Here is a 55,713-nt window from a genome sequence, read left to right as displayed (position 1 = left end):
GCTCGACGAGGAACTGGCCTCGGTCCGTGCCGACCTCGGCGATGGCAACCGGCTGGCCGACGCTCGGGAGATCTTCGTCGAGACGGCGCTCGGCGAGAAGCTGCCCAGCTTCCTCACCACGGGTGCCTACGCGCGCTATCTGACCGGCACGGGTTGGTAGCGGGGCGGAAACAGGGCGCCGCCGGCTGTGCCCGCACGCACCCGGCGGCGCCCTTTCACGCGTGCGCGAGCAGGGTCGCGGCGGCCGCGCGGGCCGTGTGCGCCGCGCCGGGATCGCCCGACATCGCCGCGATCACCGTCGCGCCCTCCACGAGGGTGAACAGCTGCCCGGTCAGTGCGTCCGGATCCGCGACGTCCAGTGCAGTGACCAGGTCGCGCAGGTAGGCGCGCAGCTGCTCCTTGTGCGCGCGGGCCACGGCGGCCACGCCCGGCGACGTGCTGCCCAGCTCGCCGAAGGAGTTGATGAACGCACAGCCGCGAAAGCCCGGCTCGGCGAACCACTCCGCCAGCCAGTCGAACACGGCGAGCGGGGCGTCGGCGGGGGTGGTGGCGTGCGTGCGGACGTGGTCGGCCAGCGAGCGCAGCCACCGTTCGTCCCGGCGCAGCAGGTAGGCCTCGACCAGCTGCTCCTTGGCGGGAAAGCACTGGTAGAGGCGCTTGAGTGAGACACCGGAGCGCGCGCGGATGGCGTCCATGCCCACCGCCTGGATGCCGCGCTCGTAGAACTCCGCCTCGGCGGCGTCCAGCAGCCGCGTCGTCGCCTCTGCCTTGTCCACGGTCACGTCACCCCTAGCGTCGAGAACGATCGTTCTCTATCATAGCGCACGGGAGAACGCTCGTTCTCCGCTGGTTTCCGGTTCGAGAGGAGCGCTCATGGCGCCGCGACCCCCGTTTCCCCCGTTCGACGAGACCACGGCCGCGCAGAAGGTCCAGGCGGCCGAGGACGCCTGGAACACGCGCGATCCGGAACGGGTGGCGCTCGCCTACACCGAGGACTCGGTGTGGCGTAACCGCGACCGCCACGTCGTTGGGCGCGAGCAGATCGTGGAGTTCCTGCGCCAGAAGTGGGAGCGCGAGCTGGACTACGCGCTGCGCAAGGAGCTGTGGGGGTTCCGGGGCAACCGCATCGCCGTGCGCTTCCAGTACGAATGCCACGACAGCAGCGGCCAGTGGTGGCGCAGCTACGGCAACGAGCTGTGGGAGTTCAGCGACGACGGCCTCATGCGCCGCCGCGAGGCGAGCATCAATGACGTGCCGATCACCGAGGCCGACCGCCGGATCTTCGGCCCCCGCCCGGAAGCCGAACGAGGAACCCTTCTCCCGATCTTTTAGCCGTGCCGCCGACACAAAGCTCCCCAATGCGGCATTCGCTCCACTGGATGGAGCGAATGCCGCATTGGCTCCACTGGATGGAACAAATGTGGCATTGGGGAGCTTGCGGCGAGGGTTACGGTTCGAAGGCGTTGCCCGTGGCGATCTTGGGGCGGCCGAGGGTCTGCGGCTCCCCGATGCGGGTGCGGCGGTACACGGCGGCCGTGGCGGCGGCGATGCGGGCCCAGTCGAAGTCGGCGGCCAGCCGCGACTGGGCGGCCAATGCGCGCTCGCCCGCCGCGTCGGCGTCGGCGAGCACGGTGTCCACGGCGTCCGCGATGGCGGTGACGTCGCCCGGCGTGAACGCCAGCCCGGTCTCGCCGTCCACGACGACCTCGCCGAGCCCACCCGCCGTCGAGGCCACCAGCGGCCTGCGGGCCGCCGCCGCCTCCAGCGCCACGATCCCGAACGGCTCGTAGCGGCTGGGCAGCACCACGGCGTCGGCCGCGGCCAGCACGGCGCGCAGTTCCCGGTCGGTGAGGTGGCCGACGAAGTCGACCGCCTGCGTCACCTCCAGCCGGTGCGCCTGCTCGACCAGCTCGTCCAGGTGCCTGCCCTTGCCCGCCACGACGAGCCGCGTGCCCGGGTGCCTGGTGCGGATCGCGGGCAGTGCGTCCAGCAGGTCCTGCACCCCCTTCTCCCACTCCAGCCTGCCGAAGTACAGCAGCAGCGGGGCGTCGGCCGGGCTGTGCGTGCGCCGGGCGCGGGCGATCTCCTCGGCCGGGACCCGCCAGGTGCGTTCCTCGATGCCGTTGTGGATCACCGTGATGCCCTCGGCGGGCACCTCGAACAGGTGCGCCACCTCCCGGCGCATGGCCTGCGAGCAGGTGATGAGCGCGTCGGCGCGGTTGGCAAGCCACCACTCCACCGAGTGGACCTGCTGGTTGAGCGGATGGGACAGCCAGCCGGAATGCCTGCCGGCCTCCGTGGCGTGGATGGTGCCCACCAGCGGTACCCGCGCCGCGTCGGCGAGCGCGATCGCCGGGTGCGTCACCAGCCAGTCGTGCGCGTGCACCACCTCGGGCCGCCACGTGCGCAGCAGTTCCGTTCCCGCCCTGACCATGGCGTGGCCCATCGCGAGCGTCCACGCCACCAGGTCCCGCTCGAACGTGACGTGCATCGGGTCCTCGGCGACGCGGATGATCCGCACCCCCTCGACCAGGCGATCCGTGGTCGGGTGAGTCTCGGCGTCGGTGCCGGCGGCGTGCCTGCACAGCACCACCACCTCGTGGCCGTCCTTGACCAGGTGCCGGGCCAGCGCGTGGACGTGCCGGGCGAGGCCCCCGACGACCACCGGCGGGTACTCCCACGACAGCATCAGCACGCGCATGACTGGAGGTTACTCACCAGTCGCCTCGTTCGCCGCGACGCATCCGGTGTTCGTCTGCCAACATCGATGCCGATGCCGACACAACTATCGCTGTCCACGCCCTGGACGTCGCAGGTCAGCCCGGACAGCCCCCTGCCGGAACACCCCCGCCCCCAGCTCGTGCGCCCCCGCTGGCGCAGCCTCAACGGGCTCTGGGAGTTCACCAGCGGTCTCCCGGGCGAGCCCGAGCGTCGCGGCGAGCGGATCCTCGTGCCCTACCCACCGGAGTCGCTGCTGTCCGGCATCGGCCGCCGCGCCGAGCGCCTGTGGTACCGGCGCACGTTCGACGTGCCCGCCGACTGGCTCACCGGGCGGGTGCTGCTGCACTTCGGCGCCGTCGACCAGCAGGCCGCGGTGTGGGTCAACCACCAGCTCGTGGCCGAGCACGAGGGCGGCTACACGGCCTTCAGCGCCGACATCACCGCCGCGCTGCGCCCCGAGGGCGAGCAGGAGATCGTGGTGCGGGCCGTCGACACCGGCAACAGCGGCACCTTCCCCGTCGGCAAGCAGGCCAACCGGCCCGAGGGCATCCTCTACACCGGCGCGTCGGGCATCTGGCAGACCGTGTGGCTGGAGGCGGTGCCCGACGTGCACGTCACCTCGCTGGAGATCGGCTCCGACACGGCGGGTCTCGACATCACGGTCCGGGCCACTGGCGGCGAGCGGGTCGAGGTGGTCGCCTCCGAACGGGACGGTGCCGAGGTCGCCAAAGTCACCGGCGCACCGGGGGAGCGGGTGCGGCTGGACATCCCGCGCCCGCGGCTGTGGAGCCCGGACGACCCGTACCTCTACGACCTCACGGTGCGCGTCCTCGACGGCGAGGGCCGCGTCCTCGACGAGGCCGCCTCCTACGCGGGCCTGCGCTCGATCGGGCTGGTCGCCGACGCGCAGGGCAGGCCGCGCATCGCCCTCAACGGGCGGGTGACCTTCCTGCACGGCCCGCTCGACCAGGGCTACTGGCCCGACGGGATCTACACCGCGCCCACCGACGAGGCGCTGCGCTCCGACCTGGAGGTGACCAGAAAGCTCGGCTTCAACACCGTGCGCAAGCACGCCAAGATCGAGCCGGCCCGCTGGTACTACTGGGCCGACCGGCTCGGCCTGCTGGTGTGGCAGGACATGCCGTCGCTGCCGGTGGTGCTCGACAACCCGCCCGGCCCGCAGGCGCCGCCCGTCACGCGGGCGCGGGAGCGGTTCGAGGCCGAGCTGTGGGAGATGCTCGCCCAGCTGCGCAGCTGCACGGCCATCGTGGTGTGGGTGCCGTTCAACGAGGGCTGGGGCGAATACGACACGGCCCGGCTCGCCAAGGAGGTGAAGGCGGCCGACCCGGCCCGGCTCGTCGTCGCCGACAGCGGCGTCAACTGCTGCCATTCGCATCCCGACTCCGGCGCGGGCGACATCTACGACGACCACACCTACGTCGGGCCGGGCCGGCCGCTGGTGCGGGACGGCCGGGCGACGGTCGACGGCGAGTACGGCGGGCTGGGTCTGGTACTCGACGGACACGTCTGGCCCGGCGACCCGCTGGCCTACGAGATGACCGGCAGCCGGGAGGAGCTCACCCGCCGCTACACGGAGGTGAGCGCAGAGCTGGAGGAGGTCGTGCGGGCGCTCGGCCTTTCCGGGGCCATCTACACCCAGACGACGGACGTGGAGAACGAGGTCAACGGCCTGCTCACCTACGACCGCAGGGTGGTGAAGCTGGACCCGGAGGCGGCGGCCGAGCGCAACCGCGCGGTGATCGCCGCGGGCGGCGATCAGACCACCACGAGCCCGAACACTCCCGAGTAGGCCGAGGCGTAGAGGTGCGTCTCCGGGTGGTAGACGCGCAACGACAGCGAGGCCGACAGGCTGAAGCTCAGGCTGAGCGAGAAGCCGCCGTTGGGCCTGCACCAGCCCGTGCTGACGTCCACCCACACGCCCGCCTGCAGCTTCTGCACGATCACCGGCTCCAGGCCGCCGGAGTCGGAGCGGGCGCCGGGCACGACGTCGAGCTTGCCCTTGATCTTGACCTTCTCACCCGCCTTGACGACGTCCTTTTCGGCCTTGGCGTGCACCTTGACCTGCCCCTTGGGGCCGGCCTCCGTGGCGCTCGCCGCCGTCGTCGGCACGAGGACGACCAGGCAGGCGAGCAGCGCGGCGACGAGACGGAAGCGGCGGGATACGGCTGAAGCTTCCATAGTGGAAGTGGAGCACGCATGTCCCGGGCACGAGACCGTGAATACCGCTAATGGTCACGCGCTCCACCTGCGTGGGTGACGCGGCTCGCGCTCGCTCAGGCCAGTCCCCGCGCGTCGAGCCTGCCGAAGGGGTGGGCCAGCGCCCGCAGCTGCGCGGCCCGCACGCCCGCCGCCGGGTCCCCCGCCCGCACCAGCGTCGCCAGCTCGTCGAAGCGCTCGGTGTGCTCGCGGGCGCGCCTGCGCGCGTAGTCGGCGGCGGAGTCCTTGGTGACCATGAACGCCCAGTCGCTGGACAGTGCGAGCAGGGCCTCGGTGACCACCTGGTCCAGCACCGGGCTGCGGACGTCGCGGGGGATCGGCAGGGCGAGCAGCCGCCGCTGGAGCGCGGCGTTGTCCCGGACCATGTCCCCGACCTGCTCGCCGTCCCACACGCGCCAGTCCTTGCCGGAGCCCCACGACGAGGCGGGCAGCTCCACCGGCCCCGCCACGTGCCCGGCCTCGGCGGCGCCGCGCAGCGTCGTCACCCGGACTCCGGCCTCGGGCAGCGCCCGCAGGATGCCCTCCAGCCACGCGGGCCCCTCGTGCCACCAGTGCCCGAACAGCTCGGTGTCGTAGGCGGCCACCACCAGTGACTCGCGGCCGTGCCGGGCCCGCAGCTCCCGGAGCCGGGACACCACGGTGTCCACGAAGTCCTTGACGTGCAGGCGCACCGTGTCGGCGGCGAGCGCCGGGTCGTAGGGCGCCTTGTCCTCCGGTGCGATGTGCTTGCCGGTGACCCGCGACGGCTTGAGGCCCACCTCGTGCGCCCAGGTGTGGAAGTCGCGGTAGGCGCCGTTGCCGGGGTAGCCCGCCTTCGGCGACCAGACGCGGTAGGTCACCTCCAGGTCGCGGCCGAAGCACACCACGTCGGACGCGCCGACCGTGCGGGCCGCCGAGGTGTCGCCACGCAGCGAGGGGCCGTCGACGAGGAACCGGCGCACTCCCGCAGCGGCGTAGCCGGCCTCCATGCCCGGCGCGTAGCCGCATTCCGGTGCCCAGATGCCCTCGGGGCGGTGGCCGGTCCGCAGGGCCGTGTCGGCGAGCCCGGCGCGCAGCGCGAAGTCGCGCACCCGCTCGTCGAGCAGCGGCTGGAACGGATGCGTCAGCGGCCCGCCGAGCAGCTCGACGATGCCGGAGTCCACAAGCGACCGCAGGATGGGGGAGAACCCGTGCCGCCACCGGGTTTCGAAGTCCTCGAGCGAGCGTGAGGCCGTGCGGTGCTCGGCGGCGGCGAGGTCGGCCAGCAGCTCCCGGCCGCGCCACAGCGTCGCCGCGTGCTCCGCGCGCAGCTGCCAGTCGCCGAGCCAGTCGTGGAAGGCGCGCAGGCTGTAGGGGTCGTCGAGCTGGGCGGCGAGCACCGGGGTGACGCCGAGCGTGAGGACGTCACGCCTGCCCTCGTCGGCGAAGCGGCGCAGCAGGTCGGCCACCGGCAGGTAGGAATGCGCCCACGCCTGGTACAGCCACTCCTCGCCCACCGGCCAGCTGCCGTGGTGTGCCAGCCACGGCAGGTGGCTGTGCAGGACGAGGCAGAAGGTGCCCTCGGGATCGGTCACGGCCGCACCGCCACGGCGACGAGGTCGAGGCTGGCGTCGAGATCGGCGCCGTGGACGGTGAAGTCCGCCGCCGTGATCGAGGCGATGTCGGTCAGCAGCGGCTCCGGCCACACGGCCTGCCCCGGCAGCTGCCCCATGACGACGGCCAGCTGGGCGTCGATGATCGAGCCGCCGTAGCGCTCGTCGAGTGCCCGCACGGCGGGGCCGTGGTGCAGGCCGTGCAGCCGCTCGACGGCGAATCCCGCCTCGCGCAGCAGCTCGTCCAGTTCGGACGGTGCGAGTTCCCTGGTGTGGTAGGGATTGAGCGGCGTGTCCGAGCCGGGCGTGAAGGTGAGCCGGTTCGGGGTGGTGACGAGCAGCCTCCCGCCGGGACGCAGCACGCGGCGGCACTCGGCCAGGAAGCCGAGCTGGTCCCACAGGTGCTCGATCACCTGGAAGTTGGCGACGACGTCGATCGTGGCGTCACCGACCGGGAGAAACACCAGGTTCGCCCGCACCGGATCGGTTCGCGGATAGCGGCGCCCGACGTGGGCCGTGGCCTGCTCGTCGTAGTCCACCGCGAGCACGCGCGCGGCCTTCCCGGCGATGAGCGCGGCGCCGTAGCCCTCGCCGCAGCCCGCCTCCAGCACGGTCGCCCCGGCGCAGTAGGGCAGCAGCACGTGGTAGGCCGCCTCATGGCGGCGGAACCAGTAGTTTTCCTCCGGTACGCCCGGCACTGTCCGCTCGCCGGTGAGGTGCAGGGCCTGCGCCCGATCGGTGGTCACTGCCGGAGGGTAACGGCCCCGCTCACCGGGCCGGGGGCGGTGGTGTGCCCTTTCCCTTGCCGCGGAGCTTGGCGATGGTGTCCTTGGCCTGCTGGCGGGTGCGTGGGTCGTTGGCCATGCGCTTTGCCTGCGAGATCATCCGCTTGCCCTGCGGCGACTTGGCGAACCGGGCCACCTTGCTGAACAGCGATGCCATCGTGGTCCTTTCGGCGGGGACGATGCGTCCAGTGCGTCGTCCGTCCAACGTACCTGGCCGGGCGTGGGTTCGGTGTTCACGCCAGCGGCGCCACCGTGACGCCCAGCGCGCCCGGCCCGACGTGGGCGGCGATGACGGTGCTCGCGGGTACCAGCAGGATGTCGTTGATGCCGGGGATGCGTGACCGCAACTGCTGCACCATCGACATCTCCCGGTCCGACGGCGTCGCACACGCCACGGCGACGTCCACCTTCGCCTCACCCGCCCGCTGAACGGCCAGGTCGGCGATCCTCGCCAGCGCCCGCCTGCTGCCCGGCACCCTGGCCAGTGGTGCCACCTGGCCGCCGCTGACGGTGAGCAGCGGTTTGATCGACAGCGCCGTGCCGAGCAGGGCCGACGCGGCGCCGATCCGGCCGCCCCTGCGCAGGTACTCCAGCGTGTCGACGTAGATCAGCTCGCTGCTGGCCTGGCACCGGCGCTGCGCGGCGTCCAGCACCCGCTGCACCTGGCCCCCGGCCGCGGCCGTGCGGGCCGCGGTGAGCGCGGTGAAGCCGAGGCTCATGCTCGTGGTGCCGGTGTCGATCACGTACACCGGCACGCGCACCTGCTGTGCGGCCTCCCGCGCGGCGTCGACGGTGGCGGAGAGCTTGCCGGAGATGTGCAGGCTGACGATGGCGTCGGCGCCCGCGCTGACGGCGTCCTGGTAGGCCCAGAAGAAGGCGCCCGGGTCGGGTGGTCTGGTGCTGACGGGCCGGCCGGCGCGGAGGAGTTCGATCAGCTCGGTGCGGTCGAACCGGGACTCGTCGTCGAGGCGGCCGTCGACCTCGATCTGTACCTGGACCAGCGCGATGCCCCACTGTGCCGCCAGCTGGTCCGGGATGCAGGCGGTCGAATCGGTGATCACTGCTACGGGCACGACGGCAGGTTAGCCCCTGTAACCACCCATTAGAAGTAGCGCGTTGCGACTTTCGGACCTCGGACGCACACCTGGGGTAGATCATCGGTGGCCGGAAGGCGACGACCTGGCGATGCCGCGGATCTATTGGGACAATAGTCCCAGTAGATCGCCATTCCAGGTGAAGGCGGTCACCTCGGCGCGCCAAGCGCCGCGAATGGCAATACGCTACCGCCCAGTAACGACCTGCGTGCGCCGAAGGAGATCCATGACCAACATCGTTGTCCTGGTCAAGCAGGTGCCGGACACCTACTCGGAACGCAAGCTCTCCGAGAGCGACCACACTCTGGACCGGGAGTCCGCCGACGCGGTGATCGACGAGATCAACGAGCGCTCCGTCGAGGAGGCGCTCAAGATCAAGGAGGCCGGCGAGGGTGAGGTGACCGTCCTCTGCGTCGGCCCCGACCGCGCCACCGACGCGATCCGCAAGGCCCTGTCCATGGGCGCCGACAAGGCGATCCACGTCTCCGACGAGTCGCTGCACGGTTCCGACATGCTGGCCACCGCGAAGGTCCTCGCCGCCGCCATCGGCAAGGTCGAGGGCGTCGACCTCGTCATCGCCGGTAACGAGGCCTCGGACGGCCGCGGCGGTGCGGTGCCCGCGATGCTCGCCGAGCTGCTCGGCCTGCCGCAGCTGACCCACGTGCGGCAGCTGACCGTCGAGGGCGGCTCGGTGAAGGCCGACCGCGAGACCGAGGAGGGCATCACCCACCTCGAGGCGAACCTGCCCGCGATCGTCAGCGTCACCGAGAAGATCAACGAGCCGCGGTACCCGTCGTTCAAGGGCATCATGGCCGCCAAGAAGAAGCCCGTGGAGACCCTCACGGTCGCCGACCTCGGGGTCGACTCCGGCGAGGTCGGGCTCGGCAATGCGTGGTCGACCGTGCTGGAGGCTTCGCCGAAGCCGCCGCGCACGGCGGGTGAGCGTGTCGAGGACGACGGCGACGGTGGCACGAAGGTCGCCGAGTACCTCGTGGCCCAGAAGCTCATCTGAGACAAGGAGACGAACTCATGGCTGAAGTACTGGTGCTCGTCGACCACGTCGACGGTGAGGTCAAGAAGGTCACCTACGAGCTGCTGACCGCCGCCCGCACGCTGGGTGAGCCCTCCGCGGTGGTCGTCGGTGCTCCCGGTACCGCGGGCAAGGTCAAGGAGTCGCTGGCCTCCTACGGCGCGGCGAAGGTCTACGTCGCCGAGTCCGACGACGCCGCGGGCTACCTGGTGACGCCGAAGGTCGACGCCCTGTCCACGGTCGCCGAGCAGGCCTCACCCGCCGCCGTGCTCGTGGCCGCCACCTCGGAGGGCAAGGAGATCGCGGGCAGGCTCGCGGTGCGGCTGGGTTCCGGCCTGCTCGTCGACGCCGTGGGCGTCAACGGCGACGGGTCGGTGGACCAGTCCATCTTCGGTGGCGCGTTCTCGGTGAAGTCCAAGGCCGCCAAGGGCATCCCGGTGATCTCGGTGCGCCCCGGCGGCGTCGAGGCCGAGGCCGCCGACGGCGCGGCCGAGGAGGTCTCCGTCTCGCTGCCCGCGGTGGACCCCGCCAAGTCGGCCAGGATCACCGGCGTCGAGCCGGTGGTCGGCGGCGACCGGCCGGAGCTCACCGAGGCCACGATCGTCGTCTCCGGCGGCCGTGGTGTCGGCTCGGCGGAGAAGTTCGAGGTGGTCGAGAAGCTGGCCGACGCGCTCGGCGCCGCGGTCGGCGCCTCCCGTGCGGCCGTCGACTCGGGCTACTACCCGGCCCAGTTCCAGGTCGGGCAGACCGGCAAGACCGTCTCGCCGCAGCTGTACGTGGCGCTCGGCATCTCCGGCGCCATCCAGCACCGCGCCGGCATGCAGACGTCGAAGACGATCGTGGCGGTGAACAAGGACGCCGAGGCGCCGATCTTCGAGATCGCCGACTTCGGCGTGGTGGGCGACCTGTTCAACGTCGCCCCGCAGCTGACCGAAGAGGTCGCCAAGCGCAAGGGCTGAGCGCGGCCCCACGCGACGCCTGAGCCGAGGCCACCGGGTCCGTCCCGGTGGCCTCGGCCGCGTCCGGGGTTCGCGGGCGCGCCCGCTCAGTCCGTCCTCGGGTAGACGAGCAAGTCGTCGCCGCCGTCCTCGGAGAAGACGCCCACGCCCGCGCCGATCAGGCTCGGGACCACGGTCTTCTCGCCGAGTGGCCTCGCCTCGGCGGTGGTCAGCGAGACGGCGACGGGGGTGTCGCCGGTGTCGCCGAAGGCGGTGCCGTCGTCGGCCACCGAGGTCAGCTGGATCTCGCGGCGCGTGTCGGTTTCCCCGAAGCAGCGGCCTTCCCCTGTCTCGAGGTCGAATCCGACGAGGTCGAAGATCAGGTAGCGCCCGTTGTCCGAGAGGGCCGGGCGCACGTCGACGGGGTTGCCGTAGCCGTCGCCGCGCTGCTCGCAGGTGACGGACGCGACGACCTCACCGGTGCGCCCGTCGTGCACGGCCCACACCCGCTGGGTGCCGGAGATTCCCTCCCGCACGGGCCACGCCGCCACCACGGACTCGCCGTCCGGGCTGCCTGCCACCTCGACCGTGGCCGAGCCCTCCCGGGGGCTCGCGCCGGGCGGGACGACGTCGTCGCTGAACCAGCCGCCCGGCACCCAGAACGCCTCGGTGCCCTGGACGAGCGGGCCGTTCACCGTCACCCCGACGACGTGCGCGCGGTCGTTGCACGAGCCGATGAGCTGACCGCATTCCCGCGGTGCCTGGATCCGCTCGTCGCCGTCGTAGGGCGTCGTCTCGCCGGTGCCCACGTTCACCACGGTCGCGCCGTTCCGGTATCGGACGAGGAACGTGCCGTCGCTGCCCAACTCGTAGCCGCTCGCCGTGTGGGGGACCGTGATCTCGTGCCGGGCGGCGACGTCGTCGCCCGACGAGTCCGCGTCGTATACGTGGAGGCGCGTGACGTCGGAGGCCTTGTCGAGGCCGTTGTCCCCGCCCTCGGTCCCGCTCGTGGCGAGCACGACGTACTCGTCGTCACCGTCGTTGACGACGAACGGCAACGCGTCCACCTTGCCCTCGGGACGCGGCACGGGCCCGCCGGTCCAGCGCACCGTTCCGGTTTCGGCGTCGTGCGCCGCGACGTGCGAGGTGCGGCCGTCGTGCGTCGTGCCCCGCACCACGACCAGCCCCGCGCGTGGCGCCATGACAGGCCTGGCGAACCGCGTCCCGTCGGCTCCTTCCCGGATCGCCCAGCCGCGCGTGTTGTCGAAGCCCTCGGGCACGCTCACCTGGGGAACCGGCGCCGAGCCGGACACCGGGGCCGGGCGCCCGGCCCCGGTGCCCTCCGCAGAGCTGCCGCAGGCGGCGACCGCCAGGACCAGCACGGAGGTGGTCAAAGCAATGGCACTGCGTTTCCCCAGCACGACGCCTCCAGCAAGATCAGGATGGACGGTGTCTCTGGGACGCGGCCCGGCATCGTGGGGTTCCGCCGGCAGGCTGCTCGTAATTCACGCACTGTCCACGCATCGGTCACGGCCGCAGTCCCGCCCGGTTTCCCTCCGGCCGCGACGATCGTGTCCATGACACGGTCGCAGCTACTTGTCAGCACTGACCGGACGGGCGAGGACGCGGCGGGGTACTCGCTGCTCGTCGCCAACGACAACGACGAGGTGCTCGCCGCCCAGCGACTGCGCTACCGCGTGTTCGCCGAGGAGATGGGCGCCGCCCTCGAATCCCGGGTGCCCGGCGTGGACGTCGACTACTACGACGCCTTCTGCGACCACCTGGTGGTGCGCCACGACGCCACGGGCGAGATCGTCGGCACCTACCGGATGCTGCCGCCGGAGCGGGCCGCGCGTGCCGGGCAGCTCTACGCCGACACCGAGTTCGACCTCACCGCGCTCGCCGGGCTGCGCGGCTCGCTGGTGGAGACCGGGCGCTCGTGCGTCGACGCCGCCCACCGCACCGGTGCCGTCGTGAGCCTGGTGTGGGCGGGCATCGCCCGGTACATGCTGCTGTCGGGGCACCGCTACCTGGCCGGCTGCGCGTCGGTGCCGCTCGCCGACGGCGGCCGGCTCGCCGCCGGGGTGTGGGACCTGGTGCGCGCCAAGCACTACGCGCCCGCCTCCCAGCGGGTGGCGCCGCTTCACCCATGGCGCGCCGACGACGTGCCCAGGCCCGTGCGGCCCACCCTGCCGCCGCTGCTGCGCGGGTACGTGCGTCTCGGCGCGCGGGTCTGCGGGCCGCCCGCGCACGATGCGGACTTCGGCGTTGCCGACTTCTTCGTGCTGCTGGACCTGCAGCAGGTCGACGCCCGCTACCTCAAGTTCTTCCTCGGGGCCGACCTGTGAGTCACGCCTGGATGCCCGCCTCGCCGTGCGGCGACGGTTGCCTGACCTCCGGCGACCCAGAGGTGGGTCCCGCGCGCCGCGCCGCGCGGCTGGCCGCCGCGGCCGGGGTGGTCCCGCTCGCGCTGCTGGTGGCGCCTGCGCTTGTCGCCCTGCGCAGGCCTGCCAGGGAACGCCTCGTGCGGCTGGTTTTCCGGGGCGTGCTCGTGGCGTTCGGAGTGCGGCTCGTCGTGCACGGCAGCCTCGACGGCGCCGGCCGCGGGGCACTCGTGGTGAACAACCACATCTCGTGGCTCGACATCATCGGCATCAACGCCGTGCGCCCGATGCGGGCGCTGGCCAAGAAGGAGATCGCGGGCTGGCCGGTGCTCGGCGGGCTCGTCTCCCGCTCCGGCGCCCTCTACCTCGACCGGGAACGGCTCTCCACCCTGCCCGCGACGGTGCGCGAGCTGGCCGAGGCGCTGCGCGGCGGTTCGCTGGTCAACGTGACGCCCGAGGGCACCACCTGGTGCGGGCGCGCGTCCGGCCGGTTCCGGCCGGCCGCGTTCCAGGCGGCCATCGACGGCGGCGTGCCGGTGCGGCCGGTGGCGTTGCGCTACCGGCTCGCCGACGGCCGCGAGACGACCCGGGCCGCGTTCATCGGCCCCGAGTCGCTCATCGCGTCCTTGCGCAGGGTGTCCCGGCTGCGGGGACTGGTGCTGGAGCTGTTCGTGTGCCCGGAGCTGGCGCCCGGCCGCGCGCGCGACCGCGCCGAACTGGCCGCGCTGGCCGAGGCGGCCGTGCACGCCGCGCTCGGCACCGACGCCGTGCTCCTGCCCCGGACGGCCGGCACGGCGACACCGACGGCCACCACGGCGACGCCGACAGCGGACACGCGACGCTGACGTCACGGGGCCGTGGCGGTCAGCCGTGCCGCCCGGCCCGCTCGGCGAGGGCGTGAGCCAGCGCCCGCACGCGCGGGGTCAGGCCGGTCCAGTCGTCGCGAGCGGCGCCGAGATAGCCCGCACTGGCACGCTTCAGCAGCTCGCGGTCGGTGCCGGTGAGCGTGAGCGCCACCGCCTCGGCCGCGGCGTCCTTCGATACGATCCTGCCGGTCTCCAGCGTGACGAGGATCCGGGCGAGAGTCAGCAGCACGTTCCGTTCGTCGCCGTCGATGTCCTCCAGCAGGTCCGGGACGACGGCCAGCACCGCACGGTGCAGCAGGGCGCGATCGACGGGTCCGGCCACGTCGCCGAGCACGGGCCCGCGCAGCACCCGGTGCGCCGTGTGGGCGGCGGCGAGCAGCACCACGACGTCGGGGTCGTGCGCCGGCCGCGGCAGGTGACCGTGCACCAGGTCCGCGCGGAGCCACTCGCCGTACTGGAAGTCGCGGCGGGGCCACGCGCTCAGCCGCCGCGCGTCGTCGGCGACGATGCCGGTCAGCTCGATCGGACGGCGTCCGGCGGCATCGGGGAAGCGGCCCGCGTGTCCCCGCCACCCGGACACCTCCAGCAGCAGCGACACCAGCGCGGCGCGCTCGGCCGTGGTGAGCGACCGGCGGGTGAGCAGGAGCAGGTCGACGTCGCTGTCCGGCCGCAGGCCCGAGGTGGCGGCGGAACCGCAGAGGTAGACCCCGGCGACCTCACCGGGGTCCTGCCGGTCCAGCTGATCGAGCACCGGCGCGATGGTGTCCTCCATGGCGGGACACGCTAACGGCCCGCGCCGGCGACCCGGCGCTAAGCTCGCGGGCATGGCCGGTGACGAGCAGCACGCCTCGCTGACGTACACGTCCTACCTGGCGCTCGACGAGGTGCTGCGTGCGCAGCGCCCGCGGTCGGCGGAACACGACGAGCTGCTGTTCATCGTCATCCACCAGGTCTACGAGCTGTGGTTCAAGCAGCTGCTGCACGAGCTGGCGTACCTGCAGCGCAGGCTGGAGGACGGCGACACCCCGCACGCCGTGCGCACCCTGCGCCGCGTCCTGACCATCCTCAAGGTCGTGGTCGCCCAGATCGACGTGCTGGAGACGATGACACCCAGCCAGTTCACCACGTTCCGCGCGCGGCTGGACGCGGCGAGCGGCTTCCAGTCCGGTCAGTTCCGCGAGCTGGAGGCCGTGCTCGGCAGGCGCGAGCGCGCCGTGTTCGAGCACTATCCCGAGGGCAGCCAGGCGCGGGAGCGCATCGCCGCCGCGATGGCGCGGCCGTCGCTGTTCGACTCGTTCCTGACCTACCTGCGCGCCCACGGCTACGACACCCCCGCCCGGCCCGACGTCACGCAGCCCGCGGGACCCTCCGACGCGGTGCAGCGGGAGTTGCTGCGGGTCTACCGCGACGACGCCGGGCCCGCCTCGGTCTGCGAGCACCTTGTGGATCTCGACGAGGGCGTGCAGGAGTGGCGCTACCGGCACGTGAAGATGGTCGAGCGCACCATCGGCGACAAGCCCGGCACGGGAGGCTCCTCCGGCGCGGCCTACCTGCGCACCACCCTGTCCTCGCCGGTGTTTCCCGACCTCTGGGCGGTGCGCGCCGAGCTGTGACTCAGCAGGCCGCGGCGAGCCGGTCGAGCAGCGGCCACAGGGCCGCGGGGTCCTCCACGTGCGCGTTGTGCCCGAGCCCCGGCAGCACCACCGGGTCGGGCCGCAGGTCGCGCAGGTGCTCGGCCGGGCACATCGGGTCATGCTCCCCGGCGGCGAGCACCACCTCGGCCCGGCACGCGGCGAGCAGCCCCGTCATGTCCGGCGCGCCGACGCCGAACGCGCGGTGATCGACGGTCAGCGACCAGCCCTCGCCGTCACGCCGGACGCCCGCGTCCACGGCCGCATCCTCGTCGGAGCGCTCGGCGAGAAGCCCGGTGAGCCCGGCGCCCCGCAGCCAGCGCTGCGCCGCCTCCTGCCTGCTGCCGAACACCCGCGCCGGCCTCGTCGCGACCGCGGCGGCCCTGGCCAGCTCTTCGGACGACCAGCGCACCTTGATGCCCAGCCCGCACACCGCCGCGACCGGCACCCCGAACCAGCCGGTCGCCAGCGTCAGCGCGAGCACCCCGCCCAGCGAGTGGCCCAGTGCCACCACCCGCCTGCCACCGGCGGCGGGGACGACGGCGTCGGCCACCGCCGCGGCCATCCCGCCGAACGAGTAGCAGGCCAGGCCGGCGGCCTCGCCGTGTCCCGGCAGATCGGGGGCGAGCCAGTCGCCGGGCCAGCGGGCAGAGAGCTGTCGTTCCAGGCCGCGCCAGACGTGGCGGTTGGCGCCGAGGCCGTGCAGCAGGAGCAGCAGAGGTCGCTCATCGGTCACGAACACAGATGGTGCCCGATGCCGGTGGCAAATCCGGCCACCGCGCCCTAAGTTGAGCTGCACGTGGTTGATCAGCCGGAGACAACCTCCCCGGCGCCGGCCGCGCACAACCGACAAAGGCCCCGCGCCGCGACCACAAGCCGCGCCGCGGACGACAAAGGAGTCACGACCGTGACCGACGGTGTATTCGGCCGCGAGAGCGGCCATGAGCAGGTTGTCTTCTGCCAGGACCCGCACAGCGGTCTCAAGGCGATCATCGCGGTGTACTCGACCGCACTGGGGCCCGCCCTCGGTGGCACCCGCTTCTACCCCTACGCCTCCGAACACGAGGCGCTCGACGACGTGCTGGCGCTGTCCAAGGGCATGGCCTACAAGAACGCGCTGGCCGGGCTCGACCTCGGCGGCGGGAAGGCCGTCATCATCGGTGATCCCGTGACCGGGAAGAGCGAGGCGCTGCTGCGCGCCTACGGCCGGTTCGTGCAGTCACTCGGCGGCCGCTACATCACCGCGTGCGACGTCGGCACCTACGTCGCCGACATGGACGTCGTCGCCCGCGAGAGCCGGTTCGTCACGGGCCGCTCGCGCGACCTCGGCGGCGCGGGCGACTCGTCGGTGCTCACCGCGTTCGGTGTCTTCCAGGGCATGCTCGCCAGCGCCGAGCACGTCTGGGGCACCACGGACCTGCGCGGCAGGCGGGTCGGCGTCTCCGGTGTCGGCAAGGTCGGGCACATCCTCACCGGGCACCTCGTCGAAGCCGGTGCCGAGGTGGTCGTCGCCGACGTCTCCGAGCGGGCGGTCGAGCGCACCGTCGCCGCCTGTCCCGGCGTGCAGGTCGTCGCCGACGAGGCCGCGCTCGTGCGCTCCGACGTGGACATCTTCGCGCCGTGCGCGCTGGGCGGCGTGCTGGACGACGACACGGTCGCCGCGCTGCGCGCCAGGGTCGTGTGCGGGGCCGCGAACAACCAGCTCGCGCACCCCGGCGTCGAGAAGCTGCTCGACGAGCGCGGCATCCTGTTCGCGCCCGACTACCTGGTCAACTCCGGCGGTGTCATCCAGGTCAGTGACGAGCTGCACGGCTTCGACTTCGAGCGCGCCAAGCGCCGCGTCACCTCGCTGTTCGACACCACCAAGCGCGTGTTCGCGCTGGCCGAGTCCGAGGGCGTGCCGCCGGTGACCGCGGCCGACCGGCTCGCCGAGCGCCGCATGGCCGAGGTGCCGAGGTTGCGGTCCATCCTGACCACGTGACGATTCCGGACCTGTTCGACGCGGCGGGCGTGCACGGCTGGGTGCACGCCCGCTGCCTCGGCACAGGAGCGGAGACCGGCTTCGGTGCCGACGAGCCGGTGGTGCTCGCCTCGGTGATCAAGGTGCCGCTCGTGCTGGAGTTCGCCCGCCAGGTCGCCGAGGGCCAGCTCGAACCCACCGACCGGGTGCGGGTCCGCGAGGTCGATCGGCTCGGCGGCACCGGCACGGCCGGCTGCGCCGACGACGTGGAGCTGAGCCTGCGCGACGTCGCGCGGTTCGCGCTGACGGTCAGCGACAACACCGCGGCCGACCTGCTGTTCGACCGTGTCGGCGTGGACAACGTGCGCTCGCTGCTCGCCGAGCTGGGACTGCGCGCCACCACCGTCGCCGGTCCGCCGCGCGACATCGTGCGCGCCATGGCCTCCGACGTGGGCGCCGCCGATCTCGCGGAGTTCGCCCGGCGCTTTCCGACACTGACCGACGAGCAACTGCTCGCCACGCGGGCACTCGACCCGATTCGGACCACGGCGAGCACGCCGATGGAGATGACCCGGCTGCTCGCGCTGATCTGGTCCGGCGAGGCGGCGCCCCCGCAGGCGTGCCGGCAGGTGCGCGCGCTGATGGCACAGCAGGTGTCCTGGGCAAGGCTCGGCGCGGCGTTCGCCCCGGACGCCACGGTGGCGGGCAAGACCGGCACGCTGCCCTGCGTGCGCAACGAGATCGGGGTGGTCGACTACCCCGACGGGGGCCGGTACGCGGTCGCGGTGTTCACCCGGGGCGGCGGCACCCGGCCACGCCCGGACATCGAGCGGGCCATCGGGGCGGCAGCCCGCCACGCCGTCGAGGAGCTGCGGCGGGCGCGCGGGCCAGGGACCGTTCACCCGCCGCCGGTCTCCGGCGACACGCCGTAGACGACATCCCACGGCCGCAGCTGCCGCCCGGCCGGCGTGGTGACGGTCGAGATCCCGTCCCCGGCCAGTACCTGGCCCGCGACCTCCGCCAGCCGCCGCGCCTGCGGGTGCGGGCTGCTTACCGGCCACGCGAACGACATCCGCCAGCTCAGTCCCGGCTCCGCCAGCGGCCGCCACACCACACGCGGCTCCTTGCGAGCCACCATTCCCGGTTCGAACGCCACGCCGTGCCCGGCGAGCACCATGCCGAGCACGAACTCCGGGTTGCGCGCGTGGTGCACGGCCGCGGGACGGAACCCCTGCTCCCAGCACGTGCGCAGCAGCGCGTCGTAGAGCCCCGGCGCGGCCGCCCTCGGAAACAGCACCAGGCCGTGCCCGGCGAGGTCGGCCAGTGCCAGCTCGGCCCTGGCGGCCAGCGCCGAGTCGCGGGGCAGCACCACGCCCAGCGGCGTCTCCACCACAGGGCCCAGCTCGAAGCCGAGCACGTCCACCGGATGCTGCAGCAGCGCGACGTCGAGCTCCCGGTCGGCCAGCAGCCGCACCTGCTCGGTCGTGGTCAGCTCGTGCAGGTCGAGCCGCACCCCCGGGCATTCGGCCGCGAACGCCGTGAGCAGCGACGCGAGCACCCGGCCGGGCAGCTCGGGCGGCACCCCCGCCCGCAGCGCGTCCATCTCGCCGCGGTGGGCCTTGCCCACGAGGCTGGTCAGCCGGTCCCAGCGGGCCAGCAGGTCGCGCGCCTCGGCGAGCAGCACCTGCCCCGCCTCGGTCAGCTCGACGCGCCGCCCGCGGTCGAACAGCTCCGCGCCGAGGTCGCGCTCCAGCCTGCGGATCCGCTGGCTCAGCGGCGGCTGGGCGATGCCGAGGCGTTCCGCGGCCCGCCCGAAGTGACGTTCCTCGGCCACGGCGACGAAGTACCGCAGCGCACGCAAGGGGTCCACGCTGCGACGATATCGGTTGGCATATCGAACATCGGCACTGTCGGTCTTGGACAGTGCGGCCACGGCCGTGATCAGGTGTCGGACATGGACGACAACAGAATGACCAGAAGGGGCCTGTTCGGCGTCTCCGCGGGAGCGGCCGCGGCGCTGGCCGGGGCCGCGACGCCGGCGGCGGCGAGCGCGGCCGCCCCGGCGCGCCCGGCGCGTACCGGGCTGTGGCTGCGCTGGTGGGGCAACAACAGCTGGGAGATCCGCGTGCCGCGCGGCGAGGGCACCGCGACCGTGCTGATCGACCCATGGCTGACCCGCTTCCACACCGGCACCTACAGCGACGAGGGTGCCGACCCGCGTACCCCGATCCGCGTCGACACCGACCTCATCGATCGCCATGTCGACAGCGGTGAGCTGCGCGCCGACCACATCCTCGTCACCCACGGGCACTACGACCACATCACCGACGTGCCCTACCTGGCGCGCAGGACGGGGGCGACGGTCATCGGCACCGAGACCCACCTGAACCTGATGCTGGCCCTCGGTGCGCCCGAGGATCAGCTCGCCGTGGCGACGGGCGGCGAGTACCTGCGTTTCGACGGCTACACCATCCGCGTGCTGCGGTCACTGCACTCGGCCACCGGCCCGCGCGCGAGGGTGGCGTTCGCGGGCACCCGGCCCGGCAGGCCGCCGCGCAGGCCCCGGACGATCGAGGATCTCGTGGAGGGCGGCACGCTCGCCTACGAGGTGGCCTCGACGGCGACCGGTGCGAGCGTGGTCGACTTCGGCGGCTCCAACTACGTCGAGTCGGAGGTGGCCCGGCTGCGCCCGGACGTCGTGCTGCTGCCACCCGGCGGGGACTCGGTGCACGACTACGTGCCGCGGCTGCTCGCGGCGGCCGGACACCCCCCGCACGTGCTGCCGACCCACTGGGACGACATCGACCGCCCGCTGACCGAACCCGCCCACGACTGGGGCGGGCTGGCCGCGCTGCGAGCCGCCGTGGCGCAGGCGAGCCCTGCCAGCCGGTTCACGGTCGTGGACCACCTGGAGACGTTCGTGCTGTAGGCGGGACCTCGGACGGGCGCGCGCTCAGCCGCTCTTGCGGCGGAAGTTGCGCTTCTGCGCGGCCGGGCCGTGTGCGTGGGCGTTGGCCGGGCCCGCGTCCTGGTGCGCCGCCCCGGCCTTGGCCTTCGCCTGCTTGCGCTCGAGAGCCTCGCGGAACTTGCGCTTGGTCTCGTCCTCGGGTGTGGCGCCGTTGCCGGCCTGCGGTGCGGTGTCGGGCATGGGAACCTCCGGTCGGGCGGCGCTGGACGTACGCCTGTCAGCTTGGCAGCCGGGGGCCGATGCGGCCACCCGTTTTGGCCTGCCGGGTGGCCGGGGCGGTGGCCGGGGCTACGGTCAGTCGCCACCCCGGCCACCGCAGACGACCTTGTTCTGCGGGTTGTAGCGCACGGTGCGCGGCTCCTGCCGGACCACGGCGCCCGTGTTCGGGTCCTTGAGGATCCGCGTGTTGGTGACCGTGAAGCCCGGCGCGCCCTCACTGGGCGAGCATTCGCCCCGCGGACCCTGCGTGACCTCCGGCTGCACGAAGTTGGTGCGGGGCCCGGTGACCGACTCCACCTCGTACTGCGTGGTGCCCCACAGCCGGACCGTGATGTCCGACGGCGTCCAGATCGTCTGGATCGCGACGCCGGTGGGGCTGTCGTTGGTGAACTTCAGGTCGATGATGCTGGCGCCATCCGGGCTCTGGAACACCGTGGCCTCACGGCCCTCCGGGTACCGGCTGATGTAGTAGCTGTGCTCCTGGTGCCCGGCGTCGGTCATGCCCGCGAAGTAGGCGGCGTTGTAGAGCGTGGTCGCGAACTGCGAGATGCCGCCGCCGACGGCCTTGCCCGGCGCGCCGTCCTCGATGATGCCCGCCGGGATGTAGCCCTGCGCCTCGGTGCGCGGGCCGGTGTGGCCGTTGAGGCTGAAGGTCTCGCCCGGCTTGACGATGGCGCCGTCCACCTCGGCGGCGACCTGGCGGATGTTCACGCCCGAGTCCGAGGCGAAGCCGCCGGTGGTGAACTCCCCGATCACTTCCTTGATACCGAGCTTGTTGGCATCCTCGGTGGTGATCTTGGCGGGCCGCTTCACGTAGGTGGCGGTGAGCTCCCGGTTGTCCTGCCGCTTGAGCACGTCGAGCAGTGGCTTCAGCGTGACGTCCCAGCGGATCTTGTTGCCGTCCTCCGACGGCACGACGGTGGGCTGGCCGCCCTCGAAGACGATCTCGGCGTCCTTGCCCTCCTTCTCGGTGTGGGCGAGCTCGGGGCCGACCCCGGCGACGATCTTCTTCCGGTCGATCTCCGGCACCAGCGCGCCGTTCTCGGCCTTGAAGTGCAGCCCCGCCGCGATCTCCTCGGGTTCGAGAGTGCCGTCCGCGCCCTCCCCGTGCACCACCACCGGCGCCGAAACGGCCGGCTGCGCCACCTGCTCCAGCGCGGTCTTCACGGCGTCGGAGGTGATCGTCACCGGCGTGCGCTTCACGGGCAGGGTCAGCTGCCTGCCCGCCGCCCACTGGTCCAGCACGATCGCCTGCGCGCGCTCGACGTCGAGCTGCTGGCCGTCCTTCGGTTCCACCGGCACCGGGCGCGCGCCCTCGAACACCACGTTGCCCTCGACGGGCTCGTGATCGATCTTCTCCTGCAGGGCCGCCATGGCGTTCTCGAGCTGGTTGGGCTCGGCCTGCGTCACCACCCCCACCTCGCGGGTGGTGAAGAACGAGGTGATGCGGGTGATGGGGTTCAGCGGCTGGTCACCGGCCTGCTCCAGGGTGGAGGGCCAGTCCAGCGCGAGCCCCGCGGCCTTGGGGTCGAACGAGTCGCGCACGTCACCCGCGGTGTAGGAGACCGGCTGGTTCATCCTGGGCTCGATCTCCTGGCGCAGCCTGTCCTCGGCCTGCGAGTGGCTGAGGCCGCCGACCTCCACGCCGGCGACCGTGACGCCGCGCGGCACGTCGCCGCTGGTGACGAGCAGGTCGGCGCCGTAGGCGAGCACGAGCGCGCCGAACACGCCCGCGGCGATGAGCGCGGGCTTGCGCAGGTTCCGGCCCGGCGTGCCGTCCCCGGGCTCGCCGCCGGTGTTGCCGGGGTGCTCCGCGATCCGCTCCGTCGGGACGTCGGCCGCTCCCTGCTGCGCGCCGAGGTACTGCGTCGTCTCGGCGGCGGCCTCCGGGTGGTGCGCGGCCGCCGTGTAGCGCGTAGGTTCGTCGTGCCGCGCGGTCTCGGCGATGTACTGGGTGGTCTCGGTGGAATGCTCGGCGGCTCCGGGCCCAGGGTGGGCAGGCACGGCCGGCAGGACGTCGGTCTGCTCGGCGTGCGACTCGGGCCACTGTTGGTCGTGTGGCAAGACAACCCCTCCACGTCCGGCGACGGGCCAGGACTCCGCGGTCAAGATACGTCCCCGGCCAGGCCTGGTGCGCACGTGCCCCCGGCACCTGGGGTGATCGGCTGTTTGCCCTGGTGATCGCGTTGCCCGGCCGGGCCGTGCGCCGCGCACGGCGGGGGATGGCCCCTGGTGGGCCCAGATACCGATTCGGTCTCGGTGCGCGGTCCCGGCCCGCCGAGGGCGCGGGCGGTGTCATGTCCAAGGCGCAAGCGGGTAACCGCAGGTGGAACGAACGAAAGGGAGTACGCGATGAAGATCACCGGCGAGCACGTGCAGGCCCTGCTGGACAGCGGGCTGCCCCAGCCGACGATGGTGCTGCAGGAGGGCGAGGTCCGGCTGCTGGGGGAGCAGGACCTGCGGTCACAGCGCTACGCTGGGGCGCTGATCGTGGCCTCGCGGGACGCGCTGCGGGCACAGCTGGGTCACCGCGAGCTGTCCCGCCGTGACCTGGAGGAGCTGGCCGCCGGGCTGGAGGCGGCGGTGTCCAACCTGGGTGGCTGAGGGGAGTGGGGCCGCATGCGGCTGCTCATCATCGCGGACACGCACGTGCCCAAGCGGGCGCGGCGGCTGCCCGATGCGGTGTGGCGCGAGGCCGACGCCGCCGACGTGGTGGTGCACGCGGGTGACTGGGTCGACGTGGCCCTGCTCGACGAGCTGGAGGCCAGGGCCGCGCGGCTGATCGGCGTCTACGGCAACAACGACGGGCCCGCGCTGCGGGAGCGGCTGCCGGAGGTGGCGCGGGCCGAGCTGGAGGGGCTGCGGCTCGCCGTGATCCACGAGACTGGGGCGGCCAGGGGCAGGGAGCAGCGCTGCGCGCGGGAGTTCCCGGACACCGACGTGCTGGTGTTCGGCCACAGCCACATCCCCTGGGACAGCGTCGCGGGCTCCGGCCTGCGGCTGCTCAACCCCGGCTCGCCCACCGACCGGCGCAGGCAGCCGCACTGCACCTACCTGACGGCCACGGCGAAGGACGGCGAGCTGCACGACGTCGAGCTGCACGCCCTGCCGAGGTGACGCGATGGCGATGAACCCGGTGCGCGTGCTGCGGCAGATCGCGTTGTACCTGGAGCGGGCGGGCGAGCCGACGTATCGCGTGCGGGCGTTCCGCCGCGCCGCCGCCGTGGTGGAGGGCCTGCCCGAGGGCGAGCTGGAACAGCGGGTCCGCGCGGGCACCCTCACGGCGCTGTCCGGCATCGGCAAGACGACGGCCGCCGTCATCACCGACGCCCTGCAGGGCCGGGAACCCGCCTACCTCACCGAGGTCGCCACGCGCGCTGTGCCCGGCATGCCCGACGGCGGGCCGCTGCTGAAGGCCCTGCGCGGCGACTGCCACACGCACTCGGACTGGTCCGACGGCGGCAGCCCGATCGACGAGATGGCCGAGGCCGCCCGCCAGCTGGGGCACTCCTACCTCGTGCTCACCGACCACTCCCCGCGGCTCACCGTGGCCAACGGGCTGTCGGGCGAGCGCCTGCGCGCGCAGCTGGACGTGGTGGCGGCACTCAACACCGAACTCGCGCCGTTTCGCATCCTCACCGGCATCGAGGTGGACATCCTCGACGACGGCACGCTCGACCAGGACCCCGAGCTGCTGGCCGAGCTCGACGTCGTGGTCGCCAGCGTGCACTCGCACCTGCGCATGCCGAGGGCCGAGATGACCGAGCGGATGCTCACGGCCGTGGCGAACCCGCGCGTCAACGTGCTCGGGCACTGCACGGGGCGGCTCGTCACCAGGCGGGCCAGGCCGGAGTCGCAGTTCGACGCCGAGGCCGTCTTCGCCGCGTGCCGCGACAACGACGTCGCCGTCGAGATCAACTCCCGGCCGGAGCGGCTCGACCCGCCCCGGCGCCTGCTGCGCCTGGCCGTGGAGATCGGCTGCCGGTTCGCCATCGACAGCGACGCGCACGCGCCCGGCCAGCTGGGCTGGCTGCCGTTCGGCTGTGCCAGGGCGCTCGAATGCGGGGTGCAGCCGGATTCCGTGGTCAACACGATGACCGCCGACGACCTGGTCGCCTGGGCCGCGGGCCGCTGACCACGCGCGGCTGGACAGGATAGGTACGGGCGTACTAGAACGGGCGGGTGTCGACGTCACGCTCCCGGGTGATGCCGGACGGTCCCGCCCCGGCCTCCCCGCTGGGCTACCGGGACTTCCGGCTGTCGCTGCTGGCCTCCACGCTGGCCTTCACCGGCTACGGCCTGCTGCTGCCGGTGGTGCCGCTCTGGGCGGTGCACCAGGGTGCCGGACCCGTGACAGCCGGGGCCGCGACCGGGGTCTTCATGGCCAGCACCGTGCTCACCCAGCTCGCCGTGCCCGCGCTGATCAGAGCCCGCGGCTACCGGCTCGCGCTGGTGTGGGGCGCGCTGCTGCTGGCCGTGCCCGCACCGCTGCTGATCGTCTCCACCGAGGCCGCCCCCATCCTGGCCGTCTCGTTCGTCCGGGGCGCCGGGTTCGGCCTGCTCACCGTATGCGGCAGCGCGCTCATCGCCGAACTGCTGCCCGGCGGGCACGTCGCCCGCGGCTCCGGGCTGTACGGCTTGGCCGTGGGGCTGCCCCAGCTGCTGGGCCTGCCCGCCGGTGCCTGGCTCGCCGAGCACTGGGGGTTCGAGCCGGTGTTCGTGGTGGCCACCGTGCTGCCGCTGGCGGCGCTGGTGCCGATGCTCCTGCTGCCCGCGCTGCCGCCCCGGCACGCCCCGGAGGGCGGCAGGGGGCTGCGCGGGCTGATCACCGCCACCTGGCGCCCGTGGCTGCCCATGCTCGCGGTGTCCACCGGTTTCGGGGCGGTGGCGACGTTCGCGCCGATCGTGGTCAGCTCCCCGGCGTCGGCGATCGCACTGTTCGTCGCGCCCGGTGCCGCCATGCTGTCCCGCTGGGTGGCGGGCCAGGTCGGCGACCGCATGGCGAGCCCTGGCCGGATGCTGCCCGGCGGGCTCGCCGTGGGCGGCCTCGGCCTGCTCGGCTTCGCCCTGCTGGCGTCGAACCCCGTGGCCGCCGTCCTGAGCGCCGCGGTGTTCGGCGCCGGGTTCGGTGTGGTGCAGAACGACTCGCTGGTGGCGATGTTCGCCAGGTCGGCGGCGGGCCCGGCGAGCGTGGCGTGGAACGTCGCCTTCGACGCGGGACAGGGCCTCGGCGCGGTCGCCGTGGGCGCGATCGTCGCCGGGTCCAGCTTCGGTGTCGCGTTCGGCCTGCTGGCGGGCGCCGCGCTGGCGCTGCTGCCCGTGGCGTGGCTCGCACGCCGGCCGTGAGCGGAGCACGCTTGTTAGCCTGGGAGACGTGCCCCGCGTTGTGATTCTGGACTACGGCTCCGGCAACCTCCGTTCCGCCGAGCGTGCCGTGCGGCGCGCAGGCGCCGACGTCGAGGTCACCGCCGACCATCGCGCCGCGCGCGAGGCCGACGGGCTGGTCGTGCCCGGGGTGGGCGCGTTCGCCGCCTGCATGGAGGGCCTGCTGTCCGTGGGCGGCGAGCGGGTGATCGGCACCCGCCTCGCCGGGGGCAGGCCCGTGCTGGGCATCTGCGTCGGCATGCAGATCCTGTTCGAGCGGGGCGTCGAGCACGGCGTGGAGGCCAAGGGCACCGGCGAGTGGCCGGGCACGGTCGAGCGCCTGCATGCCGACGTGCTGCCGCACATGGGCTGGAACACCGTGCGCGTGCCCGAGGGTTCGCAGTTGTTCGCCGGGCTCGACGCGGGCACCCGGTTCTACTTCGTGCACTCCTACGCGGTGCGGAACTGGGAGCTGCGCTCGGAGCTGCCCGGGCAGCAGCCGAAGGTCACCTGGGCCCACCACGGGGAGGACTTCGTCGCCGCGGTGGAGAACGGTGCGCTGTGCGCCACGCAGTTCCACCCGGAGAAGTCCGGCGACGCCGGTGCGCAGTTGCTGCGGAACTGGCTGAGCACCCTCTGAGCCGCGCGGCCGCGCCGGTTCCTATAGTGACGGCGTGACCTTCCAGCTCCTTCCCGCCGTCGACGTCGCCGATGGCCAGGCCGTTCGCCTCGTCCAGGGCGAGGCCGGCACCGAGACCTCCTACGGCTCGCCGCTGGAGGCGGCGCTGTCGTGGCAACGGGACGGGGCGGAGTGGATCCATCTCGTCGACCTCGACGCGGCGTTCGGCAAGGGGTCCAACCGGGAGCTGCTCGCCGAGGTGGTCGGCAAGCTGGACGTGCAGGTGGAGCTCTCGGGCGGCATCCGCGACGACGCGTCGCTGGCCGCCGCCCTGGCCACCGGTGCCCGCAGGGTCAACCTGGGCACGGCGGCCCTGGAGGACCCGGAGTGGACGGCCAAGGCCGTCGCGACCCACGGCGACCGGGTGGCGATCGGCCTCGACGTGCGCATCAGCGAGGCGGGGCACCGGCTCGCCGCGCGCGGGTGGACCAGCGACGGTGGTGACCTGTGGGAGGTGCTCGACCGGCTTGACCGCGACGGCGCCGCGCGCTACGTGGTCACCGACGTCAGCAAGGACGGCACCCTCAAGGGCCCGAACCTCGACCTGCTCCGTGAGGTCGCCGCGCGCACCGACGCACCCGTGATCGCCTCCGGCGGGGTGTCCTCTGTGGACGACCTGCGTGCGCTGGCGACGCTGGAGCGCGACGGCGTCGAGGGTGCCATCGTCGGCAAGGCGCTGTACGCGGGCGCGTTCACGCTGCCCGAGGCGCTGGCCGCGGTCGCGCGGGGCTGACGCGCCTCCGTGCCGCTCACCGCAGGGCGGCGACGGCGTCGATCTCGATCAGCCAGTCCGGCTGCGCGAGCCCGGCCACCTGCACCAGGGTGTCCGCGGGGTAGGGCTCGCTGAAGAACTCCGCGCGCAGCGCGATGATCTCGTCCAGCCTGCTCATGTCGGTGACCATGATGGTCACCTTGACCACGTCGGCGAGGCCTGCGCCCGCCCGGCCCAGCACGGTGGCGAGGTTGGCGAAGGCCTGCCGTGCCTGCGCGGTGAAGCCGCCCGCGACCGTGCGGCCGTGTTCGTCGATGCCGGCCTGCCCCGAGAGGAAGAGCAACTCGCCCGCACGGATGCCGAGGGAGATGTTGTAGGGCTCGTACCAGTCGGGCTTGCCCCCGATGCGTTCGATGATCATGCCGTCAGCCTCGTGTGTACGACCGTCCTCGGCAAGTACGGTCTTTCTTGTCCGGTAGTGACCCGTTGTATAGCGTGCAGGTCATGGGCGATCGAGTCGGTGACATGGAGGACTACTGCATGGTCGAGGCGGCCATGGAGGTGGTCGGGGGCAAGTGGAAGCTGGCGATCCTCAGGCACCTGTTCGACGGCACGTGCCGCTTCGGCGAGCTCAACCGGGCGATGCCGGCCATCACGCCCAGGATGCTCACCCGCCAGCTGCGGGAACTGGAGGCCGACGGGCTGGTGCGGCGGGTCGTCTACCCGGAGGTGCCGCCGAAGGTGGAGTACTCCCTGACCTATCTCGGCGAGAGCCTGCGCCCGATCGCGCTCCGGCTGGAGGAGTGGGGTCACTGGTACCGCGAGCGGCGGGGACTGGGCGGCGAGCCGGTCACTCCTCGATCTTGACGGCGATGCCGACGGTCCGCTCGGGGCCGCCGCGCAGCCTGCTGAAGAACATGGAGACCCGGCCGAGGAGCCCGTAGGCGCGCGCGATCGCGTCCTTGGCCGCCTCGCCGTCGGCGTCATCGAGGATGCGGGCGGTGCCGGTCACCGTCTCGCCGTGTGTGTTGCGGCCGCGCAGGTCGCACGCCGTCAGCTCGACGCGCGGATCGTGGCGGATGCGCTTGACCTTGCCCGCCTTGCGTTCGCTGAACACCACGAGCTCGTCGCCGAGGCGCGCGGTCCAGATCGGCGTCGGCACGGCTTCGCCGGACCTGCGGTACGTGGTCAGCAGCACGTACTTCTCGGCCGCGAGCCGTTCGAGGTGCGTTCCCATCTGCTCACCGTAGGGCGGCGCCGCTGAGAACGCCGTCAGGGCGTGCGCCTGCGCAGCGTCGCGGCGCCGAGCACCAGCGCCAGCAATGCGCATCCGGCGACGATGAGCATGTTCCGCGCCAGCGTGCCGTCGACCTCGGCCGAGCGGGTGACCTGCGTGAGAGCGTCCACGGCGTAGGAAAGCGGCAGCACGTCGGAGATGCCGTTGAGCAGCCAGCCCATCTCGTCGCGAGGGGTCAGCAACCCGCAGAGCAGGAACTGCGGCAGCACGACCACCGGCATGAACTGGATCGCCTGGAACTCGGTCGTGGCGAAGGCGCTGACGAACAGGCCGAGCGCCGTGCCGAGAAGCGCGTCCAGCAGGGCGACGAGCAGCAGGACCCACACCGAGCCGGCGACGTCGAGCCCCAGCCACCACACCGAGACCGCCGTCGCGAGCGACACCTGGGCGGCAGCGAGGAGGCCGAACGCGGCGGCGTAGCCGAACAGCAGGTCCAGCTTGCCGACGGGCATCGTCATCAGCCGTTCGAGCGTGGCCGACGTGCGCTCGCGCAGTGTCGTCACCGAGGTGATCAGGAACATGATCGTGAACGGGAAGATGCCCAGCAACGCGGGCGCGAGCCCGCTGAACTGCCGCTCGCTGTTGAAGACGTAGCGCAGCAGGAGCATCAGCAGCGAGGGCATGACGAGCAACAGCACGACCGTGCGGGGGTCGTGGCGCAGCTGGGTGAGGATGCGGCGGGTGGTGGCGAGCGTGACGGCGGGGCTCATCGGGCCGCCTCCTCGGTGATCAGGTGCAGGAACGCGCGCTCGAGGTCGTCGGCGCCGGTGCGCTCGCGCAGGCCGCCGGGGGTGTCGTCGGTGAGCAGCCGCCCCTCGCGCATCAGCAGCAGGCGGTCGCAGCGGGCGGCCTCGTCCATGACGTGGCTGGAGACGAGCAGGGTCGCGCCGCGCGCGGCGAGCCTGCCGAACAACGCCCACAACTCGTCGCGCAGCACGGGGTCGAGGCCGACGGTCGGCTCGTCGAGGATCAGCAGTTCCGGCGTGCCGAGCAGCGCGACGGCGAGGTTGGCGCGGCTGCGTTGTCCGCCGGAGAGCCTGCCGATGAGCGCGCCTGCGTGGTCGGCGAGGTCCACCTCGGCGATGACACGGTCCACATCGGACGGGGGGAAGCGGAGGACGGAGGCGAAGTAGCGCAGCGCCTCGCGGACGGTGAGGTCGGGGTAGATGGCCGGGTTCTGGGTGGCGTAGCCGATCGTGCGGCGCAGCGCCGGGCTGCCCGCGGGCCTGCCGAACACGGTGACGGTACCGCCCGCGACGATCTGCACGCCCACGATCGCGCGCATCAGTGTGGTCTTGCCGCAGCCGCTGGGGCCGAGCAGCCCGGTGACGGTGCCCGCGGCGATCCGGCAGCTGACGTCCCGGACGACCTCCCGGCCGCCGCGAACGACCCGGAGCCCCTCGACGGACACGGCAGAATTAACCATGCGCTTAATTCTGCGCGCGTTGAGCTTCGCCGTCAAGGGAACCGGATGCCGGGGAGTTCCCCAATGCGGCATTGGTAGCGCTCAACGCTACGAATGTGGCATTGGGGAGCTTTGGGCGGCCCGGGTGGGGAGGTGGTTACGACTCGCCGACGATGGTCTGGCCTGGGCGAAGGGTGGCGCCGCAGTGCCTGCGCGGCCAGCCACCGGAGTTGCGCTCCACCGCGAGAGTCGTCTCCGCCGCGTACGCGCGCACCTGGGCCAGCTTCGCCTCGTCGCGCACGGCGTCCTTGCGGACCCAGTCGCCGTTGGGCGCACCCTGGTACGGGTCGAAGTGGATCGGGTAGTAGTCGCGCGTCAGCCTCGGGTCGAACCCGATGCCGTTGCCACTGGTCCACGGCTGGCGGGTGTGGATGAACGTCGGCTTGACGTCTTCGTAGACGTAGTCGCTCTGCCCGGCCTTGTCGTGCTCGCGCACCAGGTCGGCGAACGTGTGGTTGGTCAGCCCGGCCATGTCCACCAGGTACAGCCTGCTGGTCAGCGCCGAGCCGCCCAGGTCGGGCAGCAACAGGGACGCGTTCCGCAAGCCGAGGATGTCGGCGTAGGCGTTGAACACCCTGCCGAACCGGTCGGCGACGTAGCAGGCCGAGATGTCCGGCCTCTCCCGGAACTCGTCGGCGGCGCTGGCGAACGACGCCATCGTGGGCAGCATCGCGGCCACCAGAGCCGCCGTGAGCCAGGCGCGGCCGCGGACCTTCGCGTTGCGCAGCACGTCCGAGGCGCACAGCACGCCGACCAGTGAGCCGAGCACCCAGATCGGCGTCGCGAAGCGGAACTGCGCCATCCAGTCCGGCTCCAGCACCGCGTAGGCGATGAGCGCGAGGCCGAGCGGCACGAGCAGCGCGAGCAGGCCGCGCCGCCAGGATGCGGGCCGCGCCAGGGTCATGCCGACGAAGATGACGGCGAGCAGGATCGCGGGCGCGCCGGCGTACTCCAGCAACTCGCCCGGCCGGGCCAGATCCTCCAGGGTGGGCAGGCCCTGGCGCTTCGCGATCGACGGGCTGGACACCAGCTCGCCGAACGTGGCGATGCGCCAGGCGAAGTAGGCGCCGACCGGTACGAGGAACGCCGCGGTGGACAGCAGGATGTGCCGGATGCTGGGCGCCAGCAGCTCCCTGCGCAGCGTCCCGAGAACGACGATCGGGTACACCCCGGCGTAGATCAGCCCCTCCGGCCGGGTCAGTGCGGCCAGCGCCGCCAGCCCTCCCGTGGCCAGGGCGAGCCTGGCCGACAGCACACGATCGTCGAGCACCGCACGGAACACCAGCACCGCGAGCCACACGAGGATCAGCCCGTAGAGGGAGTTCTCCAGGCCGGAGAAGACCCAGATGACGAACGACGGCGTGATGGCCAGCGCGACCCCGACGGCCAGCGTCGCCAGCCAGGGCCGTCGCGTCACCCGCTTGGCGGCCACGTAGCAGGCGAGCAGGATGCCCGAGCACAGCAGCAGCGCCAGTGCCTTGGGGAACAGCACGTAGTCGGGGATGCCGAAGAGCATGCCGCGGTCGAAGAGGCCCACCAGCCGCGCCAGCGCGAGCAACGCCGTCCACGTCGGGTTGGAGAAGCCCTCGACCGGCTCCGCGCCAGCCTGCACCACAGGGCCGAGCCCCTCGGAGAAGCTGCGCGCGTAGGCGAACGTGATGGCCGCGTCGTCGATGATCCAGTTGCCATACAGCGAACCGTGCACGCCGATCAGCGCCGTCCCCGCGGCGATCGAGGCGGCAGGCAGCAGCCGGGCGCGGAGCCGGGACTTCTTCGGCTCCCGCTCCCGTGCGGGCGTCTCGGCCGCGAGCTTCTCCCCCGACGCGACGGTGGTCATGCGAATACCCCGGAAAGTCTTCGTGACGACTGGTCCATGGCTCCCCCTGCTGTCACGGCCGAGGGGAGGCGCCGGTGAGGTAGTGCTGGATCACCGGGGCGACGATGTCGACGATCTCCTCCTCCGTCGCCGTCGCCAGCGGCGGGACCTCCAGTACGTACCGCAGAAGCGCGATCCCCATCATTTGCGCCGCGGCGGCCGAGGCCCGCAACCGCGAGACCCCTCGCGCCTCCGCGACCTTGGCGAGCACGGCGCTGGCGAGGAACTCGCGCATCATCGTGCTCGCCTGCTCGCTGGCCGTGGCCGAACGGAGCAGGGCGAGAAACGGCGCCCTGCCGTCCGGATCGGCCCATAATCGCAGGATCATACGCACCAGCCGGGCACCTGCCTCGTCGGGTGGCCCGGCCAGCACCTCGGGTAACACCTCCGCGGGATCGAACGGCAGGTTCATCGCGGCGACGAACAACTGCTGCTTCGTGCCGTAGAAATGGTGCAGCAGCGCGGAGTTCACGCCCGCCTCGGCCGCGATCGCGCGCACGGTCGCCCCGTGGAAGCCCTGCGCGGCGAACAGCCTGCGCGCGGCGTCGAGGATCTGCTCTCTCGTCTCCGTCTGCCCCGGACGTCTGCCGGATCGTGCCATGACCGCGAGCTTAGGGCGCGGCCGCCTGCCTCACCCGGATCGAGCCCACCCTAAGCTGGGGGCATGTCCGTTGCCGTGAGGGTGATCCCGTGCCTGGACGTCGACGCGGGCCGCGTGGTCAAGGGCGTCAACTTCGCCGACCTGCGAGACGCGGGCGATCCGGTGGAGCTCGCGCGCGCGTATGACGCCGAGGGCGCGGACGAGCTGACGTTCCTCGACGTCACCGCCTCCTCCGGCAACCGGGAGACCACCTACGACGTGGTGCGCCGGACCGCCGAGCAGGTGTTCATCCCGCTCACCGTCGGTGGCGGCGTGCGTGGCAACGACGACGTGAACCGGCTGCTGCGCGCGGGCGCCGACAAGGTCAGCATCAACACCGCCGCGATCGCGCGGCCGGAGCTGCTGCGCGAGGCCTCGCGCCGGTTCGGCGCGCAGTGTGTCGTCCTGTCGGTGGACGCCCGCCGCGTGCCCGAGGGCGGTGTGCCCACCGCGTCCGGCTTCGAGGTCACCACCCACGGCGGGCGCAGGGGCACCGGCATCGACGCCGTCGAGTGGGCAGCACGGGGCGAGGAGCTGGGGGTCGGCGAGATCCTGCTCAACTCGATGGACGCCGACGGCACCAAGGCGGGCTTCGACCTGGAGCTGATCCGGCTGGTCCGGGCCGCCGTGCGCGTGCCGGTGATCGCCAGCGGCGGCGCGGGTGCCACCGAGCACTTCCTGCCCGCGGTGCGTGCCGGTGCCGATGCCGTGCTCGCGGCGAGCGTCTTCCACTTCGGTCAGCTCAAGATCGGCGACGTGAAGGATGCCCTGCGTGCGGGCGGGGTGGAGGTCCGGTGAGCGACACGCACCCGGACGCCGCCGTGGACGGGCGGGTGGCATGGAACGCCGACGGCCTCGTGTGCGCGGTGGTGGTGGACCACGCGACGTCGGACGTGCTCATGGTGGCGTGGATGGACCGCGAGGCGCTGCGGCTGACACTCACCACGCGCCGGGGCACCTACTTCTCGCGCAGCAGGCAGCGGCTCTGGGTCAAGGGCGAGACGTCCGGGCACACCCAGCACGTCCGTGAGGTGCGGCTGGACTGTGACGGCGACACCCTGCTGGTGCGCGTGGACCAGACCGGCCCTGCCTGCCACACGGGCACGCGCAGCTGCTTCGACACCGACGAGCGGGTGCTGCTGGCCGAGGGCGCCTGACCTCCGCCTTCAGGCGAGGTCGCCGAGGTCGCCGGTCAGGTAGCGCTGCAGGGTGGGGGCGACCGTGGGCACCAGCGTCTCGATGTCGGCGGAGGCCACCGGCTCGAGCCTGGCGACGTAGCGCGTCATGCCGAGGCCGATCATCTGGGTGGCGCACAGCGCGGCGCGCAGCTCGGGCCGGTCGGACCCGGCGTGCGCGGCCACGGCGTTGAGGATGCGGCTGACCAGCACCTTCTTGAGGGTCTCCAGTGCGTCGTCGTGCGAGGTGACGCTGCGGATGAGGGCGACGAAGTACTCGCCGCCCGCCCCGTCCCAGCGGCTGACGAACGTGCGGACCATGTTCTCGCCCATGTTCTCCGGCCCGCCCGCGGTGACGGATTCGAGCACCTCGTCGATGTCGAACGGCACGCGAAGCACCGCCTTGGTGAACAGTCCCTCCTTGCCGCCGAACCAGTGGTTGACCATGGCGGCGTCGACGCCGGCCCTGGCGGCGATCGCCCGTACCGTCGCTCCGTCGAAGCCGCTCTCGGCGAACACCGCCCTCGCGGCCTCGACCAGCGCCGTCCTGGTGTCCTCGCCGGCCGGCCTGCGGCCACGGCGGCGGGTGGGGGTGGAATCGTTCGCTGCGGTCACCGTTCCATCATGCAGCATGCCCACAGGATTCAACAGGCATTGAATTTAGTGCCCCGGCGGCGTCAGGGCAACCGGCGGGCGGCAGAATGGCCCCATGGTGACTGCCCACTCGCTGTCCGCCGCGGCCTCCGGGCTCGGCGTCGTCAGCCCGGCGCGGGAGGAGTTCCGCGCGCTCGCCGGTGACCGGAGGGTGATCCCGGTCGTCCGCCGCGTGCTCGCGGACGCCGACACCCCCGTCGCGCTGTACCGCAAGCTGGCCGGGGACCGTCCCGGCACGTTCCTGCTGGAGTCGGCGGAGAACGGGCAGTCCTGGTCGCGCTGGTCGTTCGTCGGCGTGGACAGCCCGGCGGCGCTGACCGTGCGCGACGGCGAGGCGGTGTGGACCGGAACCCCCGTCGCGGGGCTGCCTGCAGGCGGCGACCCGCTGACCGTGCTGCGCGAGACCATCGCCACCCTGCACACCGAGCCCCTGCCCGGCATGCCGCCGCTCACCGGCGGCATGGTCGGCTACATCGGCTACGACGCCGTGCGCTGGCTCGAGCGGCTGCCCGAGCTGGCCGAGAAGGACATCGACATCCCCGAGCTGACGATGCTGCTCGCCACCGACCTCGCCGCGTTCGACCACCACGAGGGCACGGTGACGCTCATCGCCAACGCGGTGAACTGGGACGACTCCCCGGAGCGCGTCGACGCCGCCTACGACGACGCGGTGCGCAGGCTCGATGCCATGACGACGCGGCTCGGCGAGCCCGCACCGGCGACCAACGCCGTGTTCGACCGGCCCGTCCCGGAGTTCACCCGGCAGCGCGCCAAGGCCGACTTCCACACCGCCGTCGAGAAGGCCCGCGAGGCCATTCACGCGGGCGAGGCGTTCCAGATCGTGCCCTCGCAGCGCTTCGAGATGCGCACGGGCGCCGACGCGCTCGACGTCTACCGGGTGCTGCGCACCTCCAACCCGAGCCCGTACATGTACCTGCTGCGGCTCGACGGCTTCGACATCGTCGGGTCCAGCCCGGAGTCGCTGGTGACCGTGCGCGACGGCAGGGCCACCACCCATCCCATCGCGGGCACCCGCTGGCGCGGCACCGACCCTGAGGAGGACGCGCAGCTGGCCAAGGACCTGCTCGCCGACGACAAGGAGCGGGCGGAGCACCTGATGCTGGTGGACCTCGGGCGCAACGATCTCGGCAAGGTCTGCAGGCCGGGCACCGTGCACGTGGTCGACTTCTTCGCCGTCGAGCGCTACAGCCACGTCATGCACATCGTCTCCACCGTCACCGGCGAGCTGGCCGAGGGCAAGACCGCGTTCGACGCGGTGACGGCGTGCTTTCCCGCGGGGACGCTGTCCGGAGCGCCCAAGGTGCGTGCGATGCAACTGATCGAGGAGCTGGAGCCGACGCGACGCGGCCTCTACGGCGGAGTGGTGGGCTACCTCGACTTCGCGGGCGACGCCGACACCGCGATCGCCATCCGCACCGCGCTGATGCGCGACGGCGTCGCCTACGTGCAGGCGGGCGGTGGTGTGGTGGCCGACTCCGACCCCGACTACGAGGACAACGAGTCGCTGAACAAGGCCCGCACCGTGCTGTCGGCCGTCGCGGCAGCGGACACGATGGCCCCGGCGGCGTCCGGGGACCGTGCCGGTGGCTAGCACCCCGGCCAGCAAGCGTCCACTGTGGATAGTGGTGGGCGTCTTGTTGCTGAGCGCCGCCGCGCTGTGGGGCTCGGCGCGCCTGGTGTGGATCGAGGTCCCGCCCGGCACGACGGTCGACGGCGCGGTGACCGGCGACCTCACGGGCTCCGACCTCGCCGCCTGGCCGACGCCGATCGCGCTGTTCGGCCTCGCCGCGGTGGCCGCCGCGCTCGGTGCGCGCGGCTGGGCGCGGCGCGTGCTCGGCGTGCTCCTGCTGGCCGTCGGGGTGTGGGTGCTCTGGCTCACCCTCGGCGGATCCGCCTACGACGTGACGTGGACCGGCCGCGCCCCCGGCTACGGGTCCGAGCCAGGAGAGCCCGTCCGCACCCTGTGGGGCCCCGCCGCGGCCGTCACGGGCGGAGTGCTGATGGCGGCGGGCGGGGCGCTGCTCACCTGGCGTGGCCACCGGATGCCGCGAATGGGGGCCAGATACGCCGCCCCGGGTACCCAGCGTGCCCGCAAGGACCCCGACACGGAACTGTGGGATGCCCTCTCCGACGGAGACGATCCGACCACACGCAGTTAACGCCGAGGCGTCCTCACTGGTGGACAAGACAATTCCGACCCGGGACCGAAGCGCCTCACCGCGAGGGTTAGCATCATTTCGGCGGGAAGGGGAAGGTTTTTGTGAGCCACCTTGCGAGTGAACGAACGGTCATGACTCCCTCCGGAGCGGCCCAGTGAGCGTTCTCGAGGACATCATCGCGGGCGTGCGGGCCGACCTCGCCGAGCGGGAGGCGGCGCTGCCGTTCGACGAGCTGAAGCGGCGGGCGGCCGACGCCGTGCCGCCCCGCGACGTGATGGCGGCCCTGCGTGAGTCGGGCATCGGTGTCATCGCGGAGGTCAAGCGGCGCAGCCCGTCCAAGGGCGACCTGGCAGGCATTCCCGACCCGGCCGCGCTCGCCCGCGACTACGAGGACGCCGGAGCCAGGGTCATCAGCGTGCTCACCGAGCAGCGCCGGTTCGGCGGGTCGCTCGCCGACCTCGACGCGGTCCGCGCGGCGGTGGACGTTCCGCTGCTGCGCAAGGACTTCATCGTCAGCCCGTACCAGGTGCACGAGGCGCGTCTGCACGGTGCCGACATGGTGCTGCTGATCGTCGCGGCGCTGGAGCAGAACGCGCTGGTGTCGCTGCTCGACCGCGTGGAGTCGCTCGGCATGACGGCACTGGTCGAGGTGCACAACGCCGAGGAGGCCGACCGCGCGCTGGAGGCCGGCGCGAGCGTGATCGGTATCAACGCGCGGAACCTGCACACGCTGGAGGTCGACCGCGACGTGTTCTCCCGGCTCGCACCCGGACTGCCCATGGACACCTACAAGATCGCCGAGTCCGGCGTGCGCGGCCCTGGCGACCTGATGGCCTACGCCGGGCACGGCGCCGACGCGGTGCTGGTCGGCGAGGGGCTCGTCGCCTCGGAGGACCCGAAGGGCGCCCTCGTCAAGCTCGTCACGGCCGGATCGCACCCCGCCTGCCCGAGGCCCAGCCGGTGACCGAGAACCCGAGCGACAAGGCGGGCAGCGACACCCCCCGCGACACCCGCGACGAGGCCAACGGTCACGACCCCGACGAGCGCGGGCACTTCGGCCCGTACGGCGGCCGGTTCCTGCCCGAGGCGCTGATGAGCGCGCTGGACGAGCTGTCGGCCGAGTACGACAAGGCCAGGCTCGACCCGGAGTTCACCGACGAGTTCGACCGCCTGCTCTCCGGCTACGCGGGCAGGCCGTCGCTGCTCACCGAGGCGCCGCGGTTCGCGGAGCACGCGGGCGGCGCGCGGATCTTCCTCAAGCGTGAGGATCTCAACCACACCGGCTCTCACAAGATCAACAACGTGCTGGGCCAGGCGTTGCTCACCAAGCGCATGGGCAAGAAGCGGGTCATCGCCGAGACCGGCGCCGGCCAGCACGGCGTGGCCACGGCCACCGCGTGCGCCCTGCTCGACCTCGAGTGCGTCGTCTACATGGGCGAGGTGGACACGCAGCGGCAGGCGCTCAACGTGGCCAGGATGCGGCTGCTCGGCGCCGAGGTGGTGCCGGTGACGACCGGCTCCCGCACGCTCAAGGACGCCATCAACGAGGCGCTGCGTGACTGGGTGACCAATGTGGACACCACGCACTACCTGCTGGGCACGGCGGCGGGCGCGCACCCGTTCCCGGTGATGGTGCGCAACTTCCACAAGGTCATCGGCGAGGAGGCGCGCAGGCAGATCCTCGAGCTGACCGGGCGGCTTCCCGACGCCGTCGCGGCGTGCGTCGGCGGCGGCTCCAACGCCATCGGCATCTTCCACGGCTTCATCGACGACCCGGACGTGCGGCTCGTCGGCCTCGAACCCGGCGGCAAGGGCCTCGACAGCGGTGAGCACGGCGCGACGCTGACCAAGGGCACGCCGGGCACGCTGCACGGTGCCCTGTCGTACCTGCTGCAGGACGAGGACGGGCAGACCATCGAGGCCTACTCGATCTCGGCCGGGCTCGACTATCCCGGTGTCGGCCCCGAGCACTCGTGGCTCAAGGACAGCGGCCGCGCCGAGTACCGTGCGGTCACCGACGCCGAGGCCATGGACGCCTTCCAGCTGCTGTCGCGCACCGAGGGCATCATCCCGGCCATCGAGTCGGCGCACGCGCTGGCCGGAGCGCTCGCGCTGGGCCGCGAGCTGGGCCCCGACGCGCACATCCTCGTCAACCTCTCCGGGCGCGGCGACAAGGACGTGGACACCGCCGCCCGTTACTTCAAGCTCGTGGAGGACGTGTGAGCGGCGGTCTTGCCGAGCTGTTCGAGCGGACGAGGGCGGAGAGCCGCGGCGCGCTCGTCGGCTACCTGCCCGCCGGGTACCCGACGGTCGAGCGGTCCAAGGAACTCCTCGCGGCCACCATCGACGCGGGCGCCGACCTGGTCGAGGTGGGCGTGCCCTACTCCGACCCGGTGATGGACGGGCCCACCATCCAGGCCGCGGCCGACGCCGCCCTCAAGGCCGGGTTCCGGCTCAAGCACCTGTTCGAGGTCGTCGAGTCGGTGGCCTCCCGCGGTGGCCGTGCGGTGGTGATGACCTACTGGAACCCCGTGCACCGCTACGGCGTGGACGCCTTCGCCCGTGACCTCGCGGCGGCGGGCGGGCTCGGCCTCATCACGCCCGACCTCACGCCCGACGAGGCAGGCGACTGGCTGGCCGCCTCCGAGACGCACGGGCTGGACCGGATCTTCCTGGTGGCGCCGTCGTCATCGGAGGAACGGATCGCGCTGACGGCTCGCGCGTCGTCCGGCTTCGTCTACGCCACGGCCGTGATGGGCGTGACCGGCGCCCGCGACAGCGTCGGCGCGAGCGCCGCCGATCTGGTGCGGCGCACCCGCGAGCACACCGACCTGCCCATCGGTGTCGGCCTTGGCGTGCGCTCCGGCGACCAGGCCGCCGAGGTGGCCTCCTTCGCCGACGCCGTGATCGTCGGCTCGGCGCTGGTGAGCAGGGCAGGCGAGGGCGTGCCCGCGGTGCGCGAGCTGGCTGCCGAGCTGGCCGAGGGCGTGCGCCGCCCCGCCGTCCCTGCCTGAGGCCGGGCTACCCGGTGCCCCAGCAGGAGCTGGAACGGCCCTTCGCCGCCGAGGTGAACCTCCACGGCTGAACCGCGAGGCCGCGCGCTACGGTTGGCCCGTGACTACCGCGTCGGCGTTCGTCCTCGCCAACATCCCCAGCCCCGACCGCGGGGTGTGGTACCTCGGCCCCGTGCCGCTGCGGGCGTACGCGCTCTGCATCATCCTCGGCATCATCGTGGCCATCTGGTGGGGCGACCGGCGCTGGGTGCAGCGTGGCGGCACCAAGGGCGCGATCGTCGACATCGCCGTGTTCGCGGTGCCGTTCGGCCTGGTCGGTGGCAGGCTGTACCACGTCATCACCGACAACCAGCTGTACTTCGGCGAGGGCAAGGACCCGATCCGCGCGCTCTACATCTGGGACGGCGGCCTGGGCATCTGGGGAGCCATCGCGCTCGGCGCGGTCGGCGCGTGGATCGCCTGCCGCCGCAAGGGAATCCCGCTGCCCGCGGTGGCCGACGCCATCGCACCGGGCATCGTGGTGGCCCAGGCGATCGGCAGGCTCGGCAACTACTTCAACCAGGAGCTCTACGGCGGGCCCACCGACCTGCCGTGGGGGCTGGAGATCTACGACCGGGTCGACCCGGACAACCCGCTGATCAAGGACCCGCTCAACGGCGTCGCCCTCAACGACGTCCCGGTGGAGGTCGTGCACCCGACGTTCCTCTACGAACTGCTGTGGAACCTCGGTGTCGCGCTGCTCGTGGTGTGGGCCGACCGCCGGTTCCGCCTCGGGCACGGCCGCGCGTTCGCGCTCTACGTCGCCGGGTACACGGCGGGCCGGTTCTGGATCGAGCTCATGCGCACGGACGAGGCCAACCACATCCTCGGCCTGCGGGTGAACGTGTGGACCTCGATGCTGCTCTTCGCCGGCGCGATCGCCTACTTCGTGCTGGCCCGCCGCCGCGGACCGAGGGAGGCGCCGGAGACCCTCCGCGACCCGTGGGACCGCGACGATCCGGACGACGCGAGCGCCGGCGAGAGCGCCGACGACGGCAATGGCGCGGAGCGGGAATCCGGGGATGCCGATGCCGCTGGGGCGGAGTCCGAGCCCCCGGCCCGGGCCGGGGAGAGCGACGACTCAGGGCGCGACGAGGCCACGGCCGGTGACGAGCGGAAGGTCGAGCGCGGTCAGTAGGCCCGGCGGCGCGGCCACCACCGCGGGCACCGCGTTGACCAATCGCATGGCGGTCGCCTTGAGCCCGGCCGTGTTGTGGTCGCCGTCGCTGCCGAGCAGCCGCAGATCCAGCGTGTAGTCCGGCTCGCCGGTGACGCACACGCGATAGCAGCCCTGCCCTGCGGGCTGTGGCCAGTCAGGGCCCAGATCGGGCCGCAGGCGCGTGACGTGCTCGAGCACGCACACCGCCCGCCCGCCGCGCATGCCGCGGATCTCGAAGCGCAGTGCGGCCGCCGTGCCCTTCTCGATGGTGCCGGACGCGATGCCGAACGTCTCCGGCGCGGGCAGCCGCTCGTGGTGCTCCTCCACGCCGTCGAGCTCGACGCCGAGCCCCGCCGCGAGCTGGCGCACCACGCTGCCCCAGGCCAGCGACAGCACACCCGGCTGCAGCAGCATCGGGGTCTGCTCCAGCGGCGAGCCGAACCCCATGATGTCGAAGAGCACCGTGCGGTTGTCGTACGTCGAATAGTCGAGGATCTCCAGGCAGCGGACCTCGTCGATGCGCTCGCTGATGCTCGTCACGGTCAGCGGCAGCCAGTCGTTGGCGAAGCCGGGGTCGATGCCGTTGACCCACAGTGACGCGCCGCCCTCGCGGGCCGCCGCGCGCACCGGGTCGGTCAGCTCCGGTGGCACGACGCCGTCGGGGAACTGCAGGAACACCGGGCTGCTGGACACGACGTTGATCCCGGCACGCAGGAAGCGCGCGAGGTCGTCGAGGGCCTCGGTGAGCCGGTTGTCGGCCATCGCGGTGTAGACGACACAGTCCGGGCGCAGCGCCAGCAGCGCGTCGGCGTCGGTGGTCGCCCGCACGCCCAGCTCGCGGCCGAGACCGGCCAGCTCACCGGCGTCGCGGCCCGCCTTCGCCTCGCTCGACACCCACACCCCGGCCAGCTCCAGGTCGGGCCTGGCGGCGATTCCGGCGAGGGCGTGCCGCCCGACGTTGCCGGTGCTCCACTGCACCACGCGGGCACTCATGCGAGGTCCGGAAGGCCGAGTTCGAGGTTCGGGGCCTGCTGGCCGCCGTCCACCTCGAGCACCTTGCCGGTGACGTAGCCGCCCGCCCGCGAGCACAGGTAGAGGATGGTGGCGGCGACGTCCTCCGGTTCGCCGATGCGGCGCAGCGGGGTGGCCGCCTCCATGCGCTGCTTGAGTTCGGGGTTGTTCACCACCACCTCCAGCGCCGACGTGGCGACCGAGCCCACCGCGACCGCGTTGACCCGGATCCTCGGCGCGAGATCGGCCGCGGCGAGCCGCGTGTAGTGCGCGAGCGCGCCCTTCGCGGTGCCGTAGGCGAGGAAGCCGCGCCCGCTCACGCGGCCCATGACCGACGAGATGTTGACGATCGACCCGGCCCCGGCGCGCAGTATCGCGGGCACGGCCGCGCGGGTGAGCGCGTGCGCGGTGGAGACGTTGAAGCGAAAGGCCTCCTCCAGGAACTCGGTGCTCGTGTCGGCCAGCGGGCACGGCAGCGTGCCGCCGACGTTGTTGACGACGACGTCGAGGCGGCCGAACGTCTCCACGGCGGCGTCGGCCAGTGCGGCGGCGTTGGCGGGTTCGGCCAGGTCGGTGGCCACGACGTGGGCCTTGCGGCCGGTCTCGCCGATCCGCTCGGCGACGGTGTCGAGCTGGTCGCGGGTACGCGCGGCGAGCACCACGTCGGCGCCGGCCTCGGCCAGTGCGAGCGCCGTGGCGGCCCCGATGCCGCGCCCCGCGCCGGTGACGACGGCGACCTGGTCGGTGAGCCGGAAGCGGTCGAGGATCACGCGAAGAACTGTAACACGTTCTAGTTATGGCGTGGTGCCTCCGGCGTCGCCGAGTTGGCCGCCCCGGTGGCCAACACGGCGACCGGGGCGGCCAACACGCCGTTTCACTCGGCGCGCAGCGCCTCCAGCCGCGTCGCCGAGCGCAGGCCGGGCAGCATCGCCGCCGTCACCCCGAGCACGAGCAGCACCGCCCCTGCCGCCAGGGACCCGACGAAAACGCCGTTGACGACCATCGGGGCACCCTCGCCGATGATGCGAGCGAACAACGCGGCGACGCCCAGACCCGCTCCGGTCGCGACCAGCACGCCGAGCACCATCGGCACCGTGTTCTGCCACAGCAGCGAGCGGGCCAGCACCGATCTGGGCACGCCGGCCGCGCTCATCGCCGCCAGCGGGCGCCTGCGCTCACTGATCTGTCCCGCGGCCAGCACGAGCAGGCTCACGGCCGCCAGCAGCAGGGTCAGCCCCGCGCCCCCGTAGAGGATGCCGCGCATGACGGCGAGGCCGTCGTCCTCCGAGGGCGCCGCCAGCTCCGCCTCGCTGGACACCGACGCCCGCCAGCCCAGCGGAGCCAGCGCGGCGCGCACCTCGTCCAGCGCGTGGGCGTCGCCCGGGTCGAGCCAGACCCGCAGGGTGGGACGCACGCCGGGGCCCGGAAGGCCACGGGCCGCGCCCGGTGTCGCCAGCACGGTGGCGTAGCTCTCGGTCCGGTCGTGACCCGTGTGCAGCGTGGCGGCTCGGGCATCGCCGGGCACGGTGAACCGCGGCCCCTCGGCCGGGCCGTCGCCGACGTAGGAGATCGTGCGGTGGGTCGAGCCGGGCGGGGTCTGGCCGCCGACGGTGAACACGTCGCCGTCGGCGCAGGCCGGCAGCCGGAAACCGCGCTCCAGCGCGGGGCACGGGGCGACCAGCAGCATCGCGGGCCCCGCCTGGTCGGTGTCGAGGTCGATCAGCTGCCAGGGATCCGCCTGCTCGACGCCCGGCACGGCCCGCACTCTCGCCAGCGCGTCGCCCGCCACCGGCGCGGTCACCTCGACGGTCGCCAGCGCGCGGTCCGCGCGCTCGGTGTCCCGCCTGCCTGCCTCGGCACTCGCCGAGGTCACGATCGTCTGCATCGCCACCACGCCGGCCAGCACGGCGACCACCCCCGCCACCACGCGGCTCGGGGTGCCGCTGTCCAGCTGCAGCCTGCGGATCGCCAGCTGCCACGCCGGGGAACCACCGTGCAGCCGGTCGACAAGGCGTTCGGTGAGCCATGGCATCAGCACCGGCACGCCGACCAGGAGCAGCGCCGCGCCCAGCAGCAGGAACGGCAGCACCTCACCGGGCCGCTTTCCCGTGCCGAACACCAGATCCGGCAGCAGCATCAGCACGCCGAGCAGTACCAGCAGCGGCCGCCACCATCCGCGCCGCCGTACCGGCCGGGTCCGGCGGGTCACGCCCAGTGGTTCGACGACGAGGCCGCGCAGCCCCAGCCACGCCGAGCCCAGGGCGAGCACGGGGCCGAGCAGCAGGACCACCACGGCGAGCGGCCACGAGGGCACGACGTCAGCGGGATACACCGTGGTGTCACCGACGCGCAGCTGCGCGAGCAGCGGGCGGGCGAGCACGAACAGCAGCCCGCCCAGTGCCGTGCCGGCGACCGCACCGACCAGCGCCTCGGCGGAGGCGATGCGCCGGATCTGGCCCGCGCCTGCCCCGGCGAGGCGTATCGCCGACAGCCGCGCCTCCCGCTCCGCGCCCGCGATCCGGCTGCTGGCGGCGACGAACACCAGCAGCGGCACGACCAGCACCACCACGCCGAGCCCGGCGGTGAACAGCACCAGCGGTGACAGGTCCGACCAGCTCGACGGCACGCCGAAGTGATGCACGGGGGAGGCGTCCGGCGAGCTGCGCAACCCGTTGGCGCCCGCGTAGGCCCACAGTTCGGCAGGCCCGGCGAGCCCTTCGGGCGAGACGGTGCCGGTGACCTCGCCTGCGAACCGCTCGCGCAGGGCGGGCTGCTCGGCGAACCGGGTGGCGAGCGCGGGCGAGACCACCAGCTCGCCCGGTTCCGGCAGCGCCGCGAGCCCGGGAGGCACCGGCGCGCCGGGGCCCTCGGGCTCCAGGTAGGTGACGGTGATCTGCTCGCCGTCGACGTAGGACCGGTCGGTGTGGACGTGGACGGCGGCGCCCCCGCCGGGCTGGTCGCTCGCCTCCCGTGCCGCCGTCCGGTCGGTGCGGTCGGCGAGCGCGGACAGCAGCGCGGCCACCCCCAGCAGCACCGCCGTGGACAGGCCGATGCCGATGGCCGTCAGCGTCAGCCGGAGCAGCCCGGCCCTCGGGGTCCGGCTGCCCCCGACAGCCAGCCGGACCCCGACGGCCAGATCCTGGAGTGGCTTCATGCGGCCGCCACCTGCCGGGTCCGGCCGTCCCGGACGCCGACCTCGCGGTCGGAGTAGGCCGCGACGCGCACGTCGTGCGTCACGAGCACGACGGCAGTGCCGTCCTCGCGTGCGGTCCGCACCAGCAGGCTCATCACCCGCTCGCCGTTGAGCGAGTCCAGTGCGCCGGTGGGCTCGTCGGCGAAGAGCACCGACGGCGAGGTCACCAGCGCACGGGCCAGGGCGACACGCTGGCCCTGCCCGCCGGACACCTCGCCGGGGGGCTTGCCCGCGAGATCGGCCACGCCGAGCCGCTCCATGGCCTCGCGTGCCTTCGCCTCGGCGGCGCGGCGGCGCAGCCCACCGAGCCGCAGCGGCAGTGCGGTGTTCTCCAGGCAGCTGAGTTCCGGCACGAGCTGGCCGAACTGGAAGACGAACCCGAACTCGGTGCGGCGCAACGCCGTGCGCTCCGCATCGGACAGCGCGAACACGTCGCGGTCCCGGTAGGCGACCGTGCCCGCGTCGGGCCGGACGATCCCGGCGAGGCAGTGCAGCAGGGTCGACTTCCCCGATCCGGACGGGCCCATCACGGCGACGATCTCGCCCGCGGAGATCTGGAAGCTCGCGCCGGTCAGCGCGTCGGTGGGACCGAACGTCTTGTGCAGGCCGGTCGCGGTGAGCAGCGCGGTCACGGGCGGACCTCGCTCGCCAGCTCGTCGAGCCGGGCGGCCGTGAGCTCCAGCCAGCGCAGGTCCGCCTCCAGGTGGAACAGGGCGTGGTCGCAGATCAGCGTGTCGGCGAGGTCGCCGTCGAGCTTGCGAGTGGTGAGCGTGCGCATCGCCTTCAGATGCGCGCTGCGCTGGGTCTCCAGCACGTCCTGCGCGCTGCGGCCGGACAGCAGCGCCAGCACCACCTTGGTGTAGAGCGTGTTCTGCAGGTACAGCTCGGGGTTCTCCGGCGTGGTGAGCCAGCGTTCGACGTCGGTGATGCCGGCGTCGGTGATGGCGTAGCTCTTGCGCTCGGGGCCGCTGCCCGGCTGGGAGCCGGCCTCGGTGACCAGGCCGTTGCGCAGCAGGCGCGCCAGCGTCGAGTAGACCTGCCCGTAGTGCAGCGGGCGCTCCAGCCCGAACCGTTCGTCGTAGGCGCGTTTGAGCTCGTAGCCGTGCCGGGGCCCGCGTTCCAGCAGACCGAGCAGGGTGTGTCCGATCGACATGACCGTGACTATACACAGGGTGTATATAGCTCGTCTATACATCGTGTGTATACGTCGCGCGGAGCCAGCACGGCGACGTGGGCGGCCCACACGGCGGCTCGGGTCAGCGCGGGTCGGCCGCGCTCTGCCCGCGGACCGGGGCCACCACGGGGTGGCCGGTCGCGGTGGTCAGGATCTCGACGTCGGCGGCGTAGTGCCTGCGCAGCCGCTCGGCGGTGAGCACCTCGCCCGGCGGGCCGGAGGCGACCACCTCGCCGTCGTCGAGCAGCAGCAAGGTGTCGGCGTACTGGGCGGCGAAGGTCAGGTCGTGCAGCGTGGTCACCACGGTGGTGCCGTCCTCGCGGCGCAGCCGGTCCAGCCGGTCGAGCAGCGCCTGCGCGTGGCCGATGTCCAGCCCGGTGGTCGGCTCGTCGAGCAGCAGCAGCCTCGTGCGCTGCGCGAGCACGCGCGCCAGCACGGCGCGTTGCAGCTCGCCGCCGGACAGCGTGCCCAGCCTGCGGGCCGCCAGCCCGCGCAGGTCCAGCCTGCCCAGCGTGTCGTCCACGATGGACAGATCCGCCCTGCTCTCCCTGGCGAGCGTGCCCAGGTGGGGCGTCCTGCCGAGCAGCACGTAGTCGGTGACCGTGAGCCCGGTGGGCAGCAGGGGATCCTGCGGCGCGTAGCCGAGCTCACGCGCCCGTTGCCTGCGGGACAGTGCGGAGAACTCCCTGTCGTGCACCGCGATCGAGCCCTGGAAGCCGACCAGCCCGGCGATGGCCTTCAACAGCGTGGACTTGCCGGCCCCGTTGGGCCCCACGATCGCGAACCAGCCACCTCCGTCCACAGTGGCCGTCACGTCCCGCACGGCGGGCCGCTTGCCGTAGCCTGCCGTGACCTCCCGCAGCCGCAGCGCCGTCATGTCAGCCGCCCCCTGCTCGTGCGCAGCACGATCGCGAAGAACGGCGCGCCCGCGAAGGCCGTGACCACGCCGAGCGGCAGCTCACCGGGCAGCACCGTGCGGGCGACGTAGTCGGCGGCGATCAGAAACGTCGCACCGCCGAGCAGCGACAGCGGCACGATCACCCGGTAGCTGGCCCCGGCCAGTAGCCGCACGATGTGCGGCACGACGATGCCGACGAAGCCGATCAGCCCGCTCACCGCGACGGCCGCCGCGGTCGCCAGCGACGCCGCGGCGAGCAGCAGCAGCCGCACCCGGCCGGGCCGGATGCCCAGCGATGCCGCCTCCGCGTCACCGAGTGCCAGCACGTCCAGCAGCCGCCCGCACGCGCACAGCACGATCGCGGCGAGCACGATGTAGGGCAGCGCCACGCCCACGTCGTCCCATCCGCTCACGTTCAGCCCGCCGAGCGTCCACGTGTAGACCTGCTTGATCGTGTCGGTGTTGAGCTGCTGCACGAACGTCTGGATCGCGGTGAGAAACGCCGTCACCGCGACACCGGCGAGCAGCAGGGACGCCGTACCGGACCCGCCTGCCGAGCGGCCGAGCACCCAGCTCAGCCCGACGCCGCCGAGCGCGCCCGCGAACGCGGCCAGCGGCAGCGGCCCGACCAGCCACCCGGTCACGGCGGGCGCGAACACCAGCACCACGGTGGCGGCCATGCCCGCGCCCGCCGCCGCGCCCAGCAGGTACGGGTCGGCGAGCGGGTTGCGGAACACGCCCTGGAAGGCGGCGCCCGCCCCGGCCAGCGCGGCGCCGACCAGCGCGGCCAGCACCACCCGCGGCGCCCTGAGCTCCCACACGATGGCCGCCTCGCGCTCCGACAGCGGCGACGTGCCACCGGTGAGCTGCGCGACGATCTCGCCGAGCACCCGCTGCCAGCCCAGCTCGCCCGCGCCGGACACGACCCCGAACACGGCGACCGCCAGCAGCACGAGCGCCGCCAGCACCACCGTGCGCGGACGCAGCCGCGTGGTGGCCCCCTGCCTCGCCCGAGCCCGCAGCACGGCTACCTGCTCGCGCGCGGCGCCACGGCCTCGGCCACCGTCCGCACCAGTTCCACCAGGCGGGGGCTCCACCGCGACGCGATGTCGTCGTTGAGCGCGAACACCCTGTCGTGCCTGACGGCGCTCAGCGTGTCCCAGCCGGGCCGCGCGGCGACCGTGTCCGCGTTCTGGCCGCAGCACTTGCTGTCGGCGAGGAAGATCAGGTCCGGGTCGGCGCGCAGGATCCGCTCCGCGGACAGCTGCGGATAGCCGCCCAGCGCCTCCGGGTCGCCCTGGTCGGCGATGTTGGTCAACCCGAACAGCCCGTACACCTGGCCGATGAACGTCGCCGACGTCGCGCTGTAGAGGCTCGGGTCCAGCTCGTGGTAGTAGCTCAGCCGCTCGTCGGGCTTCGGGGTGTCGGCGACGAGCTTGCCGATCTCCTCCCTGGTCCGGCGTGCCAGGTCCTCGCCCTCGGCGCGGTGCCCGGTGGCCTTGCCGACGAGCGCGAACTGCTCGTAGGCGGCGTCGAGGCTCTTCGGGGCGGGCAGCACGAGCGTGGTGACGCCCGTCTTGGCCAGCGCGTCGGCGAGCTTGGACTCCAGGTCGGACTCGACGATGACCAGATCGGGGTTGTACCCGGCGATGGCCTCCGGGTCGAGGTTGAGGCCGCTCAGCGAGGTCTTCGGGGCCTCGGGCGGGTATGTCGACGCCGAGTCGACGGCGACCACCTGCTCACCCGCACCCACCGCGAACAGCGTCTCCGTGGTGGACGGCGACAGCGACACGATCCGCTCGGGGCGGCGGTCGATGGTCACCGGAGGGGCGCCCTCGGGGCGCAGCTCGACGGGGAACGCATCACCCCCGGCCGCTGAGGACGGCGTGGCGGGGGAGGGTGCCCGGTCGGCGCAGGACGCGAGGACGAGGAGTGCGACGAGGGGCAGGAGCAGGAGCGGGACTCTGCGGGCTGACATGGGACCTCGGAACATCGGCCGGCACGGGCGCGTGCCCGGCCGTCCGGGCGGCCGAGGACGCCGCACCCCTGTGCCGGAGGCGGAATGGCGTCGGCGCGTGCGGCAGGCGACCTGGCTCGGCCGTCGCCGTGACGATCCGTCACCGGACCGGCACGCCGAGGCGCTCACAGTTGCGGCACAGCGCCGGAATCCCACCGGACTTCGCTCCCGCACGCGTCAGCGGGACGTTACCAGGGAGGAAGCGGGTAAACTTCATCAACCGGGTGCCCGGGGTAGACTGGACGTCTGACCGAGCACGAGGTGCCCATCAAGAACGATGTCGTTCGACGCTGCCAGATTGTTACAGTGATGTGGGCGGATCGGCACTGTCGAACCGGTGCTCTCACGTTTCCCAGATGTTAAGGTCGCGCTAATAAGCGGGCCATTGTCGTCCCGTGCCCAGCATTTTCGAGCACGAAGACGACGCAGGAGGTCCCCTTGATCTTCTCCGCGATTCCGTCTCGGCAGGGTCTGTACGACCCCGCCACGGAACAGGATTCCTGCGGTGTGGCCATGGTTGCCCACGTCCGTGGTGTACGCACGCACAGCATCGTCACCGACGGGCTCACTGCGCTCACCAACCTCGACCACCGCGGCGCCGCGGGCGCCGAGCCGACCAGTGGTGACGGCGCCGGCATCCTGATGCAGCTGCCCGACGAGCTGCTGCGCGCCGAGGCCGGCTTTCCGCTGCCCAGGCCCGATGCGTTCGGTCACCACACCTACGCCGCCGGTATCGCCTTCCTGCCCGGCGACGACGAGCAGCGCCGCAAGGCCGTGGCGCTCGTCGAGCGCATCGCCGAGGAGGAAAGCCTGGAGGTGCTCGGCTGGCGGGAGGTACCGACCGACGCCGACGCGGCCGACCTCGGCCCGACCGCCCGCTCCGTGATGCCGCAGTTCGCGATGCTGTTCGTCGCGGGGCACGGCGACGAAGACGAGCGCCGTCCCAGCGGCCTCGAACTCGACCGGCTCGCCTTCTGCCTGCGCAAGCGCGCCGAGCACGAGAGTGAGGCCGCCGGCTGTGGCCTGTACTTTCCCTCGCTGTCCTCGCGCACCCTGGTGTACAAGGGCATGCTCACCCCCGAGCAGCTGCCCGCGTTCTTCCCGGACCTGCGCGACGAGCGGCTGGCGAGCGCCATCGCGCTGGTGCACAGCCGGTTCTCCACCAACACGTTCCCGTCGTGGCCGCTGGCGCACCCGTTCCGGTTCGTCGCGCACAACGGTGAGATCAACACGATCCGCGGCAACCGCAACCGCATGCGGGCCCGCGAGGCCCTGCTCGAGTCGGACCTGCTGCCGGGTGATCTGACCCGGCTGTACCCGGTGTGCTCGCCGGACGCGTCGGACTCGGCGTCCTTCGACGAGGTGCTGGAGCTGCTGCACCTTGGCGGCCGGTCACTGCCGCACGCCGTGCTCATGATGATCCCGGAGGCGTGGGAGAACCACACCACCATGGACGAGCAGCGGCGCGCGTTCTACCAGTTCCACGCGAGCCTGATGGAGCCGTGGGACGGGCCCGCGTGTGTCACCTTCACCGACGGCACGCTCGTCGGCGCGGTGCTCGACCGCAACGGGCTGCGCCCGGCGCGGTGGTGGCACACCGCCGACGACCGGGTGGTGCTCGCCAGTGAGGCGGGTGTGCTCGACGTCGCCGCCGACCAGGTGATCGCCAAGGGCAGGCTCAAGCCGGGCCGGATGTTCCTCGTCGACACCGAGGCGGGCCGCGTCGTCAACGACGACGAGATCAAGGCCGGGCTCGCCGCCGAGGCGCCCTACGAGGAGTGGCTGCACGCCGGGCTGCTGTCGCTGTCGGAGCTGCCCGACCGCGACCACGTGACGCAGACGCACGCGTCGGTGCTGCGCCGCCAGCTCGCCTTCGGCTACACCGAGGAGGAGCTGAAGATCCTGCTCGGGCCGATGGCCGCGAACGGCGCGGAGCCGGTGGGCTCGATGGGCACCGACACCCCGCCCGCGGTGCTGTCCAAGCGCTCGCGCTCGCTCTACGACTACTTCAAGCAGGGCTTCGCGCAGGTGACCAACCCGCCGCTGGACGCGATCCGCGAGGAGCTGGTCACGTCGATGAGCCGCATCATGGGCCCCGAACAGAACCTGCTCGAACCGGGTCCGGCGTCGTGCAGGCACATTCAGCTGCAGTACCCGGTGATCGACAACGACGAGCTGGCCAAGCTCATCCACGTCAACGACGACGGCGACCTGCCCGGCTTTTCCTGCGCCGTCCTCTCCGGACTGTACGAAGTGGACGGCGGCGGCAAGGCGCTCGCCGACGCGGTCGAGCGGGTGCGCAGAGAAGCCTCCGAGGCGATCGCCGCAGGGGCCCGCACGCTGGTGCTGTCCGATCGCGACTCCGATCACCGGATGGCGCCCATCCCGTCGCTGCTGCTCGTCTCGGCCGTGCACCACCACCTGGTGCGCACCAAGGAGCGGCTGCGCGTGGCGCTGGTCGTGGAGACCGGCGACGCGCGCGAGGTGCACCACATCGCGCTGCTGCTCGGCTACGGCGCCGCGGCCGTGAACCCGTACCTGGCGTTCGAGACCATCGAGGACATGATCGCCCAGGGCGCGATCACGGGCATCGAGCCGGGCAAGGCCGTCCGGAACTACGTCACCGCGCTGGTCAAGGGCGTGCTGAAGATCATGTCCAAGATGGGCATCTCCACCGTCGGCGCGTACACGGCGGCGCAGGTGTTCGAGTCGTTCGGGCTGTCGCAGGAGGTGCTCGACGAGTACTTCACCGGCACCAGCTCGAAGCTCGGCGGCGTCGGGCTCGACGTGCTCGCCGAGGAGGTGGCGATCCGGCACCGGCGCGCCTACCCGGAGAACCCGACCGAGCGTTCGCACCGTGGCCTGGAGACCGGCGGCGAGTACGCCTACCGGCGCGAGGGCGAGCTGCACCTGTTCACCCCGGAGACGGTGTTCCTGCTGCAGCACGCGAGCAAGACCCGCCGCGACGAGGCCTACCGGGCCTACTCGGACGAGGTGAACCGGCTCAACCGCGAGGGGGGCGCGCTGCGCGGCATGTTCTCCTTCCGCGAGGAAGGGCGCGCGCCCGTTCCGATCGACGAGGTGGAATCCGTCGAGTCCATCTGCAGGCGGTTCAACACCGGCGCCATGTCCTACGGCTCCATCTCGGCGGAGGCGCACGAGACGCTGGCGATCGCGATGAACCGCATCGGCGGCAGGTCCAACACCGGTGAGGGTGGGGAGGACCCGGAGCGGCTGTACGACCCGGAGCGGCGCAGCGCGATCAAGCAGGTCGCGAGTGGACGGTTCGGGGTGACCAGCGAGTACCTGGTCAACGCCGACGACATCCAGATCAAGATGGCGCAGGGCGCCAAGCCCGGCGAGGGCGGTCAGCTCCCGCCGAACAAGGTGTACCCGTGGATCGCCAAGACGCGGCACTCCACGCCGGGGGTGGGGCTGATCTCACCGCCACCGCACCACGACATCTACTCGATCGAGGATCTGGCGCAGCTCATCCACGACCTGAAGAACGCCAACGAGCGGGCGCGGATCCACGTCAAGCTGGTGAGCTCGCTCGGGGTCGGCACGGTGGCCGCCGGTGTGTCCAAGGCACACGCGGACGTGGTGCTGATCTCCGGGCACGACGGCGGCACCGGCGCCTCGCCGATGAACTCGCTCAAGCACGCGGGAACGCCGTGGGAGATCGGGCTGGCCGAGACGCAGCAGACCCTGCTGCTCAACGGCCTGCGCGACCGGATCACCGTGCAGGTGGACGGCGCCATGAAGACGGGCCGCGACGTCGTGGTCGCGGCACTGCTCGGCGCTGAGGAGTACGGGTTCGCCACCGCGCCGCTGGTGGTGGCCGGCTGCATCATGATGCGGGTCTGCCACCTCGACACCTGCCCGGTGGGCGTGGCCACCCAGAACCCGGACCTGCGCAAGCGCTACACCGGTCAGGCCGAGCACGTGGTGAACTACTTCCGGTTCGTGGCGCAGGAGGTGCGCGAGCTGATGGCGCGGCTGGGTTTCCGCACCCTGGACGAGATGATCGGCAGGGCCGACGTGCTCGACGTCGACGAGGCGGTGGAGCACTGGAAGGCCGAGGGGCTGGACCTGGCGCCGATCTTCACGGTGCCGACGGAGACGCCGTACGGTGGCGCGCGGCGCAAGGTGCGCGAGCAGGACCACGGCCTGGAACACGCGCTGGACCGCACGCTGATCCAGCTCGCCGAGGCCGCGCTCGAGGACGCGCATCCGCTGCGGCTGGAGTTGCCGGTGCGCAACGTCAACCGGACGGTCGGCACGCTGCTGGGCTCGGAGATCACCCGCCGCTTCGGCAGCGCCGGGCTCCCTGACGACACGATCCACATCACGCTCACCGGCTCGGCGGGCCAGTCGCTGGGCGCGTTCCTGCCGCCGGGCGTGACGATCGACCTGATCGGGGACGCCAACGACTACGTCGGCAAGGGCCTTTCCGGCGGGAGGATCGTCGTGCGCCCGCACCCCGGGGCGCCGTTCGCGGCCGAGGGGCAGGTCATCGCGGGCAACACGATCGCCTACGGCGCCACGAGCGGTGAGCTGTTCGTCCGCGGCCAGGTGGGCGAGCGGTTCGGCGTGCGCAACTCGGGCGCGCTGATCGTCGCCGAGGGCGTCGGTGACCACGCGTTCGAGTACATGACCGGCGGCAAGGCCGTGGTGCTCGGCCGGTCGGGCCGCAACCTCGCGGCCGGCATGTCCGGCGGGGTGGCGTACGTGCTCGACCTGGACGAGCGGCAGGTGAACCTCGGCATGGTGGCGCTGGAGACGCCGGAGGCCGAGGACCTGACCTGGCTGAAGGGCATCGTCGAGCGGCACCTCCAGCTCACCGGCTCCGCCGTGGCGGCCTCGCTGCTCGGCGACTGGCCGCGGCGGGGCGCGTCGTTCACCAAGGTGATGCCCCGCGACTACAAGCGGGTTCTGGAGGCCACGAAGGCGGCGCGGGCGGAGGGCCGCGACGTCGACGAAGCGATCATGGAGGCGGCCCGTGGCTGAGAATCGCGGAGCTTGCGGAGCGGCAGCCACGGGCGCCGACCGGGTGCGGGTGTCCCGCAAGACACAGGAGGCGGCCCGTGGCTGAGAATCGCGGAGCTTGCGGAGCGGCAGCCACGGGCGCCGACCGGGTGCGGGTGTCCCGCGAGACACAGGAGGCGGCCCGTGGCTGACCCGACCGGCTTTCTGAGGCACGAACGGTCCGAGCCGCCGAAGCGGGCCAGGGACGAGCGCGTCAACGACTGGCGCGAGGTCTACGCCGACCTCGGCGAGCAGGAGCGCAACGCGGCCGTGCGCACGCAGGCGACCCGCTGCATGGACTGCGGCGTGCCGTTCTGCCATTCCGGCACCGCCGGCTGCCCGCTGGGCAACCTGATTCCCGAGTGGAACGACCTGGTGCGCCGGGGCGACTGGGCGGAGGCCAGCGAGCGGCTGCACGCGACGAACAACTTCCCGGAGTTCACCGGGAAGCTGTGCCCGGCCCCGTGCGAGGCGGCGTGCGTGCTGTCGATCTCACCTGCCTCCGGTGGCCCGGTGACCATCAAGCGGATCGAGGAGACGATCTCCGCGCAGGCGTGGGAGTCCGGCTACGTGCAGCCCGAGGCGGCGGCCGTGGCCACCGGCCAGCGGGTGGCCGTGGTCGGCTCGGGGCCTGCCGGGCTCGCGGCCGCCCAGCAGCTGACGCGCGCAGGGCACGAGGTCACCGTGTTCGAGCGCGACGACCGGTTCGGCGGGCTGCTGCGCTACGGCATTCCCGAGTTCAAGATGGAGAAGAAGGTGCTCGACCGCAGGCTGGCGCAGCTGCGGGCGGAGGGCACCAGGTTCGTCACCCGCTGCGAGGTGGGCGTCGACATCACCGTCGAGGAGCTGCGGGAGCGCTACGACGCCGTCGTGCTGGCGGTCGGCGCGCTGCGGGGCCGGGACGACACCTCGACGCAGGGCCGGGACCTGCAGGGCATCCACCTGGCGATGGAGCACCTGGTGCCCGCCAACCGGACGTGTGAGGGCGACGGACCGCCCGAGGTCACCGCCGAGGGCAAGCACGTCGTCATCATCGGCGGCGGCGACACGGGCGCCGACAGCTACGGCACCGCCATCCGCCAGGGCGCGCTGTCGGTGACGCAGCTGGACCAGTACCCGCAGCCGCCCTCCACCCGCGACGACGACCGCTCGCCGTGGCCGACGTGGCCGTACATCCTGCGCACCTACCCGGTGCACGAGGAGGCGGGCGAGCGGAGGTTCGCGGTCGCCGTGAAGCGGTTCGTCGGCGACGACAACGGCCACGTGCGGGCCATCGAGCTGCACAAGGTACGCGTGGAGAAGGACCCGGAGACCGGCCGCCGCGAGGTGGTGCCGACGAGCGAGGAGATCGAGCAGATCCCCGCCGACCTGGTGCTGTTCGCGATCGGCTTCGAGGGGGTCGAGCAGATGCGGCTGCTCGACGACCTCGGGCTGAGGCTCACCCGGCGCGGCACGGTGTCGTGCGGCCCCGACTGGCAGACGGAGTCGCCCGGCGTGTTCGTCTGTGGCGACGCGCATCGCGGCGCGTCGCTGGTGGTGTGGGCGATCGCGGAGGGGCGCTCGGTGGCGCACGCCGTGGACGCGTTCCTCACCGGAGCCTCGGACCTGCCGTCGCCGGTCCACCCCACGCTCCTGCCGCTCACGCCGGTGTGAGCGGCCTGCCCGCCGCCCGATTGGGCCGAGTGGCGGTACCGGCATGACCCCGCCTGGGTCAATCTCGACCACGTCGTAGT

The 55,713-nt window shown here is 72.6% G+C and carries 56 protein-coding genes (1 of these 56 only partly in view); 28 read left to right on the top strand and 28 right to left on the bottom strand.

What is annotated here, in order from left to right; all coding sequences use genetic code 11:
• Positions 1-160, top strand: partial view of a malate synthase A gene (gene aceB, locus BAY60_RS25515; RefSeq protein ID WP_112283674.1) — the 3' end only. Its footprint begins 1,451 nt before the window's first position; only the last 160 of its 1,611 coding nucleotides appear in the window; its start codon lies beyond the left edge, outside the window; the stop codon is at positions 158-160.
• Between the two features lie 55 nt (positions 161-215).
• On the opposite strand, the gene BAY60_RS25510 is transcribed toward aceB, so the two are convergent.
• Positions 216-776, bottom strand: a complete 561-nt coding sequence (locus BAY60_RS25510) for a TetR/AcrR family transcriptional regulator (RefSeq protein ID WP_112284606.1) — start codon at positions 774-776, stop codon at positions 216-218.
• A gap of 97 nt (positions 777-873) precedes the next feature.
• Here BAY60_RS25510 and BAY60_RS25505 point away from each other — a divergent pair, with 97 nt between their 5' ends.
• Positions 874-1,332, top strand: a complete 459-nt coding sequence (locus BAY60_RS25505) for a nuclear transport factor 2 family protein (RefSeq protein ID WP_112283672.1) — start codon at positions 874-876, stop codon at positions 1,330-1,332.
• Between the two features lie 115 nt (positions 1,333-1,447).
• Here the strand turns inward: BAY60_RS25505 and BAY60_RS25500 are convergent, their stop codons facing one another.
• Positions 1,448-2,701, bottom strand: a complete 1,254-nt coding sequence (locus BAY60_RS25500; protein WP_112283671.1) for a glycosyltransferase family 4 protein — start codon at positions 2,699-2,701, stop codon at positions 1,448-1,450.
• 72 nt (positions 2,702-2,773) lie between these two features.
• Here BAY60_RS25500 and BAY60_RS25495 point away from each other — a divergent pair, with 72 nt between their 5' ends.
• Entirely contained in the window at positions 2,774-4,531 is a 1,758-nt protein-coding gene (locus BAY60_RS25495) for a glycoside hydrolase family 2 protein (protein WP_245992810.1), read from the top strand.
• On the opposite strand, the gene BAY60_RS25490 is transcribed toward BAY60_RS25495, so the two are convergent.
• The 5 genes from BAY60_RS25490 to BAY60_RS25475 all read right to left on the bottom strand — a co-directional run bounded on the left by BAY60_RS25490 (position 4,498) and on the right by BAY60_RS25475 (position 8,388).
• Positions 4,498-4,920 carry a hypothetical protein gene (locus BAY60_RS25490; protein ID WP_245992809.1) on the bottom strand — a complete coding sequence of 141 codons (423 nt, stop codon included), beginning with the start codon at positions 4,918-4,920 and terminating at the stop codon, positions 4,498-4,500. The two genes, BAY60_RS25495 and BAY60_RS25490, sit on opposite strands and share 34 nt — an antisense overlap.
• A 95-nt stretch (positions 4,921-5,015) precedes the next feature.
• On the bottom strand, positions 5,016-6,512 hold the full coding sequence (locus tag BAY60_RS25485) for a 1,4-alpha-glucan branching protein domain-containing protein (RefSeq protein ID WP_112283668.1): 1,497 nt from the start codon (positions 6,510-6,512) through the stop codon (positions 5,016-5,018).
• Positions 6,509-7,276 (bottom strand): class I SAM-dependent methyltransferase, encoded by a 768-nt coding sequence (locus tag BAY60_RS25480; RefSeq protein ID WP_112283666.1) that lies wholly within the window; start codon positions 7,274-7,276, stop codon positions 6,509-6,511. The genes BAY60_RS25485 and BAY60_RS25480 overlap by 4 nt, the downstream gene beginning before the upstream one ends.
• 22 nt (positions 7,277-7,298) lie before the next feature.
• Positions 7,299-7,472 carry a hypothetical protein gene (locus BAY60_RS37300; RefSeq protein ID WP_170160552.1) on the bottom strand — a complete coding sequence of 58 codons (174 nt, stop codon included), beginning with the start codon at positions 7,470-7,472 and terminating at the stop codon, positions 7,299-7,301.
• A 76-nt stretch (positions 7,473-7,548) separates the two neighbouring features.
• A complete protein-coding gene (locus BAY60_RS25475) occupies positions 7,549-8,388 on the bottom strand; it encodes a DegV family protein (protein WP_112283665.1) in 840 nt (279 codons plus the stop codon).
• Between the two features lie 247 nt (positions 8,389-8,635).
• On the opposite strand from BAY60_RS25475, the gene BAY60_RS25470 reads away from it, so the two are divergent.
• Both BAY60_RS25470 and BAY60_RS25465 read left to right on the top strand, forming a co-directional pair.
• Positions 8,636-9,421 (top strand): electron transfer flavoprotein subunit beta/FixA family protein, encoded by a 786-nt coding sequence (locus tag BAY60_RS25470; RefSeq protein WP_112283664.1) that lies wholly within the window; start codon positions 8,636-8,638, stop codon positions 9,419-9,421.
• Positions 9,422-9,438: 17 nt separating this feature from the next.
• Positions 9,439-10,398 carry an electron transfer flavoprotein subunit alpha/FixB family protein gene (locus BAY60_RS25465; RefSeq protein WP_112283662.1) on the top strand — a complete coding sequence of 320 codons (960 nt, stop codon included), beginning with the start codon at positions 9,439-9,441 and terminating at the stop codon, positions 10,396-10,398.
• Positions 10,399-10,484: 86 nt separating this feature from the next.
• On the opposite strand, the gene BAY60_RS25460 is transcribed toward BAY60_RS25465, so the two are convergent.
• On the bottom strand, positions 10,485-11,771 hold the full coding sequence (locus BAY60_RS25460; RefSeq protein ID WP_112283660.1) for a hypothetical protein: 1,287 nt from the start codon (positions 11,769-11,771) through the stop codon (positions 10,485-10,487).
• A 183-nt stretch (positions 11,772-11,954) separates the two neighbouring features.
• Here BAY60_RS25460 and BAY60_RS25455 point away from each other — a divergent pair, with 183 nt between their 5' ends.
• Positions 11,955-12,725, top strand: coding sequence for a GNAT family N-acetyltransferase (locus tag BAY60_RS25455; protein ID WP_112283659.1), 771 nt, complete (start codon positions 11,955-11,957; stop codon positions 12,723-12,725).
• Entirely contained in the window at positions 12,722-13,606 is an 885-nt protein-coding gene (locus tag BAY60_RS25450) for a lysophospholipid acyltransferase family protein (protein WP_112283657.1), read from the top strand. Before BAY60_RS25455 ends, BAY60_RS25450 begins: the two co-directional genes overlap by 4 nt.
• Positions 13,607-13,625: 19 nt before the next feature.
• On the opposite strand, the gene BAY60_RS25445 is transcribed toward BAY60_RS25450, so the two are convergent.
• Entirely contained in the window at positions 13,626-14,399 is a 774-nt protein-coding gene (locus BAY60_RS25445; protein ID WP_112283655.1) for an aminoglycoside adenylyltransferase domain-containing protein, read from the bottom strand.
• 52 nt (positions 14,400-14,451) lie between these two features.
• Between BAY60_RS25445 and BAY60_RS25440 the strand changes: the two genes are divergently transcribed.
• On the top strand, positions 14,452-15,240 hold the full coding sequence (locus tag BAY60_RS25440) for a tryptophan 2,3-dioxygenase (RefSeq protein WP_112283653.1): 789 nt from the start codon (positions 14,452-14,454) through the stop codon (positions 15,238-15,240).
• A 1-nt stretch (position 15,241) separates the two neighbouring features.
• Here BAY60_RS25440 and BAY60_RS25435 read toward each other — a convergent pair whose 3' ends face one another.
• Positions 15,242-15,994 carry an alpha/beta fold hydrolase gene (locus BAY60_RS25435; protein WP_245992808.1) on the bottom strand — a complete coding sequence of 251 codons (753 nt, stop codon included), beginning with the start codon at positions 15,992-15,994 and terminating at the stop codon, positions 15,242-15,244.
• A gap of 171 nt (positions 15,995-16,165) precedes the next feature.
• Here BAY60_RS25435 and BAY60_RS25430 point away from each other — a divergent pair, with 171 nt between their 5' ends.
• Together BAY60_RS25430 and BAY60_RS25425 are read left to right on the top strand one after the other, a co-directional pair.
• A complete protein-coding gene (locus BAY60_RS25430) occupies positions 16,166-17,239 on the top strand; it encodes a Glu/Leu/Phe/Val family dehydrogenase (RefSeq protein WP_112283652.1) in 1,074 nt (357 codons plus the stop codon).
• Complete coding sequence (locus BAY60_RS25425) at positions 17,236-18,150, top strand: serine hydrolase (protein WP_112283650.1); 915 nt, start codon at positions 17,236-17,238, stop codon at positions 18,148-18,150. Before BAY60_RS25430 ends, BAY60_RS25425 begins: the two co-directional genes overlap by 4 nt.
• Here BAY60_RS25425 and BAY60_RS25420 read toward each other — a convergent pair.
• Positions 18,117-19,088 (bottom strand): LysR family transcriptional regulator, encoded by a 972-nt coding sequence (locus tag BAY60_RS25420; protein WP_112283648.1) that lies wholly within the window; start codon positions 19,086-19,088, stop codon positions 18,117-18,119. The two genes, BAY60_RS25425 and BAY60_RS25420, sit on opposite strands and share 34 nt — an antisense overlap.
• 84 nt (positions 19,089-19,172) lie before the next feature.
• Between BAY60_RS25420 and BAY60_RS25415 the strand changes: the two genes are divergently transcribed.
• On the top strand, positions 19,173-20,147 hold the full coding sequence (locus tag BAY60_RS25415; protein WP_211330466.1) for an MBL fold metallo-hydrolase: 975 nt from the start codon (positions 19,173-19,175) through the stop codon (positions 20,145-20,147).
• A gap of 24 nt (positions 20,148-20,171) precedes the next feature.
• On the opposite strand, the gene BAY60_RS25410 is transcribed toward BAY60_RS25415, so the two are convergent.
• Together BAY60_RS25410 and BAY60_RS25405 are read right to left on the bottom strand one after the other, a co-directional pair.
• Entirely contained in the window at positions 20,172-20,366 is a 195-nt protein-coding gene (locus tag BAY60_RS25410) for a DUF5302 domain-containing protein (RefSeq protein WP_112283646.1), read from the bottom strand.
• A 114-nt stretch (positions 20,367-20,480) separates the two neighbouring features.
• Positions 20,481-22,469, bottom strand: a complete 1,989-nt coding sequence (locus BAY60_RS25405) for a VanW family protein (RefSeq protein ID WP_112283644.1) — start codon at positions 22,467-22,469, stop codon at positions 20,481-20,483.
• Between the two features lie 288 nt (positions 22,470-22,757).
• Here BAY60_RS25405 and BAY60_RS25400 point away from each other — a divergent pair, with 288 nt between their 5' ends.
• The 6 genes from BAY60_RS25400 to priA all read left to right on the top strand — a co-directional run bounded on the left by BAY60_RS25400 (position 22,758) and on the right by priA (position 27,181).
• Positions 22,758-23,009 carry a hypothetical protein gene (locus BAY60_RS25400; RefSeq protein ID WP_112283642.1) on the top strand — a complete coding sequence of 84 codons (252 nt, stop codon included), beginning with the start codon at positions 22,758-22,760 and terminating at the stop codon, positions 23,007-23,009.
• A gap of 15 nt (positions 23,010-23,024) precedes the next feature.
• Positions 23,025-23,522, top strand: coding sequence for a metallophosphoesterase family protein (locus BAY60_RS25395; protein WP_112283640.1), 498 nt, complete (start codon positions 23,025-23,027; stop codon positions 23,520-23,522).
• Positions 23,523-23,532: 10 nt separating this feature from the next.
• Entirely contained in the window at positions 23,533-24,540 is a 1,008-nt protein-coding gene (locus BAY60_RS25390; protein ID WP_112284602.1) for a PHP domain-containing protein, read from the top strand.
• 71 nt (positions 24,541-24,611) lie between these two features.
• Positions 24,612-25,751: an MFS transporter gene (locus BAY60_RS25385; RefSeq protein ID WP_112284601.1), complete on the top strand. Its 1,140-nt coding sequence runs from the start codon at positions 24,612-24,614 to the stop codon at positions 25,749-25,751.
• A 28-nt stretch (positions 25,752-25,779) separates the two neighbouring features.
• On the top strand, positions 25,780-26,409 hold the full coding sequence (gene hisH / locus BAY60_RS25380) for an imidazole glycerol phosphate synthase subunit HisH (RefSeq protein ID WP_112283638.1): 630 nt from the start codon (positions 25,780-25,782) through the stop codon (positions 26,407-26,409).
• Positions 26,410-26,443: 34 nt separating this feature from the next.
• On the top strand, positions 26,444-27,181 hold the full coding sequence (gene priA, locus BAY60_RS25375) for a bifunctional 1-(5-phosphoribosyl)-5-((5-phosphoribosylamino)methylideneamino)imidazole-4-carboxamide isomerase/phosphoribosylanthranilate isomerase PriA (RefSeq protein ID WP_112283637.1): 738 nt from the start codon (positions 26,444-26,446) through the stop codon (positions 27,179-27,181).
• A gap of 16 nt (positions 27,182-27,197) precedes the next feature.
• Here priA and BAY60_RS25370 read toward each other — a convergent pair whose 3' ends face one another.
• Entirely contained in the window at positions 27,198-27,581 is a 384-nt protein-coding gene (locus BAY60_RS25370; protein ID WP_112283636.1) for a RidA family protein, read from the bottom strand.
• Between the two features lie 83 nt (positions 27,582-27,664).
• On the opposite strand from BAY60_RS25370, the gene BAY60_RS25365 reads away from it, so the two are divergent.
• A complete protein-coding gene (locus tag BAY60_RS25365; RefSeq protein ID WP_147239497.1) occupies positions 27,665-28,027 on the top strand; it encodes a winged helix-turn-helix transcriptional regulator in 363 nt (120 codons plus the stop codon).
• Here BAY60_RS25365 and BAY60_RS25360 read toward each other — a convergent pair.
• The 5 genes from BAY60_RS25360 to BAY60_RS25340 all read right to left on the bottom strand — a co-directional run bounded on the left by BAY60_RS25360 (position 28,011) and on the right by BAY60_RS25340 (position 32,399).
• Positions 28,011-28,397, bottom strand: coding sequence for a PPOX class F420-dependent oxidoreductase (locus BAY60_RS25360; protein ID WP_112283634.1), 387 nt, complete (start codon positions 28,395-28,397; stop codon positions 28,011-28,013). The two genes, BAY60_RS25365 and BAY60_RS25360, sit on opposite strands and share 17 nt — an antisense overlap.
• A gap of 35 nt (positions 28,398-28,432) precedes the next feature.
• A complete protein-coding gene (locus BAY60_RS25355; RefSeq protein WP_112283633.1) occupies positions 28,433-29,167 on the bottom strand; it encodes an ABC transporter permease in 735 nt (244 codons plus the stop codon).
• On the bottom strand, positions 29,164-29,883 hold the full coding sequence (locus tag BAY60_RS25350; RefSeq protein ID WP_112283632.1) for an ABC transporter ATP-binding protein: 720 nt from the start codon (positions 29,881-29,883) through the stop codon (positions 29,164-29,166). Before BAY60_RS25350 ends, BAY60_RS25355 begins: the two co-directional genes overlap by 4 nt.
• A 136-nt stretch (positions 29,884-30,019) precedes the next feature.
• A complete protein-coding gene (locus tag BAY60_RS25345) occupies positions 30,020-31,759 on the bottom strand; it encodes a hypothetical protein (RefSeq protein ID WP_112283631.1) in 1,740 nt (579 codons plus the stop codon).
• Positions 31,760-31,811: 52 nt separating this feature from the next.
• Positions 31,812-32,399 carry a TetR/AcrR family transcriptional regulator gene (locus BAY60_RS25340; protein WP_112283630.1) on the bottom strand — a complete coding sequence of 196 codons (588 nt, stop codon included), beginning with the start codon at positions 32,397-32,399 and terminating at the stop codon, positions 31,812-31,814.
• Positions 32,400-32,462: 63 nt separating this feature from the next.
• Between BAY60_RS25340 and hisF the strand changes: the two genes are divergently transcribed.
• Positions 32,463-33,236, top strand: coding sequence for an imidazole glycerol phosphate synthase subunit HisF (gene hisF, locus BAY60_RS25335; RefSeq protein WP_112283629.1), 774 nt, complete (start codon positions 32,463-32,465; stop codon positions 33,234-33,236).
• On the top strand, positions 33,233-33,595 hold the full coding sequence (hisI, locus tag BAY60_RS25330) for a phosphoribosyl-AMP cyclohydrolase (protein WP_112283628.1): 363 nt from the start codon (positions 33,233-33,235) through the stop codon (positions 33,593-33,595). The genes hisF and hisI overlap by 4 nt, the downstream gene beginning before the upstream one ends.
• 9 nt (positions 33,596-33,604) lie before the next feature.
• Here the strand turns inward: hisI and BAY60_RS25325 are convergent, their stop codons facing one another.
• Positions 33,605-34,246: a TetR/AcrR family transcriptional regulator gene (locus tag BAY60_RS25325; protein ID WP_112284600.1), complete on the bottom strand. Its 642-nt coding sequence runs from the start codon at positions 34,244-34,246 to the stop codon at positions 33,605-33,607.
• A gap of 76 nt (positions 34,247-34,322) precedes the next feature.
• Between BAY60_RS25325 and BAY60_RS25320 the strand changes: the two genes are divergently transcribed.
• The 6 genes from BAY60_RS25320 to lgt all read left to right on the top strand — a co-directional run bounded on the left by BAY60_RS25320 (position 34,323) and on the right by lgt (position 40,638).
• Positions 34,323-35,879, top strand: coding sequence for an anthranilate synthase component I (locus BAY60_RS25320; protein WP_112283627.1), 1,557 nt, complete (start codon positions 34,323-34,325; stop codon positions 35,877-35,879).
• Between the two features lie 34 nt (positions 35,880-35,913).
• Positions 35,914-36,447, top strand: coding sequence for a Trp biosynthesis-associated membrane protein (locus BAY60_RS25315; protein WP_245992807.1), 534 nt, complete (start codon positions 35,914-35,916; stop codon positions 36,445-36,447).
• Between the two features lie 154 nt (positions 36,448-36,601).
• The gene (trpC, locus tag BAY60_RS25310; RefSeq protein WP_112283626.1) at positions 36,602-37,411 is read left to right on the top strand and encodes an indole-3-glycerol phosphate synthase TrpC; all 810 of its coding nucleotides are present in this window, start codon (positions 36,602-36,604) and stop codon (positions 37,409-37,411) included.
• Positions 37,408-38,670, top strand: coding sequence for a tryptophan synthase subunit beta (gene trpB, locus BAY60_RS25305; protein WP_112283625.1), 1,263 nt, complete (start codon positions 37,408-37,410; stop codon positions 38,668-38,670). Before trpC ends, trpB begins: the two co-directional genes overlap by 4 nt.
• A complete protein-coding gene (gene trpA / locus BAY60_RS25300; RefSeq protein WP_112283624.1) occupies positions 38,667-39,461 on the top strand; it encodes a tryptophan synthase subunit alpha in 795 nt (264 codons plus the stop codon). The genes trpB and trpA overlap by 4 nt, the downstream gene beginning before the upstream one ends.
• 100 nt (positions 39,462-39,561) lie before the next feature.
• A complete protein-coding gene (gene lgt, locus BAY60_RS25295) occupies positions 39,562-40,638 on the top strand; it encodes a prolipoprotein diacylglyceryl transferase (protein WP_112283623.1) in 1,077 nt (358 codons plus the stop codon).
• Here lgt and BAY60_RS25290 read toward each other — a convergent pair.
• From BAY60_RS25290 to BAY60_RS25255, 8 genes are all read right to left on the bottom strand, one after another.
• Positions 40,582-41,652: an NAD(P)H-dependent amine dehydrogenase family protein gene (locus BAY60_RS25290; protein ID WP_112283622.1), complete on the bottom strand. Its 1,071-nt coding sequence runs from the start codon at positions 41,650-41,652 to the stop codon at positions 40,582-40,584. The genes lgt and BAY60_RS25290 overlap by 57 nt on opposite strands.
• A complete protein-coding gene (locus BAY60_RS25285; RefSeq protein WP_112283621.1) occupies positions 41,649-42,440 on the bottom strand; it encodes an SDR family oxidoreductase in 792 nt (263 codons plus the stop codon). The genes BAY60_RS25290 and BAY60_RS25285 overlap by 4 nt, the downstream gene beginning before the upstream one ends.
• Before the next feature lie 104 nt (positions 42,441-42,544).
• On the bottom strand, positions 42,545-44,824 hold the full coding sequence (locus BAY60_RS25280; RefSeq protein ID WP_112283620.1) for an FtsX-like permease family protein: 2,280 nt from the start codon (positions 44,822-44,824) through the stop codon (positions 42,545-42,547).
• A complete protein-coding gene (locus BAY60_RS25275; RefSeq protein ID WP_112283619.1) occupies positions 44,821-45,495 on the bottom strand; it encodes an ABC transporter ATP-binding protein in 675 nt (224 codons plus the stop codon). The genes BAY60_RS25280 and BAY60_RS25275 overlap by 4 nt, the downstream gene beginning before the upstream one ends.
• Positions 45,492-46,016: a PadR family transcriptional regulator gene (locus BAY60_RS25270; RefSeq protein WP_112283618.1), complete on the bottom strand. Its 525-nt coding sequence runs from the start codon at positions 46,014-46,016 to the stop codon at positions 45,492-45,494. Before BAY60_RS25270 ends, BAY60_RS25275 begins: the two co-directional genes overlap by 4 nt.
• Positions 46,017-46,119: 103 nt before the next feature.
• Positions 46,120-46,914, bottom strand: coding sequence for an ABC transporter ATP-binding protein (locus BAY60_RS25265; protein WP_112283617.1), 795 nt, complete (start codon positions 46,912-46,914; stop codon positions 46,120-46,122).
• Entirely contained in the window at positions 46,911-47,960 is a 1,050-nt protein-coding gene (locus tag BAY60_RS25260) for a FecCD family ABC transporter permease (RefSeq protein ID WP_112283616.1), read from the bottom strand. The genes BAY60_RS25265 and BAY60_RS25260 overlap by 4 nt, the downstream gene beginning before the upstream one ends.
• A gap of 2 nt (positions 47,961-47,962) precedes the next feature.
• On the bottom strand, positions 47,963-48,913 hold the full coding sequence (locus BAY60_RS25255; protein ID WP_112283615.1) for an ABC transporter substrate-binding protein: 951 nt from the start codon (positions 48,911-48,913) through the stop codon (positions 47,963-47,965).
• 477 nt (positions 48,914-49,390) lie between these two features.
• Here BAY60_RS25255 and gltB point away from each other — a divergent pair, with 477 nt between their 5' ends.
• Both gltB and BAY60_RS25245 read left to right on the top strand, forming a co-directional pair.
• On the top strand, positions 49,391-53,962 hold the full coding sequence (gene gltB, locus BAY60_RS25250) for a glutamate synthase large subunit (protein ID WP_112283614.1): 4,572 nt from the start codon (positions 49,391-49,393) through the stop codon (positions 53,960-53,962).
• A gap of 162 nt (positions 53,963-54,124) precedes the next feature.
• The gene (locus BAY60_RS25245) at positions 54,125-55,633 is read left to right on the top strand and encodes a glutamate synthase subunit beta (RefSeq protein WP_112283613.1); all 1,509 of its coding nucleotides are present in this window, start codon (positions 54,125-54,127) and stop codon (positions 55,631-55,633) included.
• Positions 55,634-55,713: the final 80 nt, after the last annotated feature.

Origin of the sequence: Prauserella muralis (assembly GCF_003202285.1) — a bacterium.
GTDB classification, from domain to species: Bacteria; Actinomycetota; Actinomycetes; order Mycobacteriales; family Pseudonocardiaceae; genus Prauserella_B; species Prauserella_B muralis.
The sequence above is the reverse complement of the archived record's forward strand: the minus strand, read 5'-3'. Positions and strand labels throughout refer to the sequence as shown.

Excerpts from the sequence above, each read along its gene's own strand:
- BAY60_RS25505 (WP_112283672.1), top strand. The coding sequence starts at position 874 with ATGGCGCCGCGACCCCCGTTTCCCCCGTTCGACGAGACCACGGCCGCG.
- BAY60_RS25500 (WP_112283671.1), bottom strand. The coding sequence starts at position 2,701 with ATGCGCGTGCTGATGCTGTCGTGGGAGTACCCGCCGGTGGTCGTCGGG.
- BAY60_RS25495 (WP_245992810.1), top strand. The coding sequence starts at position 2,774 with ATGCCGACACAACTATCGCTGTCCACGCCCTGGACGTCGCAGGTCAGC.
- BAY60_RS25490 (WP_245992809.1), bottom strand. The coding sequence starts at position 4,920 with ATGGAAGCTTCAGCCGTATCCCGCCGCTTCCGTCTCGTCGCCGCGCTG.
- BAY60_RS37300 (WP_170160552.1), bottom strand. The coding sequence starts at position 7,472 with ATGGCATCGCTGTTCAGCAAGGTGGCCCGGTTCGCCAAGTCGCCGCAG.
- BAY60_RS25470 (WP_112283664.1), top strand. The coding sequence starts at position 8,636 with ATGACCAACATCGTTGTCCTGGTCAAGCAGGTGCCGGACACCTACTCG.
- BAY60_RS25465 (WP_112283662.1), top strand. The coding sequence starts at position 9,439 with ATGGCTGAAGTACTGGTGCTCGTCGACCACGTCGACGGTGAGGTCAAG.
- BAY60_RS25455 (WP_112283659.1), top strand. The coding sequence starts at position 11,955 with ATGACACGGTCGCAGCTACTTGTCAGCACTGACCGGACGGGCGAGGAC.
- BAY60_RS25445 (WP_112283655.1), bottom strand. The coding sequence starts at position 14,399 with ATGGAGGACACCATCGCGCCGGTGCTCGATCAGCTGGACCGGCAGGAC.
- BAY60_RS25440 (WP_112283653.1), top strand. The coding sequence starts at position 14,452 with ATGGCCGGTGACGAGCAGCACGCCTCGCTGACGTACACGTCCTACCTG.
- BAY60_RS25415 (WP_211330466.1), top strand. The coding sequence starts at position 19,173 with ATGGACGACAACAGAATGACCAGAAGGGGCCTGTTCGGCGTCTCCGCG.
- BAY60_RS25410 (WP_112283646.1), bottom strand. The coding sequence starts at position 20,366 with ATGCCCGACACCGCACCGCAGGCCGGCAACGGCGCCACACCCGAGGAC.
- BAY60_RS25400 (WP_112283642.1), top strand. The coding sequence starts at position 22,758 with ATGAAGATCACCGGCGAGCACGTGCAGGCCCTGCTGGACAGCGGGCTG.
- BAY60_RS25395 (WP_112283640.1), top strand. The coding sequence starts at position 23,025 with ATGCGGCTGCTCATCATCGCGGACACGCACGTGCCCAAGCGGGCGCGG.
- BAY60_RS25390 (WP_112284602.1), top strand. The coding sequence starts at position 23,533 with ATGAACCCGGTGCGCGTGCTGCGGCAGATCGCGTTGTACCTGGAGCGG.
- BAY60_RS25385 (WP_112284601.1), top strand. The coding sequence starts at position 24,612 with ATGCCGGACGGTCCCGCCCCGGCCTCCCCGCTGGGCTACCGGGACTTC.
- BAY60_RS25370 (WP_112283636.1), bottom strand. The coding sequence starts at position 27,581 with ATGATCATCGAACGCATCGGGGGCAAGCCCGACTGGTACGAGCCCTAC.
- BAY60_RS25365 (WP_147239497.1), top strand. The coding sequence starts at position 27,665 with ATGGGCGATCGAGTCGGTGACATGGAGGACTACTGCATGGTCGAGGCG.
- BAY60_RS25360 (WP_112283634.1), bottom strand. The coding sequence starts at position 28,397 with ATGGGAACGCACCTCGAACGGCTCGCGGCCGAGAAGTACGTGCTGCTG.
- BAY60_RS25355 (WP_112283633.1), bottom strand. The coding sequence starts at position 29,167 with ATGAGCCCCGCCGTCACGCTCGCCACCACCCGCCGCATCCTCACCCAG.
- BAY60_RS25350 (WP_112283632.1), bottom strand. The coding sequence starts at position 29,883 with ATGGTTAATTCTGCCGTGTCCGTCGAGGGGCTCCGGGTCGTTCGCGGC.
- BAY60_RS25345 (WP_112283631.1), bottom strand. The coding sequence starts at position 31,759 with ATGACCACCGTCGCGTCGGGGGAGAAGCTCGCGGCCGAGACGCCCGCA.
- BAY60_RS25340 (WP_112283630.1), bottom strand. The coding sequence starts at position 32,399 with ATGGCACGATCCGGCAGACGTCCGGGGCAGACGGAGACGAGAGAGCAG.
- hisF (WP_112283629.1), top strand. The coding sequence starts at position 32,463 with ATGTCCGTTGCCGTGAGGGTGATCCCGTGCCTGGACGTCGACGCGGGC.
- BAY60_RS25325 (WP_112284600.1), bottom strand. The coding sequence starts at position 34,246 with ATGCTGCATGATGGAACGGTGACCGCAGCGAACGATTCCACCCCCACC.
- BAY60_RS25320 (WP_112283627.1), top strand. The coding sequence starts at position 34,323 with ATGGTGACTGCCCACTCGCTGTCCGCCGCGGCCTCCGGGCTCGGCGTC.
- BAY60_RS25290 (WP_112283622.1), bottom strand. The coding sequence starts at position 41,652 with ATGAGTGCCCGCGTGGTGCAGTGGAGCACCGGCAACGTCGGGCGGCAC.
- BAY60_RS25280 (WP_112283620.1), bottom strand. The coding sequence starts at position 44,824 with ATGAAGCCACTCCAGGATCTGGCCGTCGGGGTCCGGCTGGCTGTCGGG.
- BAY60_RS25270 (WP_112283618.1), bottom strand. The coding sequence starts at position 46,016 with ATGTCGATCGGACACACCCTGCTCGGTCTGCTGGAACGCGGGCCCCGG.
- BAY60_RS25265 (WP_112283617.1), bottom strand. The coding sequence starts at position 46,914 with ATGACGGCGCTGCGGCTGCGGGAGGTCACGGCAGGCTACGGCAAGCGG.
- BAY60_RS25255 (WP_112283615.1), bottom strand. The coding sequence starts at position 48,913 with ATGTCAGCCCGCAGAGTCCCGCTCCTGCTCCTGCCCCTCGTCGCACTC.